Source organism: Stenotrophomonas sp. WZN-1 (assembly GCF_002192255.1).
In the GTDB taxonomy this organism is placed as follows: Bacteria; Pseudomonadota; Gammaproteobacteria; order Xanthomonadales; family Xanthomonadaceae; genus Stenotrophomonas.
Genome location: NZ_CP021768.1, coordinates 1 through 56420 on the forward strand (window position 1 = coordinate 1; position 56420 = coordinate 56420).

The following is a 56420-nucleotide window of genomic DNA, read 5'->3' on the forward strand; positions in this document are numbered from 1 at the left end:
TTGCTGATGGATGCTTGGTCCCGTAGTCTCGAGCGCCTCGAAGCGGAGTTCCCGCCGGAAGACGTTCATACCTGGTTGAAGCCGCTGCAGGCCGATCTGCGCGTGGACAGCCTGGTGCTGTATGCACCGAATGCCTTCATCGTCGACCAGGTCCGCGAGCTGTACCTCGCCCGGATCCGCGAGCTGCTGGCTCATTTCGCCGGTTTCAGCGACGTTTTTCTTGAAATCGGCTCGCGCCCCCGCCCTGTGGAGGCGCAGAACGCGCCGGTTTCCACGCCGTCGGCGCATGTGTCCAGCGAACCGCAGGTGCCCTTCGCCGGCAACCTGGACAATCACTACACGTTCGCCAACTTCGTCGAAGGCCGCAGCAACCAGCTGGGCCTGGCCGCCGCCTTCCAGGCAGCGCAGAAGCCGGGCGACCGCGCGCACAACCCGCTGCTGCTGTACGGAGGCACCGGCCTGGGCAAGACCCACCTGATGTTCGCCGCCGGCAACGCCATGCGCCAGGCCAATCCAGGTGCAAAGGTGTTGTACCTGCGTTCGGAACAGTTCTTCAGCGCGATGATCCGGGCCCTGCAGGAAAAGACCATGGATCAGTTCAAGCGCCAGTTCCAGCAGGTGGACGCGCTGCTGATCGATGACATCCAGTTCTTCGCCGGCAAGGACCGCACCCAGGAAGAGTTCTTCCACACCTTCAACGCGTTGTTCGATGGCAAGCAGCAGATCATCCTGACCTGCGACCGCTATCCGCGCGAGGTCGAAGGCCTGGAAGCACGCCTGAAGTCGCGGCTTGCCTGGGGCCTGTCGGTCGCGATCGAACCGCCGGACTTCGAGACCCGCGCCGCGATCGTGCTGGCCAAGGCACGCGAACGCGGTGCCGAGATTCCCGATGATGTTGCGTTCCTGATCGCCAAGAAGATGCGCTCCAACGTGCGCGACCTTGAAGGTGCGCTCAATACCCTGACCGCCCGCGCCAATTTCACCGGCCGCGCGATCACCACCGAATTCGCCCAGGAAACCCTGCGCGATCTGCTGCGCGCCCAGCAGCAGGCGATCAGCATTCCCAACATCCAGAAAACCGTTGCCGACTACTACGGCCTGCAGATCAAGGATCTGCTGTCGAAGCGTCGGACCCGCTCGCTGGCCCGCCCCCGCCAGGTCGCCATGGCCCTGACCAAGGAACTGACCGAGCACAGCCTGCCCGAGATCGGCGACGCCTTTGCCGGTCGCGATCACACCACGGTGCTGCATGCCTGCCGCCAGATCCGGACCCTGATGGAAACCGACGGCAAGCTCCGCGAGGACTGGGACAAGCTGATCCGGAAGCTGAGCGAATGATGCACGGATGCCGATGAGGCGTCATCGCACAAAACGGTGCAGAATCCGGTAGCAAGCGCGGGACACGTTGTGGATAAAAATGGCGTCTGAGATCGCGTCGAATTTATCCACAGCTTTCCCCACCCCCTGGGGGTCGGTAATACAGAGGGTTTCGAGGTCTGAAATCCTTTTACTTACAAAGACTTAGCGTTGTTTTCCAGCGATTCTGTCTCTACCAGCACCACCAAGCTTTTGATTTATTCCACATTTTTTAAAGCATAGGGGCACGGAACCACATGCGTTTCACACTGCAGCGCGAAGCCTTTCTCAAGCCGTTGGCACAGGTCGTCAACGTGGTCGAACGCCGCCAGACCCTTCCGGTTCTGGCCAATTTCCTGGTCCAGGTGCAGAACGGCCAGCTGTCGCTGACCGGTACCGACCTGGAAGTGGAGATGGTGTCGCGGATCGCGGTTGAAGATGCCCAGGACGGCGAAACCACCATCCCCGCCCGCAAGCTGTTCGAGATCATCCGCGCCCTGCCCGACGGCAGCCGGATCACCGTCTCGCAGACCGGTGACAAGATCACCGTGCAGGCAGGCCGCAGCCGCTTCACCCTGGCCACCCTGCCCTCCAATGACTTCCCGTCGGTTGACGAAGTGGAAGCCACCGAGCGCGTGGCCATCGGCGAAGCGACCCTGAAGGAACTGATCGAGCGCACCGCGTTCGCGATGGCCCAGCAGGACGTGCGCTACTACCTCAACGGCCTGCTGTTCGATCTGCGCGGCGATGCCCTGCGTACCGTCGCCACCGACGGCCACCGACTGGCGCTGTGTGAAACCGATCTGGCCAAGCCCAGCGGTTCCAAGCGCCAGATCATCGTGCCGCGCAAGGGCGTGACCGAACTGCAGCGCCTTCTGGAAAGCGGTGATCGCGAGATCGAGCTGGAAGTCGGCCGCAGCCACGTCCGCGTCAAGCGCGACGATGTCACCTTCACCTCCAAGCTGATCGACGGCCGATTCCCGGACTACGAAGCGGTGATTCCGATCGGTGCCGACCGTGAAGTGAAGGTTGATCGCGAAGCGCTGCGTGCCTCGCTGCAGCGTGCCGCGATCCTGTCCAACGAGAAGTACCGCGGCATCCGCGTGGAAGTCTCGCCGGGCAACCTGAAGATCAGCGCGCACAACCCGGAGCAGGAAGAAGCCCAGGAAGAGATCGAAGCCGACACCACGGTCAGTGATCTGGCCATCGGCTTCAACGTGAACTACCTGCTGGATGCCCTGTCCGCCCTGCGCGATGAGGAAGTCATCATCCAGCTGCGCGACTCCAACTCCTCCGCGCTGGTGCGTGAATCGAGCAGCGAGAAGTCGCGCCACGTGGTGATGCCGCTGCGTCTCTGACAGCAGCGTTGTTCCACGTGGAACCGAAGGACGCCCGGGATCTTCCCGGGCGTTTTTTTTTAGGTTCCACGTGGAGCATTGAAGGCGAGCCATTGAGCTGAATCCTGTCCAGCCGGGAGTTGGCGGTCGGTGGATGCTTGGTGGCTCCGACTGATCCTTCTGGGATGGTTGCACTGGAGACGCTGGATAGCGGGCCGCGTGTGCATGGATCACTGTGAATCGCTTTGGGGTGCAGCTTCAGGATTCTCAGATCGAGCTTCCGCACCGTGCGTTCCCATCAGCGAGCGAATGGAACGCGGCTATGAACGTTCGCAGCCCTTCTGGAAACGCCACTGTCCACAGCCCTGGTTTGGGGCAGATCGGGGCAAGCCTAGCTTCTAAATCTGGGTATAAATCTAAAGCATGGTGGTGATGGTAGGGCCAGATTTCGTGGAGAAATACCTTATCTAACTGATTTAAAAGAGATTTATGCACCTGAAACCCCCTGTATAGAGGCGCCTCAGGCTGGGGGGGAACCTGTGGATAGTTTTAAGGGCAAGGTAAAAGGGCTTTTTTATCCACAGATTGCCCATACCTTGTGTATAAGTCATACATGCCCGCTGTGGACAGCGTGAAACGGTCGGCATGAATTTCTTGAAATCTGTGGAACCGTCCAGGAGAGGGCGTCGTAGATTTCAAGGAATCTGCGGGTCATCCAGAGCGACTGCCGAAGTGGTACCTCGGTGGTGCGGCGCGATGAGCCGTGAAATCGTTGAATTCTGCGGGACTACACCCTGTCACCCGCTGCAGATTTGAAGGATTTCCAGGACCGTTCAGGGCTGTGATAACGCCTTGCGTTGAGGCGGCGCCACGTGGAACACGTGATCCGGATCCGGCCTTGATCAACCCATCCGCTCGGCAGCCGCTTCGGGCCATGTCGGCTTGACCGATGCAGTAAGCTGATGGATTCCCCGTCCCTCTACCGCCCCGTGCGGATGGTCCTTCGCGCCCCATGCTTATCCGCCGCCTCGCCCTGCACCAACTGCGTCGCTTCAGTGCGGTGGAACTGTCGCCCCAGCCAGGATTGAACCTGCTCACCGGTGACAACGGTGCCGGCAAGACCAGCGTGCTCGAGGCCCTGCATCTGATGGCTTATGGGCGCAGCTTCCGTGGTCGTGTCCGCGATGGATTGGTGCGCCAGGGCCAGGAAGCGCTGGAGATCTTCGTGGAATGGGACGAACGGCGGGCCAATCACCCTCCGCACCGCCGAAAGGCGGGCCTGCGCCACAGTGGCCAGGACTGGAAGGGACGTTTGGACGGCGAAGACGTGGCCCAGCTTGGCAATCTGTGCGCAGCGCTTGCCGTCGTCACGTTCGAGCCGGGCAGCCATGCGTTGGTCAGCGGTGGTGGTGAACCCCGCCGCCGCTTCCTCGATTGGGGCTTGTTCCACGTGGAACCTGATTTCCTGTCCCTGTGGCGTCGGTACTCGCGGGCACTGAAACAGCGCAACGCCCTGCTCAAGCAGGGTGGCCCGTCGCGGATGCTGGATACTTGGGATCACGAACTGGCCGAAGCCGGCGAGCCTCTGACGAGCCGTCGCCAGCACTACCTGGAGCGTCTGCAGCAGCGCACCGTGGCTCTGGCTTCCAGTCTGGCCCCGCAACTCGGCATCCAGGCACTGGAACTCAGCCCGGGCTGGCGTCGGCACGAGCTCCCTCTGGCCGATGCCCTGCTTCTGGCCCGGGAACGTGACCGCCAGGCCGGGTACACCTCGGTCGGCCCGCACCGGGCAGACTGGAGCGTGGATTTCCATAGCATTCCTGGTCGCGATGCGCTGTCCCGGGGCCAGGCCAAGCTGACGGCATTGGCCTGCCTGCTGGCGCAGGCTGAGGACTATGCCGAGCAGCGCGGCGAATGGCCGGTGATCGCGTTGGACGATCTGGCCTCCGAGCTGGATCGCACCCACCAGGCGCGGGTTCTGGAGCGCCTGCTCAACGGACCGGCACAGATCTTCATCACCGCCACCGAAACGCCGGCGGCGCTGGAAGAACTGACCCACATCGCCCGGTTCCACGTGGAACATGCACAGATCGTGGCTGTGCCATAGTGGGCACATCAGGGCCGCTCGACCCCGGCTGGTATAATTCGGGTTGGAATCCTTTCATTCTCGGCGCATCGCTCCAAGCGGTGGCCGACCTGCGGAGCCTACGGCAAGCGCAATGAGCGACGAACAGAACACCCCGGCAAACAACGGCAATTACGACGCCAACAGCATTACCGCCCTGGAAGGCCTGGAGGCTGTCCGCAAGCGTCCCGGCATGTACATCGGCGACGTGCATGACGGCACCGGTCTGCACCACATGGTGTTCGAGGTCGTCGACAACTCGATCGACGAAGCGCTGGCCGGCCACGCCGACCACGTTGCAGTGACGATCCACGCCGACGGCTCGGTTTCAGTATCCGACAACGGCCGCGGTATCCCGACCGGCAAGCACGAGCAGATGAGCGCCAAGCTCGGTCGCGAAGTGTCCGCCGCCGAAGTGGTCATGACCGTCCTGCACGCAGGCGGCAAGTTCGACGACAACAGCTACAAGGTTTCCGGCGGCCTGCACGGCGTCGGCGTCAGCGTGGTCAACGCGCTGTCGCAGAAGCTGCTGGTGGACGTGTTCCAGAACGGCTCCCACTACCAGCAGGAATTCAGCAACGGCGCAGCCGTGACCGCACTGGCCAAGCTGGAAGCCACCACCAAGCGTGGCACCACCGTGCGCTTCTGGCCGTCGACCGTCGCCTTCCACGACAACGTGGAATTCCACTACGACATCCTGGCCCGCCGCCTGCGCGAGCTGTCGTTCCTGAACTCCGGCGTCAAGATCGTCCTGGCCGACGAGCGCGGCGATGGCCGTCGCGATGACTTCCACTACGAAGGCGGCATCCGCAGCTTCGTGGAGCATCTGGCCCAGCTGAAGACCCCGCTGCACCCGAACGTCATCTCGGTCACCGGCGAGCACAACGGCATCGTCGTGGATGTGGCACTGCAGTGGACCGACTCCTACCAGGAGACGATGTACTGCTTCACCAACAACATCCCGCAGAAGGACGGCGGTACCCACCTCGCCGGCTTCCGCGGTGCGCTGACCCGCGTGCTCAACAACTACATCGAGCAGAACGGCATCGCCAAGCAGGCCAAGATCAACCTGACCGGCGATGACATGCGCGAGGGCATGATCGCGGTGCTTTCGGTGAAGGTGCCGGACCCGAGCTTCTCCAGCCAGACCAAGGAAAAGCTGGTCAGCTCCGACGTGCGCCCGGCGGTGGAAAACGCCTTCGGTGCGCGCCTGGAAGAGTTCCTGCAGGAAAACCCGAACGAAGCCAAGGCGATCGCCGGCAAGATCGTCGACGCCGCGCGTGCGCGTGAAGCGGCGCGCAAGGCCCGCGACCTGACCCGCCGCAAGGGCGCGCTGGATATCGCCGGCCTGCCGGGCAAGCTGGCCGACTGCCAGGAAAAGGATCCGGCGCTGTCCGAACTGTTCATCGTCGAGGGTGACTCGGCAGGTGGCTCGGCCAAGCAGGGCCGCAACCGCAAGAACCAGGCGGTGCTGCCGCTGCGCGGCAAGATCCTCAACGTGGAACGCGCACGCTTCGACCGCATGCTGTCCTCCGACCAGGTCGGTACGCTGATCACCGCCCTGGGTACCGGCATCGGCCGTGACGAGTACAACCCGGACAAGCTGCGTTACCACAAGATCATCATCATGACCGACGCCGACGTCGACGGCGCCCACATCCGTACCCTGCTGCTGACGTTCTTCTACCGTCAGATGCCGGAGCTGATCGAGCGCGGTTACGTCTACATCGGCCTGCCGCCGCTGTACAAGATCAAGCAGGGCAAGCAGGAGCTGTACCTGAAGGACGACCCGGCGCTGGACAGTTACCTGGCCAGCAGTGCGGTGGAAAACGCCGCGCTGGTGCCGGCCACCGGCGAACCGGGCATCGAAGGCCTGGCGCTGGAAAAGCTGCTGCTGGCCTATGCCGCCGCGCTCGATTCCATCGAACGCAACGCCCACCGCTATGACCGCAACCTGCTCGAAGCGCTGGTCGATTTCGTGCCGATGGACATGGACAGCCTGCGCAATGCCGGCGAAGGCGAAGGCCTGGATGCGCTGGCCAAGCGCCTCAACCAGGGCAGCCTGGGCAGCCCGCGTTTCAGCCTGGAACTGCAGGACGCCAACGAGGAGCGCCCCGCCGCCGTGCTGGTGACCCGTCGCCACATGGGCGAGCAGCACATCCAGGTGCTGCCGATGTCGGCCTTCGAAAGCGGCGAACTGCGCGCGATCCATCAGGCCTCCAAGCTGCTGCATGGCTTGGTGCGCGAAGGCGCGACGATTTCCCGCGGCGCCAAGTCGATCGAAGTCGACAGCTTCGCCAAGGCGCAGAACTGGCTGCTCGAGGAGGCCAAGCGCGGCCGTCAGATCCAGCGATTCAAGGGTCTGGGTGAAATGAATCCGGAGCAGTTGTGGGATACCACAGTGAACCCGGAAACCCGTCGCCTGCTGCAGGTGCGTATCGAAGACGCGGTCGCCGCCGACCAGATTTTCAGCACCCTGATGGGCGATGTGGTCGAACCGCGTCGCGACTTCATCGAAGACAATGCGCTGAAGGTCGCCAACCTGGATATCTGACACAATCGGGACCTGGCCGGTGCGCGGGGAGCTGCACCGGCCTTCGTCCCTTGAACGCAGGTACCTGATGTCCGCATCCGCCCCGGTCTCCGCCGCTCCGCCACCGTTTCCGCCGGCGTCCACCCCGCCGCGCGCCGTGGCACCGTTGGCAGGTTTCTTCATCGACCTGGGCATCGCCGCCGTCACCCTGGTCGGCCTGAGCATGGTCACCGGCCTGTTCTGGGGCTTCTACCGTGCGATCGTGGTCAGCCGCGCCAACGCCGCGGCCAATGGCGGCGCACTGACACCTGACACCGTCGGCGCCGCAGTGGGCCAGCCCGGTGCCCTGGCGCAGATCCTGATGGCCCTGATCGCCACCGGTGGCGCCGCACTGCTGCTGTACTTCTGGCGCCGCCCGGCGAACGCCGGTGAACGCCTGGCCTCGCGACAGGCGCTGCAGCGGCCTTCCACCTGGGGGTGGACCCTGCTGGTGGCCACGCTGATCGTGCTTGGCAGCAACGGCATCGCGTTCCTTTCCAAGCAGTTCGGCATCGAGCCGGTGCCGACCAACGTGGAACTGATGCAGAGCGCGATCGCGCGCTTCCCGTTGTTCCTGGTGCTGTTTGCGGTCGTCCTCGCCCCCGCCTACGAAGAGCTGCTGTTCCGCCGTGTCCTGTTCGGGCGCCTGTGGCAGGCCGGCCGCCCCTGGCTGGGCCTCATCCTCAGCAGCCTGGCGTTCGCCCTGGTCCATGAAGTGCCCGGTGTCAGCAAGAATTCGCTGCTGGGCATGGCACAGCTGTGGCTGGTCTACGGGGGCATGGGCGCCGCCTTCTGCTGGCTGTACCGCCGCACCGGCACGCTGTGGGCGGCGATCACCGCGCATGCGCTGAACAACGCGGTTGCGCTCGCCGCAATGGTGTTCCTGGGGTCAACGTAACGCCGTGCCCGCTTGACGAAAGATTAAGCAGGTACGCTACACACTGCGCACATGAACACGGGGGCGGACCCATGAAACAACTGCTGCTGGCTCTAGTCATCACCACCGTGGTCAGTGCCTGTGCGACCACCACCTCGCCAACCGGAAGACGGCAGATGGTGGGCGGCGTATCGCAGGCACAGCTTGACCAGCTCGGCGCGCAGGCGTTTGCCGAGACCAAGCAGAAAGAGAAGATCAGCACGGATGGTCGCCAGAACGGCTACGTGCAATGCGTGGTCAATGCGCTGGTCGCACAGTTGCCGCCTCAGTACCGTGGCGTACGGTGGGAGACCGCCGTATTCGTCGACAAGGAACCGAACGCCTTTGCCCTGCCCGGCGGCAAAGTGGGCGTGAACACCGGCATCTTCACCGTCGCCAAGAACCAGGACCAGTTGGCTGCTGTGATCGGCCATGAGATCGGCCATGTCATCGCGCGTCACCACGAAGAACGCATTACCCGGCAGATGGGCGCGCAGACCGGCCTGGCCGTGCTGGGCGCGCTGGCCGGTGCCGCCTATGGCGATGGCGCCGCCAGTACGGTCAACCAGCTGGGTGGGATGGGCGCGCAGACGGCCTTCCTGCTGCCAGGCTCGCGCACCCAGGAAAGCGAGGCAGACGTGATTGGCCAGCGGCTGATGGCGCAGGCCGGATTCAACCCGGCCCAGGCCGTGGACCTGTGGCAGAACATGATGGCCGCCAGCGGCGGCCGCAGCCCGCAATGGCTGTCCACCCACCCCGATCCGGTCAACCGGATCCAGGAGCTGCGACGTGACGCACCGGGCCTGACGCCGGTCTATCAGCAGGCGCAGGCGGCCGGGCTGCGGCCAAAGTGCGGATGAGTGCGCAGTTCTATGCTGTATTGCAGCACATAAAACGATTTCTCACGCCATCTGTTTCTGATACGTTTGGCGGCTCAGATTTTTCTGACAGTCCGACTTTGCCGCTATCCGGCGGTTCGATCGAGGTGAACGATGATTTTCCGTAACCACAAAGCTGTGCTTTCCGTCCTCGTCGCGACCGCCCTGACCGGCGCCGTGGTCACCGATGCCTTTGCGCAGTCCTCGCGTTCCTCCGACCGTGGCAGCCGCGGCGGCAGCAGCAAGCAGGCCAAGGCCGAACCGCTGTACCCGAATGCGACCCGCCAGGAGCCGACCGCCAAGGCCTCGGCCAAGATGGGCAGCAAGCTGCAGAAAATGATCGACAGCTACAACAAGGAAAAGTTCCCGGAGACGCGCACGCAGGCTGACGCGATCCTGGCCGACAGCGCTTCCAACGAGTACGACAAGTCGCTGGCCGCGCAGCTGGCCTCGCAGGCTGCCTACCAGACCGATGACACCCCGGCCGCCATCGCCTACCTGAAGCAGGTGATCCAGTTCAACGGCCTGGACAACAACGGCCACTTCCAGTCGATGCTGATGCTGGGCCAGCTGCAGCTGCAGGAAGACCAGACCGCCGAAGGCCTGGCCACCCTGGACAAGTACTTCGCCGAGAGCAAGTCGACCAAGCCGGAAGAGCTGATCGCCAAGGGCCAGGCGCTGTACCAGCTGGAGCGCTACCAGGAAGCGATCCCGGTGCTGAAGCAGGCCATCGCCGGCGCCGCCGAGCCGAAGGACAACTGGAACCAGCTGCTGATGGCGGCCCTGTCCGAAGCCGGCCAGACCGGTGAGGCCGTGCAGGCCGCAGAAGCGCTGGCGGCCAAGAACCCGACGGACAAGAAGGCCCAGCTGAATCTGGCCAACATGTACATGCAGGCTGACCAGATGCCGAAGGCCGCCGCGGTGATGGACAAGCTGCGCAGCAGCGGCCAGCTCACCGAAGAGCGCGAGTACAAGCAGCTGTACTCGATCTATGCCAACACCGAGAACAAGGAAAAGGACGTCATCGCGGTCATCAACGAAGGGTTGCAGAAGGGCATCCTGAAGCCGGATTACCAGGTCTACCTGGCGCTGGCCCAGTCCTACTACTACTCCGACCAGGTGCCGCAGGCGATCGATGCGTGGCAGAAGGCCGCCCCGCTCTCCAAGGACGGTGAGACCTACCTGAACCTGGCACGCGTCCTGCATGCCGAAGGTCGCGTCCCCGAGGCCAAGCAGGCCGCCCAGCAGGCGCTGGCGAAGGGCGTGAAGAACCAGGCTGATGCCAAAAAAATCATCAACCTGAAGTAAGTAGGAATAACGCCTGAATGCCTGCTCAGTTGATGCGCAGGCGCTCAGGATTGGTATAAGCTTGGAGGTTCCTGCGGTGTCATGCACCGCTGATCAGGGATCCCGCCCCCGGGATTCCGGCCCCACTATTGAGCTCTTGGCGCATGACGGAACAACTAGTCGTTCACCGGTACGAACAACCCGATGACAAGGGGCTGAGCTGGCCTCGCATCGTCGGCATCGCGTTTGTAATCGCCCTGCATCTGGCCGCCTTCATGATGCTCCTGATCCCCGCCGTGGCCCCCAAGGCCGTGGCCGAGAAGGAGCGCAACGTCATGGTGACCATCGTCGACGCGCCGCCGCCGCCACCGCCGCCGCCGCCGCCGCCGCCGCCGCAGGATACTCCGCCACCGCCGGTGAAGAATCTGTCGCCGCCGAAGCCGTCGCCCGTACCGCCGCCGCCGCAGGCACCGGTCGTCGACGTGCCGGAGCCGCGCCCGAACGATATCGTCACCCCGCCGTCGCCTCCGGCGCCGCCGGCACCGCCGACCTCGATCGAGGCCAGCGTGGACATCTCGTCGAAGGCCATGAATCCGCCGCGCTATCCGCCGGCAGCCTTCCGCGCGGGTATCCAGGGCGAAGTGATCCTGATCATTGATGTCGATGCCAACGGCAACGTCACCAATGTCACGGTGGAAAAGTCCAGCCGTAACCGCGACCTGGACCGTGCTGCGATGGAAGCGGCTCGCAAGTGGCGCTTCAACGCCGCTGAATCTGGCGGTAAGAAGGCGGCAGGTCGCGTTCGCGTCCCGGTCAACTTTGCGCTGAACTGATGCGCCCGGGTGGCCGCCTGGCCACCCCCGCTCCCAGTTCGATTGTTTAGCTTAGCTACACCCTTTATCACCACACACACAACAAAGGTAAGCGTCATGCTGCAGGAAATTTTCATCGCCGCTGCTGCCGGGGGCAATCCGTCCAACGCCCTGTCGCAGATGGGCTTCGAGCACCTGATCCACGAAATGACCACCAAGCCGGGTGATTTCGCGGTTTCCTGGGTCGTGCTGCTGACCCTGATCGCCATGTCGGCCATGTCCTGGTACTGGACCGTCATCAACATCTTCCGTGCCACCCGCCTGAAGAGCGCCGCTGATCGCGTCGTCAGCCTGTTCTGGGACACCCCGAACGCGCAGGACGCCATCCGTGCGATGGAAGAACAGCCGGCTTCGGAGCCGTTCTCGAAGATCGCCCTGGACGCTGCCCAGGCAGCTGCCCACCACCAGCGCGCTGAAGGCGGTGCTACCGGCGGCGTCGGTGAGAACCTGAGCCGTTCGGAGTTCGTCGACCGCGCTCTGCGTCAGGCCGTCACCCGCGAAAGCAACAAGCTGCAGTCGGGCATGACCCTGCTGGCCACCGTCGGCGCAACCGCTCCGTTCGTCGGTCTGCTGGGTACCGTGTGGGGCATCTACGGCGCGCTGATCAAGATCGGTGCCACCGGCTCCGCTTCGATCGACGCCGTTGCCGGCCCGGTGGGTGAAGCGCTGATCATGACCGCGATCGGTCTGTTCGTCGCAATCCCGGCCGTGTTCGCCTTCAACTTCTTCAGCAAGATCAACAGCGCGACCATCAGCAAGTTCGATACCTTCGCGCACGACCTGCACGACTTCTTCGCCACCGGTTCGCGCGTCCGCTAATTGCGGCGCGCGTCACCCAGCGACGAAGTAAGTAGTCACCAAGATCTAGACGGAGCCCGTTATGGCTTTCAGTAGTGGTAACAGCGGCGGCCCCATGGCCGACATCAACGTTACGCCCCTCGTGGACGTGATGCTGGTGCTGCTGATCATCTTCATCATCACGGCGCCCCTGATGTCCCACAAGGTCAAGGTGGATCTGCCGGAAGCCAACCTGATCCAGAAGCCGGAAGATGCTGAAAAGCGTCCGAACCCGATCACGCTGGCAGTCAAGGAAGACGGCTCGATCTACTGGAACGACGAAGAAATCAACAAGCAGACTCTCGAGTCCCGCTTGGCGACCGCCGCACAGCAGACCCCGCAGCCGCCGCTGAACCTGCGTGGTGACCGCACCACCAAGATGCGCGTCATCAACGACCTGACCAAGGTCGCGCAGGAACAGGGCATGCTGGACGTCGGCTTCGTTGCGACCAAAGAAAAGGGGCAATAAGCCATGGCATTCAGTAGTGGTGGTGGCAAGGGCCCCATGGCAGACATCAACGTCACGCCCCTCGTGGACGTGATGCTGGTTCTGCTGATCATCTTCATCGTGACCGCGCCGATCATGACGTACCCGATCGCCGTGGACCTGCCGCAGCGCGTGCTCAACCCACCGCCGCAGCTGGTCGAACCGCCGCCGCCGATCGAACTGAAGATCGACGCCAGCAACCAGGTCTCGTGGAACAACAGCCCGATCAATACGAGCGAGCTGCAGCAGCGGATGGAGCAGGAGGTCCAGCGTGACCCGACCAACCAGCCGGAACTGCGCATCGACGCCAGCCCGGATTCCGAGTACGACGTGATGGCCAAGGTTCTGGCCGCCGCGAAGAATGCTCAGATGAAGAAGATCGGTTTTGTGCAGCAGTAAACGCTACACCGCAACACAACAGTCATGACGCGACTGCAGACGCCCCTGGAAACAGGGGCGTCTTTTTTATGCCCGGCCCTCCAGACCGCTATGATCGGCGGATGCTCGCCCTCTTCGACTCCCTTCGCCATTGGCTTGACGGTATCGCCCACCTCGGCACGATCCTGGCGGTGGCCTACCTGCTGTACCTGTTCGCGCTGGCGGGCTGGATCATGCTGCAGAAGCGCGAGCCGGTGGCCACGCTGAGCTGGATCCTGTCGTTGGCGCTGCTCCCCTACCTGGGGCTCTTCATCTACTACCTGCTGGGCCCGCAGAAGGTGAAGCGGCAGCGGCTGCGCCGTGGCCGCGCCCGCTCGGGCATGGAGCACTACAGTGATGTCTGCCCGCCCGATTCGGATTGCACCGAGCTGGCCAAGGTTGCCCAGGCCACCACTGGGCTGGCGCCCAGCAGTGCCACCGAGGTGACCTGGCTGGTCGACGGCGCAGCCACCTACGCCGCGCTGCTCGACGCCATCGCGCAGGCGCGCGATCACGTGCACCTGGAGTACTACATCTTCAATCCCGACCACGCCGGCACCGCCCTGCGTGACGCCCTGGTCGAGCGTGCGCAGGCCGGTGTGCAGGTGCGCCTGCTGCTGGATGCAGTCGGCTCTTCCGCCCTGCCCCGGCGCTTCCTGCAGCCTCTGCTCGAGGCCGGCGGCGAAGCGATCTGGTTCCATCCACGGCAGCTGCTGAAGCCGTTCAAGCGGCCGTGGCTGAACCTGCGCACGCACCGCAAGCTGGTGATCGTCGACGGTCGCCTCGCTTTCACCGGCGGCATCAACATCACCGACGAGGAAGATGAGAGCCGCAGGCCCGATGCCTACCGCGACCTGCACATGCGTATCCGCGGCCATGTGGTGCGCAGCCTGCAGCTGGTGTTCGCCGAAGACTGGCTGTACGCCAGTGGACAGGATCCCTCGCGGATGGATATCGCCCGCTTGTGGCCGGCTGACATGCCATTGCGCGCGGATGGACCGATCAGCGCACAGGTGCTGGTGTCCGGGCCCGACTCGGGCTGGGAGACCATCCATCGCCTGCATGTGGCGGCGATCCAGGAAGCGCATGAGCGGGTCTGGCTGGTCACGCCCTATTTCGTGCCGGGCGAAGCGGCGCGGATGGCACTGACCTCGGCCGCATTGGGCGGCCTGGACGTGCGCCTGCTGGTACCGAAGATGAGCGATTCCTGGTTCGTCACCCAAGCCGCGCGCTCCTACTTCGATGAGCTGTTGCATGCTGGCGTGAAGATCTACGAATACGGCCCGCGGATGCTGCATACCAAGGCATTCATCGCCGATGACGATGTCTGCATTGTCGGCAGTGCCAACTTCGACCACCGCAGCTTCCGGCTGAACTTCGAGCTGTCGATGATGATCAGCGACCGTGACCGTGTCGCCGCGCTGGCGGAACTGCTGCAGGGCGAATTCGACCGCGCCACCCGGGTGCATGACCAGGCCGGCCGCTCGCTATGGCTGCACCGCCTGCCCGAGGCATTCGCCCGGCTGGCCTCGCCGCTGCTGTGACGCAGCGCTACACTGCGGCGATCATCCGGGGAGCCCGACTATGTACTGGTTGTACCTGCTGCTGGCGCTGGGCTGCTTTGCCTTCGCGCTGAAGACCCCGAGCGCGGGGTTGATGACCCTGTGCCTGCTGGCTGCCCTCGCCTTCCTGCTGGCCTGGGTACGCGGCCGCTACGTGGCCCGTTTCGGCGACCTGCAGCGCGACCCGGCCACCCTCATTGACGCCGAAGAACTGCGCCGCCTGCGCGAACAGGCCCAGAGCCGCCGCACCGGCGAGCACAACGAACACGACCGATCCCCTCTTTCCAAGTAGTCCCGTTCCATGACCCAGCTCAGCGTCAACGTCAACAAGATCGCCGTCCTGCGCAACTCGCGCGGCGGCGCCGAACCGGACGTGGTGCGCGCCGCCCAGGCCTGCCTGGATGCCGGGGCCCACGGCATCACTGTGCATCCGCGGCCGGACCGCCGCCACATCACCGCCGAGGACGTGCTGGCCCTGTCCACCCTGACCTGCGCGCGTGGCGTTGAATTCAACATCGAAGGCAATCCGTTCGCGCCGCCGCGCGAGGGCTACCCGGGGCTGCTGCCGCTGTGCGAACAGACCCGTCCGGCACAGGCCACCCTGGTCCCCGATGGTGATGGCCAGATCACCTCCGACCACGGTTTCGACTTCGAACGCGATGCCGAGCGCCTGCGTCCGCTGGTGGCTGCGCTGAAGGCGATGGGGTGCCGGGTCAGCCTGTTTGTCGATGCGGGCAACCCATTGCTGGAGCAGGCAGCCGAGGTGGGAGCGGACCGTATCGAGCTGTACACCGGGCCCTATGCGGAGGCGCATGCGGCTGGCGATGCCGACGCGATGCTGGCGTTGTTCGCCACTGCCGCCCGCCGCGCGCAGGCCGTCGGCCTGGGTGTCAATGCTGGCCACGACCTGTCGCAGGACAACCTGCGCGACTTCCTGGCCCACGTGCCGGAGGTGCTGGAGGTGTCGATCGGCCATGCGCTGATCGGCGAGGCGCTGTATGACGGGCTGGATGCCACCGTGCGCGGGTACCTGGCGCTGCTCTGACCGTTCCGCTGGAGAGTCGAGTCCTGCTCGACTCTGCAAGGGGGCTGAACCCTTCAGGCGGCCGTCGCAGCCATTGAGACGGCCACGACGTACCCTGCCGCAATGGGTATTGCGATCAAGGGCCGAGGTTCCACGTCCCACCTTGCCGGGCGCTTTGAAAGCACCGTCAGCGAGGCGGTGGACGACGGCTGGGCGGTCGACGAGAGCGAGGAATTCCTCGCCCCGCGCCTGCGCACCGAGGTGCGTGCCGAAACCGCGCGCAGCATCATCACCCGCAACACTTCGCCGGACGTCGGCTTCAGCCAGTCGGTGAATCCGTACCGCGGTTGCGAGCATGGGTGCTCGTACTGCTTTGCACGTCCCTCGCATGCCTATTTGAATCTGTCGCCGGGCCTGGATTTCGAGACCAAGCTGTTCGCCAAGACCAATGCGCCGCAACTGCTGCGCAAGGAGCTGTCGAAGCCGGGTTACGTGCCGCAGCCGATCGCGCTGGGCATCAACACCGACGCGTACCAGCCGATCGAACGCAAGTTCAAGCTGACCCGCCAACTGATCGAAGTGATGCTGGAAACCAAGCATCCGTTCTCGCTGATCACCAAGAACGCGCTGGTCGAGCGCGACATCGATCTGCTCGCGCCGCTGGCCGCGGAGAATCTGGTCAGCGTGCACTTCTCGGTGACCTCGCTGGATCCGCATCTCTCCGCGAAGCTCGAACCGCGCGCATCAGCTCCACATGCACGGCTGCGTGCGATGAAGCGTCTGCATGACGCTGGCATTCCGGTCGGTGTGATGGTGGCGCCGGTGATTCCGTGGATCAACGACAGCGAGCTGGAAGCCGTACTGGAGGCCGCACACGATGCCGGTGCCAGCACCGCAGGCTACGTGCTGCTGCGCCTGCCGCTGGAAGTGGCGCCGCTGTTCCGCGACTGGCTGGATACGCATCATCCCGATCGCGCTGCGCATGTGATGAGCACCATCCAGCAGCTGCGCGGCGGCAAGGACTACGACAGCCAGTTCGGCACCCGCATGCGCGGCCAGGGCGTATATGCCGATCTGTTGAACAACCGCTTCAAGCTGGCGCGTAAACGGTTGGGATTCAATGCACAGAACAGCCACTGGCCGAAGCTGGATTGCAGCCGGTTCCAGAAGCCGCTGCCGCCGAAGAAGGATACGCCGCAGGGCTCCTTGTTCTGAGAAAAGTCGAGCTTGCTCGACTGGCGACGGAAAAGCAGTCGAGCAAGCTCGACGCTACCCCCCAAACAGTTTCTGCGCACTCTGGAACAGGATCCAGCTGGTGGCGATGAACTTGTCGCCCCCCTGTGGCCGATTGCCACGATGGGTGTGGGTGAACGCCGTCGGGGCGATCAGCAGGCTCCCGGTACGTGGCGCGATCTTGCGGCCCTGGAACAGGAACTCGGTTTCGCCTTCGTCGAAATCGTCGTTGAGGTACAGCGTCCACAGCACATGCCGGTGCAGGGTCTCGGCCTGGGCATCCTTCGGGTACAGCTCGCAGTGCCAGTACGGGTAGCCGCCCTCGCCTGCCGCATACCACTGCAGGTTGATCGCGCCCGGGCGCAGGCAGGTGCGGGCCAGGTCGGCCAGCTGCTGCGGCGGCATGTCGGGGAAGTCCTCGGCATACAGGCGTCGCGGTTGGCCGTTGCTGTCCTGGATCTGCAACATCAGCGGGGCGATCAACGCCTGTGGATAACGGCGTAGATAAGTCAGCAGGCCGTTGAACACCGCAATCTGCAGCTGCTGGTCGACATCCTGCCAGCCGTCCAGGCCACTGATGCGCAGATCCTTGCTGTGCTTGAGTTCGGGGAACACGCCACTGCCTACCGCACCGGGCAGCAGGCCACGCGTGGCACGCATGCGCTCGACGATGGCCGCGCAGACCTCGCTGGGGACGGCGTTGTGGATGACTTCGATGAAATCGACCGGGCCCTGCTCGTGCATGCGTGCATTCCTTAGGCGGCAACGGCTTGATGGTGCCGTTTGCCGCCCTCGGTGTCACCCCACGGTCATGTCATCGATCTGCCATGACCGCCGTCAGGCAACCGCCAATCAGACCTGCGCGTCGTCGTGCGCGTGGTGGTAGCGCACGGCTTCGGCCACTTCCTCGCGCGAACCGAGGAACACCGGCACGCGCTGGTGCAGCTGGTCGGGCTGGATGTCGAGGATGCGCTCGCGGCCGGTCCAGGCGGCGCCACCGGCCTGTTCGACCAGCAGGCCCATCGGGTTGGCTTCGTACATCAGGCGCAGCTTGCCGGCCTTGGACGGATCCTTCTTGTCCCACGGGTAGATGAAGATGCCGCCGCGGGTAAGGATGCGATGCACGTCGGCGACCATGCTGGCGATCCAGCGCATGTTGAAGTTCTTGCCGCGCGCGCCTTCCTTGCCCGCCAGCAGATCGCTGACATAGGACTGCATCGGCGCTTCCCAGTGACGCTGGTTGGACATGTTGATGGCGAATTCCTGGGTGGCCGCCGGAATCTGCATGTTCTCGGTGGTCAGCACGAACTCGCCCTTCTCGCGGTCGAGGGTGAACGCATGGGTGCCATGGCCGACGGTCAGCACCAGCTGGGTGCTGGGCCCGTAGATGCAGTAGCCGGCGGCGATCTGCTTGCTGCCCGGCTGCAGGAACGCGTCATCGCCCGGCAGCTCGACGTTGGTCGGGCAGCGCAGCACCGAGAAAATGGTGCCAACGGAGACGTTGACGTCGATGTTGGAGCTGCCATCGAGGGGATCGAACAGCAGCAGGAAATCGCCGCGCGGATAGATGTCCGGCACCGGCTGGCTGTGGTCCATTTCCTCCGAGGCGCAGGCGGCCAGGTGGCCACCCCAGGCGTTGGCCTCGAGCAGGATCTCGTTGCTGATGACGTCCAGCTTCTTCTGCGCTTCACCCTGCACGTTGCCGGTACCGGCGTCGCCGAGCACGCCACCGAGGGCGCCCTTGCTGACGGCGATGGAGATGCTGGTGCAGGCGCGGGCGACGACCGCGATCAGCTGGCGCAGGTCGGCATTGATGCGGCCGGCGTGCTGTTCCTGGATCAGGAAGCGGGTCAACGAAGTACGGGACATGAGCGGGCAGGTCTCGGCAGCGGGAAAACGCCTATTGTCGCCCGTATGGCGGGGCCGTGCGTGAGCGCGGGAAGGCGTAATCGTTTCCAGATGCGTTGCGCTCGTGGCGCCTTCCTTTTGTCGAGGCGCGTGGAAGGGGGAGGCGATGCAGGACACGCTGCAAGTACGTCCATGTAAGCTCGATGGCGCCATCCATGGCGCCAACGGTCCTGCATCACCTCCCCCTCCCACGCGCTTCAGGGTTCGCCGCGAGCGCGGTGGGGATGGCAAAGGCAAGAGCAAAAGCAAAAAACAAAGGCGCCTTTCGGCGCCTTTGTCTTCAAGCTACTGGAGCGTTGCTTCAGCCCTTGGCGACGGTGGCCACGGCCTTGGCGACGTATTCCAGGTTGTTCTGGTTGAGTGCGGCCACGCAGATGCGGCCGGTGCCGACGGCGTAGATGCCGAACTCGTCGCGCAGGCGCTCGACCTGCTCACGGCTCAGGCCGGAGTAGGAGAACATGCCGGCCTGCTCGTTGATGAAACCGAACTGCGGCGCACCTGCAGCGGCCAGCTTCTCCACCAAGCCCTGGCGCAGTGCGTGGATGCGCTCGCGCATCTCGGTCAGCTCCTGCTCCCACATCGCGCGCAGTTCCGGGTTGGTCAGCACGCCGGCCACCAGCGCAGCACCGTGGGTGGACGGGCTGGAGTAGATGGTGCGGATGACGCGCTTGACCTGCGACTGCACGGCCTTGGCGTCAGCGGCGGTCGGTGCCACCATCGACAGCGCACCCACGCGCTCGCCATACAGCGAGAACGACTTGGAGTACGAGTTGGCGACGATGAAGCTGTCGATGCCGGCTTCGGCGATGATGCGCACGGCGGCGCCGTCCTGCTCGATGCCCTTGTCGAAGCCCTGGTAGGCCATGTCGATGAAGGGGAACAGCTGGCGGTCCTTCAGCAGCTGTGCCACCTGCTTCCACTGGCTGACCGTGAGGTCGGCACCGGTGGGGTTGTGGCAGCAGGCGTGCAGCAGCACCACGGTGCCGGCGTCCAGCTTGCCCAGGTCGGCCAGCAGGGCATCGAAGTTGACGCCATGGGTGGCCGGGTCGAAGTAGGAATACTCCACCACCTCGAAGCCGGCCGCGCTGAACACGGCGCGGTGGTTCTCCCAGCTCGGGTTGCTCAGCGCAACGGTGGCGTGCGGCAGCAGCTTCTTCAGCACGTCGGCGCCGACGCGCAGCGCACCGCTGCCACCGACGGTCTGTGCGGTGGTGACGCGGCCGGCGGCCAGCAGCGGCGAATCCTTGCCGAACACCAGCTCACGCGTGGCCTGCGTATACGCCGGCAGGCCATCGATCGGCAGGTAGCCGCGCGGTTTGGCTTCAGCGGCAAGCTGCTGCTCGATCTGCTTGACGGCGCGCAGCAGCGGAATGCGGCCGCTCTCGTCGTAGTAGATGCCCACACCCAGGTTGACCTTGGTCGGGCGGCTGTCGGCGTTGTACGCCTCGGTCAGGCCCAGGATCGGGTCGCCTGGGACCAGTTCCACGTTTGCAAAGAAGGACACGGCGGTACTCGTTCGGTAGACGGAAAGGGGGAGGAAGTGCGCTACGCGGCTTGCGGCTTTTCGGCCGGAAACAGCCCATCGTAACAAAGCCTGCCGGGGCTGGCCGCCGCCATCGTCATCTGCCGCCCCGTACGATGGCGTGCGTTGCCACCCGATCCATCAACCTGAATCATGAATCCCGCCGCACGCCGCCGTTGCCTGCCGTTGTCCGCCCTGCTGCTCTCGCCCTGGGCGGCCGTGGCCGAGCCCGCACCAACTGCCCTGCCCAGCGTGCAGGTGCAGGCCGCGCGGGTGCCGGGCATCGACCCGTTCGCGCTGCCGGCCAGCCAGGATACGGTCTGGATCGACGCCGGCCGCGCTGGCGCCAGCGCACAGCTGTCCGAGGCGTTGGCCGGGGTCCCAGGCCTGGTCGCCCGCGACCGGCAGAACTTCGCGCAGGACACCCAGCTGTCGATCCGTGGCTTTGGTGCGCGCTCGACCTTCGGTGTGCGCGGGGTGCGGGTGGTGATCGACGGGGTACCGGCGACCATGCCCGATGGCCAGGGCCAGCTGTCGCACGCCAGCCTGTTGGGCGCCGAGCGCATCGAGGTGCTGCGCGGGCCGTTCTCGGCGCTGTACGGCAATTCCTCCGGTGGCGTGCTGCAGGTCTGGAGCGCACAGGGCCAGGCCGGCGACCCGTGGCGGCTGCGTGTCAACGCGGGTGCCGACAACACGCTCAGTGTTGGCGCGCAGCTGAAGGGTGCCGGCCGTGTTCTGGATTACAACATCGCCGCCAACCAGTTCCGCACCGATGGATGGCGCGACCACAGCCGTGCGCGCCGCGAATCGCTCAATGCGCGCATCGGTGGTGATCTGGGCGGGGGCCGGCTGGAGCTGCTGCTCAATGCGCTGGATGCGCCCAATGCGCAGGACCCGCTGGGCCTGAGCCGTGCCCAGGTGGCGGCCGATCCGCGCCAGGCCACCGCCGTGGCGCACCAGTACGACACCCGCAAATCGGTGCGCCAGCAGCAGGCCGGCCTGCGCTGGGCCCGGGAGACCGGGGCCCAGCGCTGGCAGCTGATGGGCTATGCCGGCCAGCGCGCGGTGACCCAATACCTGCCGATTCCGCCGACTGCCCAGGCCAACCCACTGCATGCCGGCGGGGTGATCGATCTGGAGAGCGGCTACGGTGGCCTGGACGCGCGCTGGAGCTGGCGCGGCAACCTCGCCGGCCGGCCGTTGGACCTGGTGGCCGGGCTCAGCGCGGACCGGCAGCGCCAGCACCGCACCGGCTTCGAGAACTTCATCGGCAGTACGTTGGGTGTGCGCGGGCGCCTGCGCCGCGACCAGATCGACACCGTGCAGAACGTGGACCAGTTCGCCCAGGCCTGGTGGCACTGGAGCCCGCGCTGGTCGCTGCTGGCCGGGCTGCGCCACAGCGCGGTGCGCTTCGCGTCCGACGACCGCTACATCGTCGGCGCCAACCCCGACGACAGTGGTCGCCGCCGCTACCAGGCGACCACGCCGGTGGCCGGGATCAGCTTCGAGGCCAGCCCGCAGTGGCGCCTGCATGCCGCCGTGGGCCGCGGCTTCGAGACGCCCACCTTCAACGAGCTGGGGTATCGCGCCGATGGCCTGGCGGGTTTGGCGCTGGATCTGGCGGCGGCGCGCAGCCGCAGCCTGGAGGTCGGCAGCAAGTGGCGCGCACAGGATGGAACCCAGCTTGATATCAGCCTGTTCCGTGCAGATACCGAGGATGAGCTGGCAGTTGCCAGCAACATCGGAGGTCGCAGCACCTATCGCAACATCGGCCGCACCCGCCGCCAGGGCGTGGAACTGCAGTTTCGCCAGCCGCTGGCCGAGCAGCTGGAGCTGCAGCTGGCGTGGACATGGCTGCAGGCACAGGTGCGTTCGCCGTACCTGACCTCGAACACCCTGGTCGCCGCCGGCAGCCGCCTGCCCGGGGTACCGCGCCAGCAGGCCTTCGCCCGGCTGCAATGGTCACCCGGCCAGTGGCAGTGGGCGCTGGAGGCCTCCGCCAGCAGCGATACCGTGGTCAACGACGTGGCGACCGAACGCGCGCCCGGCTTCGCCCTGCTGCATCTGGAAGCCGGGCGTCTCTGGACCCTGCCGGGTGGCGAACTGCGCGCCTTCGCCCGGCTGGAGAACGTGCTGGACCAGGCCTATATCGGCTCGGTGATCGTCAACGATGGCAATGGGCGCTTCTACGAGCCGGGACCTGGACGGCGGGCCAACGCCGGCGTGCAGTGGACGTGGCGCTAGCATGGGACCGCTGCGCCCGCCGGGCACGGCCCGGCGCTACCGTCAATCGGGGGCCTTGGCCGGCACGAACGGCGAGGTCGGGTCGCTGGCCGGGAAGGTCTCCTCCAGTGCCTCGTCCTGGTTGTCGCTGGCGCGCTGCTTGCGTTCGCGCCGCTTGAGCGGGCTTTCCTGGCCGCCGCGATGGCGGTCACCGCCGTCCTTCCGGTCCTGGGCCGCCTGTTCAGCCTCGTGCTTCACCGGTAGATGGTCACCGCCGTGCCCGGCATCGAAGAACGGCGCGCCGGTGCCGCGGTAGTCGGCATTGTCGGCATCGCGCTTGCCACGCTGCTCGCCGGGAATGGGCGGATGGTTCGCGCGCAGCGGGTCGCGGGAGGTCTCTCGGCTCATGGTTCTGGTTACCTGCGCTCGGGGCTCCCACTAGACCGCGACAGAGGTAAAGCCACCGCGAACCTGGCGTCATGAACATCTCGCTCACCCGCTGGTAACGGCACCGCGCGTATTCCTGCCCACCCGCCCCCGCTGCAGGAGCCGGCCATGCCCCGTCTTGAACGACCCGCACCGTCCGTGTTCAACGCCCTGCTCGATCCGCTCGGCCAGCGCACCGCGCAGCGCCGCACGCGTCGCCATGAGGATCCGCAGGCGGTGGCCCAGGACTACCTGCAATACATGCTCAGTGACTACGAGGAACGTCGCGGTCAGAGTCATCGCAACTGGCGCGATCTGTGCCCGGTCTATGCCTTCGCGCTGACCACGCATGCTGCCGACTGGCCGCGCGGTGACGCTGCCGATACCTGCGAGGAACTGGCCGAGCATTGGGAACAGATGCGCGGGCAGTCGCGGCTGGGCTGGTCGCAGGCGCGGCCGGTGGTGGAAGACGCCTGGCGCGCGCTGGACCATATTCCGGCAGCGGCAGTGAGGCCGTTGCTGCAGTAGTGCAGAGGTTGGGAATGCACGCTCGGATGTCCTGTGGTTGCCGGCCAGCGGCCGGCACTACCGGATCTGCGTAGAACCCACGTGCACGGCACGGACACGGCTGGTTTACGCCCTCCGGACCACGCTGGGCACCCTGCCCCGCGCCAAAGGTGTACCCATGGCCCGCCCGATCTGGACCGGCACGCTGTCGTTTGGCCTGCTCAACGTGCCGGTCTCGCTGATGTCAGGCGAACGCAAGGTCGACCTGCAGTTCCGCATGCTCGACTCGCGCGACCGCAAACCGATCCGCTTCGAGCGGGTCAATGCCGATACCGGCGAAGAAGTGCCGTGGAAGGACATCGTCAAAGCCTACGAGTACGACAAGGGCAGCTATGTCGTGCTGGAGGAAGGCGATATCCGTTCGGCCGCGCCGGAAAGCCACGAAGCGGTGGAAGTGGAGTCGTTCGTGGATGCAACGCAGATCGACCCGCGCTACTACGAGAAGCCGTACCTGCTGGTGCCCGGCAAGAAGGCCGAAAAGGGTTACGTGCTGCTGCGCGAAACGCTGCGCAGTACCGGCAAGGTGGGCATCGCACGGGTGGTGGTGCGCACGCGCGAATACCTGTGCGCGGTGATGCCGCAGCAGGACGCGCTGGTGCTGATGATCCTTCGCTATCCGCAGGAACTGGTCGACCCCGAGGACTACAAGCTGCCCACCGGCAACTTGTCCGACTACCGCATCAGCAGCAAGGAAACGGCGATGGCCGAGCAGCTGATCGAGTCGATGGCCGGCGATTGGGACCCGTCCCAGTACCACGACGAGTTCCGCGAGCGACTGCAGCAGGTGTTGAACAAGCGCATCAAGTCCAAGGGCGGCACCACCCGGGTGGAAGATGAGCCCGCACCACGCGAGGATGCGACAACGAACGTTGTCGACTTCATGGCGTTGCTGCAGAAGAGCCTTGATGCGAACAAACGTACGCCGGCGAAGAAGACCGCAACGCGCAAGACAGCCGCAAAGTCGACGGTGAAGAAGGCCGCAAAGAAAACAACGAAGAAAGCTGCAAAGAAGACCGCACCACGGCGCAAGGCAGGTTGAACCATGTCGCTGCACCAGTACCGGCGCAAGCGCCGACTTGGCGGTGGCACCGGGCAGACGCCGGAGCCCGACGACACGCCCGCACGCGGAGATCTGCAGCGGCGGCCGATCTTTGTCATCCAGCTGCATCACGCAAGCTCGCGTCACTACGACTTCCGCTTGGAGATGGACGGTGTACTGAAGAGCTGGGCGGTGCCGAAGGGGCCTTCGCTGCGCGCCGGCGAGAAGCGGCTGGCCGTGGAAGTGGAAGACCATCCGCTGTCCTACGCCGGTTTCGAAGGCGACATTCCTGAAGGCCACTATGGTGCTGGCCACGTGGTTGTCTTCGATCACGGCACCTGGGCCTGTGAAGGCGATCCACTGCAGGCGCTGGCCGCCGGAAAGATCGATTTCGTGCTGCACGGGCAGCGCCTGGCCGGTGGCTGGAAGCTGGTGCGCACGGCAATGAAAGGGCGTCAGGTGCAGTGGCTGCTGATCAAGCGCGGTGACGAGGAAGCGCGCGATGCCGAAGCAGACGATCTGCTGGGCGCGCCCGTGCCCAAGCGCGCATCCGCAGTGATGAAGCGCACTGTGGGGAAGACAGGGCGTGCTGCACCAGCCGCACGCACGTCTCCCCGCAAGGCCGATGCACGCTGGCATGCGCGCGCGCTGAAACTGGACGGCGCGCGTGATGCGCCCTACCCGCATGAATTCAAACCGCAATTGACCGATCATCGCGACAGTGCGCCGGACGGCGCGCACTGGCTGCACGAGATCAAGTGGGACGGCTACCGCCTGCTGGCCGATCTGCACGACGGCGAGGTGAAGCTGCGCTCCCGCAATGGCCTGGATTGGACTGATGATTTTCCCGAGGTGGTACAGGCCGTGCGGGCGCTGCCGGTGCGTGATGCGCGCCTGGACGGTGAGCTGGTGGTGCTCGACCCGGAAGGGCGCAGCGATTTCGCGGCGCTGCAGCGCGTGATCGATGGAAGCTCGAAGCAATCGCTGCGCTACATCGTGTTCGATCTTCCGGGTGTGGCCAACGCGGACATCAGTCGTGCGCCATTGCTGCAACGCAAAGCGCTGCTGAAGGATCTCATCGGACCCATGCCCGGCATCCTGGCCTTCAGCGAACATGTGATCGACCACGGCCCGCAGGTGTTCGACGCCAGTGGCGAGGCGGGATTCGAAGGGATCGTCAGCAAGCAGGTGGACGCGCCCTATGTGAACACACGCGCACGCAGCTGGGTGAAGGTGAAGCACGAAGACACCGACGAGTTCGTGATTGTCGGCTACACGGCCCCCAGGGGCTCGCGGGTGGGTTTCGGATCATTGTTGCTGGCAACGCCGGACAAGGAGGGCCTGCGCTATGTGGGCCGCGTCGGTACTGGCTTCGACGGCGAGAACCTGCGCGCGCTGCTCAAGGCATTGCAGCCACTGGCAGTAAAGACGCCCGTGCTGCAGCTTCCGGCGCATGTGCCGTTCCGCGCCGCCAGCGTGTGCTGGGTGAAGCCGGTGACGGTGGCGGAAGTGGCATTCCGTGGCTGGGGCAAGGAAGGCCTGCTGCGCCAGGCCAGCTTCAAGCGGCTGCGCAGCGACAAGCGGAAGGAGGATCTGGGAATGAGCAAAACAACAGCAGTTGCTGAACCCGGGGGCGAGGTCCAGATCACTCATCCGGAACGTGTGGTGTTTCCCAGGCAGAAGCTCAGCAAGGGCGATGTGGCCGACTACTACCGGCAGATGGCGCGCTGGATCCTGCCCGAAATTGCCGGACGGCCGCTGTCACTGCTGCGTTGCCCCGATGGCGTGGGCAAGGCCTGTTTCTTCCAGAAGCACCATGGCCCGGGCCTGGGTGATGCGGTGCATGCGGTGCCGCTGCAGCAGAAGAGCGGCCGCGAGGACTACGTCTATATCGACGATGCGCGGGGCCTGCTGCAGCTGGTGCAGATGAACACGCTGGAGTTGCATCCCTGGGGCGCGACCGTGGCCGACCCCGAGCATCCGGATCGACTGGTGTTCGATCTGGACCCTGGTGACGGCGTCAGCTGGGCACAGGTGAAAGCGGGCGCACGCGATGTGCGTGACCGCCTGCAGCAGGTGGGTCTGGAGAGCTTCGTGCGACTGTCTGGCGGCAAGGGGGTGCACGTGGTGGTGCCGCTGCAACCCAAGGCCGACTGGGAACAGGCCAAGGCGTTCTGCGAGGCTTTTGCGCAGGCAATGGCGCTGGAGCAGCCTGATCGCTACGTGGCGACGATGAGCAAGGCCAAGCGTGATGGAGTGATCTTCATCGACTGGCTGCGCAACACCCGAGGGGCCACCAGCGTGTGCTCGTGGTCACTGCGCGCGCGTGATTCCGCCGGTGTGGCAGTACCGCTGCGCTGGGAAGAACTGGCGCGGGTGAGCGCGGCCGACGCGTTTCCGATGGGCAAGGCGCTGGCGAGGGCGAAGCGGCTGAAGGGAGACCCATGGCAGGGCATCGCACGGTTGAAGCAGACGCTGCCGTCGCTGAAGCGGTAGCGCTGGCCGCCAACTGTAGGATGGCCGAGGTTGCCGGCCAGCGGCCGGCACTACCTGCATGCGCTCAGCGCGGATCGCGCGAGGCGCGACGGCCGAACCGCCAGCCGACCAGCAGTTGCAGCGGCAGCGATGCCAGCAGCGAAATGACGAACCAGAACGGGAAATCCGCGCCGGCCGTCCACATTGCGTAGCCACAGCCCAGCGCGATCAGCGACCAGATCGAGAAGCCGTGCGAACGCGGCCAGCAGGGCGCGTAGTAGGTGGCGAAGGAAATGCCCGCGATGCCACCGAGCACGCTGAAAGTAAGATCCCAGCCCAGCTGCACGCTGTTGCTGTCCGGCGACATGCCCAGCAACGGGGGCAGCCAGCTGGCGACGCTGCTGACCAGGGCAAGCGACAGCACGCCGCCGATCAGGGCGACGATGGACAGGAACAGGGTCTTGAGCAGGCCGGGCATGCGCGCATTGTACGGCGGCGCGAAGTGCCTGGGGTTGCCGGCCAGCGGCCGGCACTACCGATGGGTCGGCATGGCCGCCGCGTCCGTGGGAGAGGGGGACGGAGCGACGGCGGCCATGCACAGGCGGTCAGGCGGCGAAGTCGAGCACCACGCGGCCTTCAATGGTGCCCGCGTGCATGCGCGCGAACACGTCGTTGATGTTTTCCAGGCGGTCGGTGCTGACCGTGGCCGCAACCTTGCCTTCGGCAGCGAACTGCAGCGACTCCTGCAGGTCCAGCCGGGTGCCGACGATCGAGCCACGCACGGTGATGCCGTTGAGCACCATGCCGAAGATATCCAGCGGGAAATTGCCGGGTGGCAGGCCATTGAGCGAGACGGTGCCGCCACGGCGGACCATGCCCAGTGCCTGCTCGAACGCCTTCGGCGACACCGCGGTGACCAGCGCACCATGCGCGCCGCCGATTTCCTTCCTGAGAAAGGCGGCCGGATCGGTGGTGCGCGCGTTCACGGTGATCTGCGCGCCGAGCTGCCGGGCCAATGCCAGCTTGTTGTGGTCCACGTCCACCGCAGCCACGTTCAGGCCCATCGCGCGGGCGTACTGCACCGCCATGTGGCCCAGGCCACCGATGCCGGAAATCGCCACCCAGTCACCGGGTTTGGTGTCGGTGACCTTCAGGCCCTTGTAGACGGTCACGCCGGCGCACAGCACCGGCGCGATCTCGACGAAGCCCACGTTCTTCGGAAGCAGGCCGACATAGTTGGCATCGGCCAGTGCGTACTCGGCGAAGCCGCCGTTGACCGAGTAACCGGTGTTGCGCTGTGTCTCGCACAACGTCTCCCAGCCACCCAGGCAGTGTTCGCAATGGCCACACGCCGAGTACAACCAGGGGATGCCGACCCTGTCGCCTTCCTTGACGTGCCCTACCCCGCCTCCCACGGCCACGACGTGCCCCACGCCCTCGTGGCCGGGGATGAACGGCGGGTTCGGTTTCACCGGCCAGTCGCCCTCGGCGGCGTGCAGGTCGGTGTGGCAGACGCCACAGGCCTCGATCCTGACCAGCACCTCGCCCGCCCCCGGGCGTGGTACCTGGACTTCCTCGATCACCAGTGGCTTGCCGAACTCACGCACGACAGCGGCCTTCATGGTTGAATTCATGTTCGGATCTCCGTAGTGCGCTTGCCCACAGAATGACGCCGGCACGCGGCCGGCGCTTTGATCACGATCAAACCTTTGAAGATTCCTGCGCCGGGTTCAGCTGGCCAGCACCGAGGCCTCGCGGGCCAAGCGTTCAATGGCATCCCAGTCGCGGGTCTGCAGCAGCGCCGGGGTGGTCAGCCACGAGCCGCCCACGCACAGCACGTTGGGCAGGTGCAGGAACTGCGGCGCAGTCTGCGCGCTGATGCCGCCGGTCGGGCAGAAGCGCACATCGGCGAACGGGCCGTGCCAGGCCGCCAGCAGCGCAGCGCCACCGGCCTGCACTGCCGGGAAGAACTTGAAGGTGTCGTGGCCGTGCTCCAGGCCCAAAATCAGGTCGGAGGCAGTGGCGGCACCGGGCAGGTACGGCAGGTCGGCATCACGCGCGGCGGCATACAGCGTCGGCATGGCACCGGGGGACACCGCGAAACGCGCACCGGCCTGCTTGGCTGCCTGCATCTGCGCGGCGTTGAGCACGGTGCCGGCACCGATTACCGCATCGGGCACGGCCTCGACCATCGCCTTGATCGCATCCAGCGCCTGCGGCGTGCGCAGCGTCACTTCGATCACCGGCAGACCGCCGCGGAACAGCGCCTGGGCCACTTCGACCGCTTCATTCACATCTTCGGGGGTGTACACCGGAATCACCGGTGCCAGCTTCAACAGCGCGCGCAGGCGCGGATCAGCGCTGGACATCGTCTTGCTCCTTGCCCGACCGGGCATCGCGGATCGCTGCCGGGCCCGGCAGCGCAGCGGCGCATGATGCCACGTGGATCGCGAAGGTGCTGGCAGCGCCCTGCCCCGTGCCTGGCTCAGGCGGGGTCGGCCTGCAGTGCCTGGATGCGGCGCTGGTACCAGTCGCCGCCGAGCGGGTCGAATACTGCCGAGCGCTCCATCTGCGCCTCGTACACGTGCACCGAGATCGCCAGTGCGTCATCGCTGGCGTTGCGCAGGGTGTGGTATTCGTGCGGCGGGATCAGGCTGCCGGCACTGCCGCAGCCCCCGCGCAGCGCGGCGTGGCGGTGGAAACGCCAACGCTCGCCGGCGCGCTCCAGCAGCTCGTAACGGGTGATCTCCAGTTCGCCCAACCACACTCCCTCCACACACCACATGGCATCGTGGTCGTGCAGCGGCGTGCCCTGCCCTGGGCCCCAGCTCATGGCAATCACGCTGTAGCCGTGTTCGCGGCTGTGGTACAGCGGACGTCGCGCGTAATGATCACTGACCGGCCGATGCACGCATTCGGGCAACTCGATGCGGCTGTCGGTTATGGCTTCCTGCAGCGCCAGCTGCAGGTCGGCGGTGATCCGACCGGCATCACCGGAGGTCACCGCCGCGTCGACCGCGGCGATCAACCGGTCGCGGCCACGGAACGGCGGATACGGAGAAGTCTGCAGGTCCATGCACCTGACTGTAGCGGAGCATGGTTAAGGGAATGTTGGCGTTCGCGCGCGTCGCGTCTGCATTCAGGGTGAACATGCGCGGAAGAATGGTTAGATGCAGAGGCAGTAGAGCGATCACAATGGAACCTCGCGCAGCAAAACGGGTCGAACACGACGCGATTCAGTTCCGCTGCGACATTCCGCAACTTCGCGCCCGACGGGCGCAAGGCTAGAATTCTCCGACTTACCTGGTTCTATACATGTCAGTGCGAAATATTAGCGATGCCGCGTTGCCGGCATCGAAGGGCAAGGCTGCCACGATCAACGACATCGCACGACTGTCGGGAGTTTCCAAGAAAACGGTTTCAAGAATCATCAACAACTCGCCGCTGGTGCGCAAAGACACCCGCGACAAGGTCGAGGCGTTGATGCGCGAGGTCGGTTACGTGCCCGACCCGCTGGCGCGCGGACTCGCGTTCCGCCGCTCCTTCCTGATCGGCCTGGTGTACGACGACCCCGGCGCCCAGTGCATTGTCGACCTGCAGCATGGCGCGCTGGAAGCGCTGCGTGGCACCGGCTATGAGCTGGTGGTGCACCCGTGCGACAGCCAGGATCCGGACTGCGCCGACGGCGTGCGCCGCTTCGTGCAGCAGCAGAAACTGCATGGCGTGATCCTTGGCCCGCGCGCCTCCGAGTCGGTGGCGCTGGCACAGATGCTGGACGCGATCGACTGCCGCTACATCCGCATCAACGCGCATGCCTCGGACGACGAAGCACAAGCGGTGGTCACCCACGATCGCGACGGTGCCGCTGCGGCTGCGGGCTACCTGCTCTCGCTGGGCCATCGCGATATCGCAGTGATTGCCGGTCCTGGTGACCGACGCACTGCCCGCGAGCGGACCCATGGATTCCTTGATCGACTGGCGCAGGTCGGCTTGACCCTGCCAGGTGAACGCGTGCTGGAAGCGGGCGATACGTTCGAGTCGGGCGTGCATGCCGCCGAACGGCTGCTGATGGGCGGACAACGCCCCAGTGCGATCTTCGCCGGCAACGACGAAATGGCGGCCGGCGTGTACCAGGTGGCGTTGCGTGCGGGCATCGAGGTGCCGCAGCAGTTGTCGATCATCAGCTACGACGACAGCCCGCTGGCGTCGCGGCTGTGGCCGCCGCTGACGTCGGTACGCCGCCACGTCTCCGACATCGGCCGCATGGCGGCGGCGATGCTGGTGCAGACCGACGTACCGGAGGCGCCGACCGCGGCCAGCGTGCATCCGCAGCTGATGGTGCGCGGTTCCTGCCGGGCCGTGGACGGCTGAGTGCCCTGCCCTCGCCTGCGCCGTCGCGACGGAACGGTGCAGGCAACAACGGAAACGGCGCACCAGGGTGCGCCGTTTCCAGTGCGAAGCGGTGTGCGCCGTGCGCTTACACGTCGCCGCCGTCGGCCCAGCCTTCGCCGGTGCCCCTCTGGAACACGCGGTCATCGCCCTGCACCTCGCCGGCCGGCAGATGCGCCTGGTCGGCCAGCGCTGCGTAGATCGGGGTGAAGTCCGGTGACGTTGCCTGCATCAGCTGTTCGAAGCTGTCGATGACGAAGTAGGTCTTCTGGAAGGTGTCGATGCGGTACTTGGTGCGCATGATCCGCTGCAGGTCGAAACCGATGCGGTTGGGCGCGGCCGACTCCAGCGAGTACAGCGATTCGCCCTTCGACGACACGATGCCGGCGCCGTAGATGCGCAGGCCGTCGGGCGTATCGATCAGGCCGAACTCCACCGTGTACCAGTACAGGCGGGTCAGGTTCTGCAGCGCATCCGGGCCGATCGCGTGGGCCTTGACGCCGCCACGGCCGTACGCCTCCATGTAGTCGGCGAACACCGGGTTCATCAGCAGCGGCACGTGGCCGAACAGATCGTGGAACAGGTCCGGTTCGGCGATGTAGTCGATCTGGTCCGGGCGACGGATCCACCAGGTCACCGGGAAACGACGGTTGGCCAGGTGGTCGAAGAAATCCAGTTCCGGCAGCAGGCCTTCGACGCCGACCAGGGTCCAGCCGGTGGCCGCGCCGAGTACTTCGTTGAGCTGGTCGAAGCGCGGAATCATGTGCGCGCTCATGCCCATCTCGTCCTGCGCGTCCAGGAACTCCTGGCAGGCACGGCCGACCAGCAGCTCGCGCTGGCGCTGGTACAGCGTGCTCCAGGTGGCGTGGTCGTCGGCGCTGTAGGTGTCCCACGGCTGCTCGACGAGCGCGGTGGTATACACCGGCACGTAGCCCTTGTCGGTCTGCTGGTGTTCGACGCGGCGGGGCTGGGCGAGATCCATGGGGCACTCCTTGACGGGATACCCACGATGCTAGGGCAGGGCGCGCGCAACAGGGTTGCAAAAGTTGCGTCGATTGGCGTTGTTGGCGCAATATCCTTGCGTACTCACCATGTTGCGGGGCAACAATGGCCGGAGAAGTCCAGTTCGATCGCACGGATATACGCCTGCTGGCTGAAATCCAGCGGGATGGGCGCGCCACCAACGCCGAGCTGGCGACGCGGGTGAACCTCTCACCCTCGGCCTGCCTGCGCCGCCTGCAGCGGCTGGAAAGCGAGGGCGTGATCGTCGGCTATGGCGCGCGGCTGGAACCGCGTCAGCTGCGGCTGGGCCTGCAGGCCTTCGTGCGCGTGCAGCTGGAGAAGCACGACCAGGCCGCGATCGGCCACTTCGTCGACAGCGTGCAGGCCTGGGATGAAGTAGTGGCCTGCCATGCGCTGACCGGCGACATGGACTACCTGCTGCACGTCTACGTGCGCGACCTGGAGCACTTCTCGCGCTTCCTGCTGGACCGGCTGCTCAATGCCGGTGGCGTGGCCGATGCCAATTCCAGCTTCGTGCTGCGCACGGTGAAGGGTTTCCAGGCGTTGCCGTTGTCGCAGCTGGAGCCCTGAGCGGCCACCGGGCGAACCCGGTGGCCAGGCATCACGGCGTCAGCACTTGTCCTTGCGGCCCATCAGCTTGCCCAGGCGCGAGGCTTCCTCGCACTTCGGCGCGGCCACCGGGGCCGGTGCCGCTGCAGCGGCACGCGCGCGCTGCAGTTGCTGGATCTTCGCGCGGATCTGCGGCATGGCCGCCATCGCGGCCTTTTCGCCTTCCAGGATCGCGGTGCCACGCTGGCTGAAATCGGCGGCACCGATGTCCAGTACCTTCGGGCGGATGACGATGTCGGCGCGCGCGAGTTCCTGCTCGCCCAGGCGCTGGCCCATGATCGAGATGGACTGGTTGACGATGCCCAGCATGTCGGTCGGCGCCTTGCCGCTGGCCTTGCTGGAGATGTCCACGGCGATCACGAAGTCGGCGCCGAGCTGGCGAGCGGCATCCACCGGCACCGGGCTGACCACGCCGCCGTCGATGTAGTTGCGGCCGCCGATCTTCACCGGCTCGAACACGCCGGGGATGCTGCTGGACGCGCGCACCGCCTGGCCGACGTTGCCGCGCACGAAGATCGAGCGCTCGCCGGTTTCCAGCTGGGTGGCAACGGCGGCGAACGGCTTTTTCAGGCGCTCGGCGGGACGGTTGGCGACCTGCTCGTTGACGTAGTCCTGCAGCTTCTGGCCCTGCACCAGGCCACCGGAGAACAGGCGCACGTCGCGGATGCTGGCTTCGTCCAGCGCGACCGCCTTGCTCTGCATCTGGAAGGCGTCCATGCCGCTGGCGTACAGCGCACCGACCACGCTGCCGGCGCTGGTGCCCGAGACCACGGCCGGCTCGAAGCCGTTGGCCTCCAGCATCTTGATCACGCCGATGTGCGCGAAGCCCTTGGCTGCGCCACCACCGAGGGCGATGCCGATCCTGATCGGCTTGGCCTGCGGCACCACGGTCGGCGCCGGCGGCGGCGTGGGACGGACCGGGTCGCCACCGCAGCCGGCCAGCAGGCCGATCAGGGCGACGGACAGCAGCATGCGGGGGCGGAACAGGCTCATCGGCAGTGCGCTCGCGGCGCCGGATTCAGGAAAGGGCGCCAGCATACCGAAGCCATGGCGGGGCGGGCAGGGTGGGGAAGCCTCTGATAGCTGTGAATCGCTTCTGGTGGGTGCGGACCTTGGTCCGCACAAATGCCTGGTCGCGCCCTGAAGGAATGTGCCAACCAAGGTTGGCGCCCACCAACGACAGGTCCAGGCGGCCGCCGAGAACCTCCCTATTCAGCAAAAAGGAACCCCGGTAGGTGCCGACCAAGGTCGGCATCTACCGGGATCCTGTGGTCAGAACCGGTTGTCGCCGTCCAGCATCCGGCCCAGGCCGCCCAGCACCGAGCCTTCGCCGCGGCTCTGGCCGCCGCCCTGCGGTGCCGCCATCCACATGCGGCCGGCCAGGCGCGAGAACGGCAGCGACTGCAGCCAGACCTTGCCCGGCCCGGTCAGCGTGGCAAGGAACACGCCCTCGCCGCCGAACAGCATGCTCTTGATGCCGGCGACCCGGCGCACGTCCATGTCCACCGTGGGGTGATACGCCACCACGCAGCCGGTATCCACGTCCAGGCGCTCGCCTGCGGCCAGCTCACGCTCGACCACGCAGCCGCCGGCGTGGATGAAGACCCAGCCGTCGCCTTCCAGCTTCTGCATGATGAAGCCCTCGCCGCCGAACAGGCCGGTCATGATCTTGCGCTGGAACTGCACGCCGATCTGCACGCCACGTGCGCCGGCCAGGAAGCTGTCCTTCTGGCAGATCAGGCGGCCGCCATGCTGGTCCAGGCGCATCGCCAGCACGGTGCCGGGGTAGGGCGCGGCAAAGGCGACCTTGCCCTTGCCGTGGCCGCTCTGGGTGTAGACGGTAGCGAACAGGCTCTCGCCAGTCAGCACACGGCGGCCGGCGGCCATCACCTTGCCCATCAAGCCGCCGCCCTGGTCGCCGGTGGCGGCACCGAACACCGTGTCCATCTGCACCGTTGCGTCCTTGAACATCAGTGCGCCGGCTTCGGCAATGGCGCTCTCGCCGGGATCAAGCTCGATTTCGACGAACTGCATTTCATGGCCGACGATGCGGAATTCGATGTCGTCGGCACGGCCGCTGGCGGCGGCGGGGACCGGCGGCGGGGTGTTCGGCATGCCCGGGGCCGCGGACTGCAGTTCGGGCACCTCGGCAAGCGAGGTCCACCCGCTCATGCCCTGGCACCAGGCCAGCGCGCGCGGGTTGGTCTGCGCATAACGGCGCGCGGCCTCGTCATCAAGCGGGCCGATACGCTCGGCCTGGGCGGAGGCATGGAAGTACCACTGGGTCATTGCGGCGGCTCCGCGGGGCTGGAAAACCCCGAGTCTAGCGAGCGCACCGGGGGCAGGGCGACGGCGCCATGAACGGCCGGCATTTGCGGCGTAGGTGCTGTATTGCAACAATTATCTGGTAGCGCCGTTTTACCACCCCTCCAAACACAGCCTACCGCCATGTCCCCGACCCGCACTTCCCGTGGCCGATTCCCGGTCGCGCGCCCCCTCGTTGCCGCTCTTTCCGCCCTGCTGCCGCTGGTAGCAGCCGCCCAGGAAACCCCCGCTGCCAAGGATCCGGTTGCCCTCGACGCCCTGCAGGTGACCGCGCAGCGCCGCGTCGAGAACGCCAAGGACGTGCCGGTCGCGGTCAGCGCGATCCAGGGCGAGAAGCTGGATGTGCTCGGCTCGGCCGGCGATGACATCCGTTTCCTGGCCGCACGCGTGCCCAGCCTCAACATCGAGTCGTCCTACGGTCGTGCCTTCCCGCGCTTCTACATCCGCGGCCTGGGCAACACCGACTTCGATCTCAATGCATCGCAGCCGGTGTCGCTGGTGTACGACGACGTGGTGCAGGAAAGCCCGTTGCTGAAGGGCTTCCCGCTGTTCGACCTGGCCAACGTGGAAGTGCTGCGCGGCCCGCAGGGCACGCTGTTCGGCCGCAACACGCCGGCCGGCGTGGTCAAGTTCGATTCGGCGCGCCCGTCGCAGGATGCCGATGGCTACATCCGCGTCGGCTATGGCAGCTACAACAGCTGGAACGTGCAGGGCGCCTACGGCGGCCCGCTGACCGACCGCTGGTCGGCACGTGTCTCGGCGATCTACCAGCGCCGCGATGACTGGGTCGACAACACCCGTGCCGGCGCCCCCAACAGCGGTTTCGAAGGCTATGACGAAGCCGCCGGCCGCGTGCAGTTCCTGTACGAAGGCGACGACTTCGAAGCGCTGTTCAACCTGCACAAGCGCAAGCTCAACGGCACCGCCCGCCTGTTCCGCGCCAATATCATCGAGAAGGGTGGCAACTCGCTGGTCGAGAACTTCGACCGCGACAAGGTGGCCAACGACGGCGTCAACTTCTCCGACCTGAAGACCTGGGGCGGCAGCGCGCGGCTGCAGTGGAACCTCGGCTCCATGACCCTGCACTCGATCACCGGTTATGAAACCGCCGAATCGCTCAACCGCGGTGACATCGACGGTGGCTACGGTGCGGCGTTCCTTGGCGCCGGCAACTACGGCCCGGGCCTGATTCCGTTCTCGTCGGAGTCGGCTGACGGCCTGCCGCACCATCGCCAGTGGACGCAGGAAGTCCGCATCGAGTCCAACGAGTGGGGCCGCTTCGACTGGCAGGCCGGCGTCTTCTACTTCGATGAAGACGTGACCATCAACAACTTCAACTACGACTCGCTGGCCCCGGGCAATCCGCAGACCGGCCACGTGGTGCAGAACCAGCGCAACAAGGCCTGGGCGGTGTTCGCCTCGGGTGACTTCGACGTCACCGACCGCTTCAAGCTGCGTGCCGGCGTGCGCTACACCCAGGACAAGAAGGACTTCAGCGCCAGCGTGCTGCAGGCCGTTCCGTTCGGCACCCCGGTCAGTGGCCCGTACCTGGCCAACACCGACGTCAACGACGTCAGCTGGGATCTGAGCGGCGTCTACAAGCTGACCGACGACATCAACGCCTACGCCCGCGTGGCCAAGGGCTTCCGCGCGCCGTCGATCCAGGGCCGCCTGGCCTTTGCGCCGGGTCTGTCGCAGGCCGATTCGGAGAAGGTCATCTCGTACGAGGCCGGCATCAAGGCTGACCTGTTCGAGCGCCGCGCGCGCCTGGGCCTGAGCGTGTTCCGCTACAACGTCGATGGCCAGCAGTTGATCGCGGTGGGCGGCACCAACAACACCGCCACCCTGCTCAACGCCGACAAGACCATCGGCCAGGGCGTCGAGCTGGACCTGGAGGCGTACCTGGCCGACAACGTCCTGCTGACCTTCGGCAGCAGCTACAACGACACCGAGATCAAGGACAAGGATCTGGCGGTGGCGATCTGCGGCGGCGGTTGCACCATCAACGACCCGACCACGGTGATCAACGGCGGCACCTATGCGCTGGTGAACGGCAACCCGCTGCCGCAGGCGCCGAAGTGGATCCACAACGCGACCCTGCGCGTCGGCTTCCCGCTCAGCGATGGCAGCGAGCTGTACGCCTACACCGACTGGGCCTACCGCAGTGCGGTGAACTTCTTCATCTACGAGTCGCCGGAATTCCGTGGCCGCAGTTCGCTGGAAGGCGGCCTGCGCCTGGGCTACAACTGGGATTACGGCCAGTACGACGTGGCGGTGTTCGGCCGCAACCTGACCAACCAGACCCGCGTGGTCGGCGCGATCGACTTCAACAACCTGACCGGCTTCCTCAACGAGCCGCGTACCTGGGGCGTGGAGTTCACCGCGAAGTTCTGATGCGGTTGCTGCGTTGATGCAATGAAGAAGGGCCGGCGCAATGCCGGCCCTTCTGCGTTCCGCGTCCGCCGGGCATGGCCCGGCGCTACCGGGTTCGACGCGTGGGTAGCGCCGGGCCATGCCCGGCGAGCGCAGCGGCGATGGCTTACAGCGCGCTCTGCGGGCGCACCTTCAGCACCGCATTCTCGGTGGCGCAGTCGCGGCTGGAGTGCAGGCCGGTCTTGCGCGCTGCAGCGATCTCCTTGCGTGCGGCCAGCAGGTCCTTGTTGAAGGCTGCGTTGTCATGCAGGCGGGCCACGGCGGCCGCGCCCATGAAGCGGCCTTCGAGGATGTCGCTCTGCCAGTGCACATTGCACACCAGGCGGCTCTCGCCGTAGTTGCGGCCACGGGCCTGGATGGCATCGGCGTGGTCCGGCGCGATCTCCGACAGGATCAGGGCCCAGGCCCAGCCGATCGACGTGTGGCCGGATGGGTAGGAACCGTTCTTGCGCAGGCCTTCCTCATCCTTCGGCGAGCAGGTCGGCTCACCATTGACCATGAACGGGCGCGGGCGCTGGTAGTGGTTCTTGGCGGCCTTGGTGGCGGCGCTGGCGTCGATCCGGCTGCGTTCGAGCAGGCGGTACAGCGCGGGGGTCTTCACTGCATCGACGTCGATGTCGGCGGCACAGGAGAAGTGGTTGGCGCCTTCGGGGAAGCCGAGTTCGGCATCGACACCGGCCTGGGCGAAGCGCGGGCTGCCACGCAGCGCGCGGGCTTCACGGCTGACCTGTTCGTCCAGGGCGAGGGCGGCTGAACCGGCCACCGGTGGTGCCGGCACCAGGTCGAGGCTGGCCGGAACCGCGCTCTTGTCCAGATAGCCCACCGCCTTGGTAGTGATGTTGGCTTCGACGGCGGTCGGCTTGGCGGCGGTGGCGGCACAACCCGCCAGGGCCGCGATGACGGCAAGGCCGAGCAGCGGGCGGGCAGGGTGGGAAATCAGCGACATGGACGGGCTCCGGAGAAAAAACTCGCGCCATGATCGCAGCCCGTATACGACACCGCAGTGGCCATCGGTCATACGGCCAGACCCGGCATGGTCATCACACGAGATGAAGAACGTCATCGAGTGACGTCAGTCTCCTGAATCCGGGCGCAGCGCACGGACTTTCACGCGGCCGCGCCATGAGCATCGGCACAACGGAGATCGACAGGCCGTCCAGTTCCAGCCGGGTCGGGGGGATCCGCTGACAGAGGGAGAGAAGCGATGCGCAGCACCGCAACAGGAAGTACCGTCCTGGCCCTGCTCCTCGGGCTGGCAACCGCCCAAGCGCAGGCCGCCGACGTGGTTGGCGTGGCCTTCGTGCATGGCACCGGCGCGCAGACCAATGCCACCCAGGACTACTGGCAGCCGGCGATCATCGACACCGTGCGCCAGGGCCTGCCGAACAGCAGCAACTACGTCGTCATCAACTGTGACTTCACCCAGTACATGTGGAAGCCGGAAGCCGCCGGTTGCCTGGCCAATCAGTTGACCAGCTTCATCGACAGTCGTGGCATCACCCAGCTGGTGGTGATCACCCACTCCAACGGCGGCAACGTGATGCGCTGGATCCTGTCCAACCCGACCTACGACAGCCGCTATCCGAAGATCATCCGCACGGTGCGCAGGGTCAACGCACTGGCACCGTCTTCGGCGGGCACGCCGTTGGCCGACGCGGTGCTTAACGGCAATACCTTCGAAACCTCGCTGGGCTGGCTGCTGGGATACAAGAACGACGCGGTGCGCCAGCAGCAGGTGGCGAGCATGGCCACCTACAACGCGCAGAACCTGTACGGCACCGCCGGTCGCCCGGCGCTGCCCAAACCATTCCGCGCCGTGGTCGGCAGCGACGTGGAATCGGCGGTGTGGGACAGCAACAGCTACTGCGGTGGCTACGCCGCCAATGTCGGCCTGGAGTTCACCCAGAACTGGCTGTCGTCCTGCTCCGATGGCTTCCTGGAGTGCAGCAGCCAGAAGGCCGCCGGCACCACCTGGTTCACCGACAAGGCGCGTACCCAGGGTGCAGAACCGCTGAGCCACAACCAGAGCCGCCGCGAGTGCTTCGGCCTCGGCACCCTGCTGCGCAAGGACCTGACCCAGTGAGGGAGACGACCATGACGAACCATTCCACTCTGCTGGCCAGCGCGGTGCTGGCGGTGCTGTCCCTGTCCACGGCGAACGCCGCTCAGCCGCTGCAGGCCGCCCGCGCAGGCGATCAGGTGCCCGCCGCATTGGTGGCCGCGCCGTTGCCCGCCGATGAAAGCGAACACGCGCCACTGGCCTTTGCCTGGGCGCTGGACCCGATGCAACCGCTGCAGGCGGCTACGCCGTATGCCTCGGTCAGCCGCAGCTACTGGCAGCAGGTCGATGGCACGCAGCTGCAACGCGGCCTGGACCTGCCGCTGACGGCGCCCGATGCGGTGATCCAGCTGAGCCCGGCCGCAGGTGCCCGCGCGCTGCCGGCCAACACCCTGCAGGTGCGCGACCCGGCCGGCCGCAGCAGTGTCGCCCGCAGTGTCGATGCGCGCGCGCTGCAGGACGCCGGCATGCCGGTGGGTGATGGCAGCAGCATGCTGCGCACCGGCGCGGCCAGTGCGGCCGGTGCGTACACCCTGCAGAGCGCACAGGCGCAGGGCCGCTACGTGGTGCAGGTGCTGGAGCCGAACAGCCCGCTGCGGCTGGAAGTGCAGGCCAGCCAGGCGCAGGTGCTGGCCGGTGGCAATGTGCAGCTGCAGGCACGCCTGCTGGAAGACGGCGCCACCACCGCGCAGCTGGCATCGCGTCGTGGCGGGCTGGGTGGTGAAGCCCTGCTGGTCGCACCGGATGGCCGCAGCTGGCCGCAGCGGTTGCTGCGCACCACCGATGGCAGCCTGCGCGCGCAGGTGCGCATCCCGGCTGATGTCGGCAGCGTGCAGGGGCTGTGGGAACTGCAGGTGTTCGCCCAGGCCGATGGCGTGCTGCGCGATGGCAAGGTGGCGTTCGCGGTGGCACGGCCGACCGCGCGCTTCAGTGGCCAGGCGGCACCGGATCCGTCCAGCCGCCAGGTGGCACTGCCGCTGCAGGTGGCCGCCGCTGGCCGCTATGAGGCGCGGGGCACGCTGTATGCCACTGCCCGCGATGGCCAGTTGAAGCCGGTCGCGCAGGCACATGCGGCCGCGTGGTTCGATGGCCCGGGCGCAGGCCAGCTGGTGCTGCCGTTCGACCAGGCCGCATTGCCGGCCGGTTTCGGCGCGCCGTACGAACTGCGCGACCTGCAGCTGCAGGACCAGAGCCGCATGGCTCCGATCGAGTCGCGTGCGTTGGCGTTGCGGTTCTGAGGGAGGGTGCAGCAGGCCGGATTCCGGTCCGCTGCATTGCGCATTTCAATCACCCCGCGTATGCGGTCAGCCGGCCTTCCTGCTCGCAGACGGTGATCGCGCCGCCGAACACCGCCGACAACGGTTCGTTGCGCAGCAGCTCGGCGCGGGTGCCGTCGGCCAGTACGCGGCCATCGCGCAGCAGCACCACCCGCTCGATCTCGGGAATGATCTCTTCGATGTGGTGGGTCACCAGCACCAGGGTGATGCCCTGCTGCGCCAGCACGCGCATGGTCGCCACCAGCTGCTCGCGGGCGACCAGGTCCAGCCCGGTGGAGGGTTCGTCCAGCAGCAGTGCCTGCGGCCGATTGACCAGCGCGCGGGCGATCAGCACGCGGCGGGTCTCGCCGGCCGACAACTCGGCATAGGCGCGCTCGCGCAGCGACAGGGCGCCGGTCATCGCCAGTGTCTCGCCGACGCGCGCGAGCATGTCGGCGGTCACTTCGCGGAAGGCCGGCACCACGTAGCTGGCGAAGAAGCCGGACAGCACCGCCTGCTCCACGGTCAGCCCGGGCATGTCGGCCAGGTTGCTGCTGAGGTCGCCGCTGACGATGCCCAGCTGCGAGCGCAGCCGGTCCACCTGCCAGCGGTTCTGGCCCAGCACCTTCACCGCCACCGTGCCGTCGCCCAGGGCCAGCGGGTACAGCTCGCGGGTGATCAGCTTGATGAAGGTGGATTTGCCGCAGCCATTGGGGCCGAGCAGGGCGGTGTGCTGGCCCTGCGCGATGCGCAGGCTGAGCCCGTGCAGTACCTTCACCTGGCCGCGCACCACGGTGGCGCGGTCCAGTTCGATCAAGGGAGGCACCTCCGCGCCGGGCGGGGCGGCGGTCATGGCGCTGGCGCGTGGATCAAGGCTCGACAACTCAGGTCCCCAACTGTGAACGGTGCCACGGATGGCGATGAGATACATCGCCGCAGGGATGCAGTTTGCAACGCAAGCGCCCATCATGTCTGCCATCCCCGCGTCGATCCGGAGAGCTGCCATGCCTGATGCCCTGATGTCCCTGTTGACCGGCGGTGTGCTCGGCCTGGGCTGGTGGGCCATGCTGGCGGTGTTGCTGGTCTTCACCCAGGTCACCATCTTCTCGGTGACCCTGTACCTGCACCGCAGCCAGGCCCATCGCGGGGTCGATTTCCACCCGGCGCTGGCCCACGTCTTCCGCTTCTGGCTGTGGCTGACCACCTCGATGATCACCCGCGAGTGGGTGGCCATCCACCGCAAGCATCACGCCAAGGTGGAGACCGAGGACGACCCGCACAGCCCGGTTACCCGCGGCATCGGCAAGGTGTTCTGGCATGGCGTGGAGCTGTACCGCGAAGCGCGCGGCATGCGCGCGGACATCGAGCAGTACGGGCGTGGCACCCCGGATGATGCGATCGAGCGTCACCTGTATACCCCGCACGCCACGCTCGGCCCGGTGCTGCTGTTCGCGATCAATACCGTGTTGTTCGGTGTACCCGGCGTGGCCCTGTGGGCGATCCAGATGGCATGGATCCCGTTCTGGGCCGCGGGCGTGGTCAATGGCCTGGGCCACTGGTGGGGGTACCGCAACTACGAGTCGGCCGATACCTCCACCAACCTCACGCCGTGGGGGTTCTGGATCGGCGGCGAGGAGCTGCACAACAACCATCATGCCTTCCCCAGTTCGGCGCGCTTTGCGATGCGGCGCTGGGAGTTCGACATCGGCTGGAGCGCGATCCGCCTGCTGCAGGCGCTGCGCCTGGCCAGGGTGCTGCGGGTGGCGCCGGCCATGGACGTGCGCCCGAACATCGCCGTGCCCGATGCCGAGACCCTGAAGGCACTGCTGTCGCACCGTTTCCAGGCGATGACCGATTACCAGCGCAACGTGTTCATGCCGGCCCTGCGCGAGGAAGCCATGCAGGCCGGGGCCAAGCTGCGCCGCCTGCTGCCGCGCCGGCTGCGCCGCGGGCTGGTCAACGACGGCCGCTGGCTGAAGCCGGACAGCCGTGCCCAGCTCAGCGCATGGGTGGAACAACGGCCGCGCATCCGCATCCTGGTCGAGTACCGCGCGCGATTGGCCGCGTTGCTGGAAGCCCGTGGCCACGATGCCGCCGAGCGCCTGCATCAGTTGCAGGCGTGGTGCCGCGAGGCCGAGGAAAGCGGTATCGCGGCGTTGCAGGCCTACGCCGCACGCTTGAAGGGCTACAGCCTGGTGGGCGCGTGAGGGCAGGGTACGGGCTTCTGCTGGCGGCGCTGCTGCCGGGCGCGGCGCTGGCCCAGGTCACCGACACCGCCAGCTATCTGCAGCGGATGGACAGCGATGGCGACGGCAGGGTCAGCGAGGCCGAGTACGTGCAGTGGATGCTGTATGCCTTCGACCGCATGGACCGCAATGGTGACGGTGTGCTGAGCGCCGAGGAGCTGCCCGGTGGCAAGGGCAGGGCGATCAGCCGCGAGCAGCAGCGGCAGGTGATCGTGCAGCGCTTCCACAAGCAGGATGCCAACGGTGATGGGTTCCTGGATGCGCGCGAACTGGCGGCGCCTCCGCGCTAAAGATTCCCGGCGCGCTGCCGATGGTGGGTTCGACGCGATCCCGGGTACCGGTCGATCCGCACGGGTAAGGCGAGCTGGCATGTCGACCGCGATGGATCGCGGTAGGGGAAGGACATGGAAGGGAGTGCTGTGCCATTGCGATGATCGATGCTGAACGGAATCGCCTGCATTGGCCCGACACGACCCAAGGATCCCCCATGAAATCGAACCTACCGCTGCTGGCGGCCGCGCTGCTCGGCAGCCTCGTCGTCGCCGCGCCTGTGCTGGCCAATGAGCCGCCCCCGACCGTCCCGTCCGATACGGCGACGGCTGCAGACGTTCCCGCAGCTGATGCCGGCGTTGTCGCCGTCGTGGAAGACACGGCGGCGGCCACCGTGGCGGAGGTGCCTGCCTGGGAGGCCCGGGTGCCGTTGAGCGTGAAGCTGCAGATGGGCGCAGATGGCCAGCCGGTTGGCGACAAGACGCTGCGCCTGGTGCAGCGCTCCACCACCGGCAAGCTGGTGGCCGCGCAGGTGGCCGTGTCATTGTTTTCCGGCACGCTCGGTGGCAGTTCGTTCAAGAAGGACCAGCTGAAGGGAACCCGGGTGGAGACCGTTCCGAACCCGGCCTTCGGTTACCTGCAGGACCAGGTGCGCCTGCGCCTGGCCGAGTACTTCACCGCGCATCCGGGCGCTGTGCCGGCAGAGGTCCGGCCGGTGCAGATCACCGCCGATGGCTTCACCCTGATCTACAAGGAACTGGGCGATGCCGATACCCAGTATGAGCTGCGCCAGACCCAGCACGTCGGCTTCCCGTATACGCGCAAGCTGTTGCGCCTGGTCGGTGGCGAAGGCGTGCAATGCCAGGTCGACGCACCGGTGGCCGCGCCCCTGGAAGCCTGGCAGGCCGACCACTACGCCTTGGTCAAGCAGACGGCCGAGCGCTACAGCGACCAGTGCCTGGCCCGGTTCGTGGAAACGCTGCCGTCGCTGTTCCCGGACCGTTCCGCCGCTGCGGCACCGGTCCCGGCGGAGCCTGCGCGCGCCGGACAGGACGCCTGATACCGGTCGATGCCGGGGATCATTCCCCGGCATCGACGGCCAGGTGCCGGCGGCAGAGCAGGGATAGAATCCCTGCATGCCTGAACTGCCCGAAGTCGAAACTACCCGCCGCGGCCTGGCGCCGCATCTGCAGGGCCGCCGCGTGCACGGGGTGATCCTGCGCCGCGCCGACCTGCGCTGGCCGATTCCACCGGAAGTGGCCGAGCTGCTGCCTGGGCAGCGCATCGAGGACATCCGGCGGCGCGCCAAGTACCTGCTGCTGGATACCGCCATCGGCAGCGCGGTGCTGCACCTGGGCATGTCCGGCAGCCTGCGCGTGCTGCCCGGTGACACTCCGCTGCGCGCGCACGACCACGTCGACATCAGCCTGGACAACGGCCGACTGCTGCGCTTCAACGACCCACGCCGCTTCGGCAGCCTGCTGTGGCAGCCGGCCGGTGAGATCCACCCGCTGCTGCAGGGGCTGGGCCCGGAACCGCTGGACGACGCGTTCGACGGCGACTACCTGTTCGCCCGCAGCCGTGGCCGCAGCGCGCCGGTGAAGACCTTCCTGATGGACCAGGCGGTGGTGGTGGGCGTCGGCAACATCTACGCCGCCGAGAGCCTGTTCAAGGCCGGCATCAGTCCGCTGCGCGAGGCGGGAAAGATCTCGCGCGAACGCTACCAGCGGCTGTCCGACGCGGTGAAGGAGATCCTGGGCTACGCCATCACCCGCGGTGGCACCACCCTGCGCGATTTCATCAGCCCCGATGGCGCGCCGGGCTACTTCGAACAGGAGCTGCTGGTGTACGGCCGTGACGGGATGCCCTGCCCGAACTGCGGCCGCGCGCTGAAGCACGCCACCATCGGCCAGCGTGCCAGCGTCTGGTGCAGCCACTGCCAGCGCTGAGCCGGGCCGCCAGCGGCAGCTGAACGGGCAGGGCGCGTCTCCGCTGCCCGTTAACGTTTGTCTGCCTATGATGGCCGACCTTCCTCCCTGTGCCTGACGCGCCTGCATGCAACGACGCGACTTCATCCGCAATGCCTCCCTCGCCCTGGCTGCATTCGGCCTGCCGTCCCTGCCCGCGTGCGCGGCCAGCAAGAGCGGCCAGATGGGCCTGCGCCGCCTCGGCCAGCCGCAGCCGTTCGACTTCGCCACCCTGAAGGGCCAGGCGCGCGCGCTGGCGCAGGCGCCCTACAAGAGCCACAAGCGGGTGCTGCCGGGCCGCCTGGAGGGACTGGACTGGGACCAGTACCAGTCGATCGGCTACCGGCAGGACCATGCGCTGTGGGCTGACCAGCCGGGCAAGTTCCAGGCCAAGTTCTTCCACCTGGGCCTGTACTTCCATTCGCCGGTACGCATGTTCGACGTGGTCGACGGCAAGGCGCAGGAGCTGGCCTATGACGGCGCGGCGTTCAACTACGGCAAGAGCGGCATCAAGGACGGCGAGCTGCCGGCCGACCTCGGCTTCGCCGGATTCCGCCTGAACACCCGCAAGGACACCGACCGCGACTTCGCCGCCTTCCTCGGCGCCAGCTACTTCCGCGCGGTCGGCAAGGAGGGCCAGTACGGCCAGTCCGCGCGCGGCCTGGCGATCGACACCGGCATGGGCAAGCCGGAGGAATTTCCGGATTTCATCGCCTACTACCTGGAACAGCCGTCGGCCGATTCGGAGACGATCGTGGTCTACGGCCTGCTGGATTCGCCCAGCGTGGCCGGTGCGTACCGCTTCGCCATCACCAATGGCGACGTGCTGCTGATGGACATCGACAGCGCGCTGTACCCGCGCAAGGCGATCGAGCGGCTGGGCATCGCGCCGTGCACCAGCATGTACCAGGTGGGCGAGAACGACCGCCGCATGGCATGGGACTGGCGCCCGGAGATCCACGATACCGATGGCCTGTCGCTGTGGACCGGTGCCGGCGAATGGATCTGGCGCCCGCTGCTGAACCCGCGCAACCTGCGCTTCAACATGTTCGTGGACCGCAACCCGCGTGGTTTCGGCCTGCTGCAGCGCGACCGCAACTTCGACCACTACCAGGACGATGGCGTGTTCTACGAGAAGCGCCCGTGCCTGTGGGTGGAGCCGAAGGGCGAATGGGGCGAGGGCTCGGTGCAGCTGGTGGAGATTCCCACCGTGGACGAGACCTTCGACAACATCGTGGCGTTCTGGAACCCGAAGGAAAAGCCGCAGCCGGGCCAAGAGCTGCTGGTCGGTTACCGCCTGTACTGGGGCGCCGAACCGCCGGCGCGGCCGCCGCTGGCGCACTGCGTGGCCAGCCGCACCGGCCTGGGTGGCGTGGTCGGCAAGAAGCGTGAGTATTTCAGCTGGCGCTTCGCGGTGGACTTCGAAGGCGGCGAACTGGCCAGGCTGATCGACAAGGGCGAGGTTGAAGCAGTGGTGGAAGCCAGCCGTGGCCGGGTCGAGATCGTGTCGGCGCGCCCGCTGCGCGAGATCAACGGCTATCGCGCGATGTTCGACCTGGTGCCGCCGGAAGGCAGCACCGAGCAGATCGACATCCGCCTGTTCCTGCGCAGTGGTGGCAAGACGCTTACGGAAACCTGGCTGTACCAGTACACCCCGCCGCCGGCGGGCGCGCCGGAGCGCACGCTGTATTAAGAGGGGGTGGTGGGTTTGCAGGGCTTGCAGCCCTGCACCTGCTGACGTCAACGTCAACGTCAAAAGCGGGCATTCCGTGGGATGGCGGGGTGGGTCCGGTGGCGGGAGACGCCGTAAACCCATCCCTGGGGGCTTGGCCGCGGCATCCATGCCGCGGACACTCCCGCCACCGGACCCACCCCGCCTTCGACAGATTTCTGCGATCTGTCGGAACAGCTCGTGGGGTCGGATCTATTTCGATATCTGACACATGTGTCGACCAAGGTCGACACCTACCAACAGTCGTGGGGATCTGTCAGAGGTGGGGCGGTGTGGGCTTGCAGGACCGTTGGCGCCATGGATGGCGCCATCGAGCCCCCAGGGACGGGTTTACGGCGTGTCCTGCAAGCCCACACCGCCCCGCCATCCCACGGAATGCCAGCTTTCGCTGTTGCTGTTGCGTTGAGCAGGTGCAGGGCCGCAAGCCCTGCAAAAGAACACCCCTTATAGCGGCAGGGGTGCCTGCGCCGGATCGATACGCCCTTCGCCGCGGGTGATCTTCTTGAACTCGGCACGGCTGACCGACACGTAGCGGTCGTTGCCGCCGATCTCCACCTGCGGGCCGTCCTGCACCGCGTGCCCATGCTCGTCCACGCGCACGGTCATCGTCGCCTTCTTGCCGCTGTGGCAGATGGTCTTGATCTCCTGCATCTCGTCGGCCCAGGCCAGCAGGTACTGGCTGCCTTCGAACAGCTCGCCGCGGAAGTCGGTGCGCAGCCCGTAGCACAGCACCGGAATGCGCAGCTGGTCGACCACCTCGCTGAGCTGCCAGACCTGGGCGCGGGTCAGGAACTGCGCCTCATCCACCAGCACGCAGCCCATGGGGCCGTTGGCTGCCAGATCCTGTTCCACCCACCGCTGCAGGTCGGTGTCGCGGTCGAAGGCCATGCCATCGGCACGCAGGCCGATCCGCGAGGCGACCACGCCGGCGCCGGCACGGTCGTCCAGGCGCGGGGTCAGGATCGCCACCCGCATGCCGCGCTCGCGGTAGTTGTGTGCGCTCTGCAGCAGGGTGGTGGTCTTGCCGGCGTTCATCGCCGAGTAGTAGAAGTAGAGCTTGGCCATCGTCCAATTCTAGTCGCCGCCCGGCCCGCCGTCGCGGATCTGCCTGGGAGCGCAGATCTCGATGCTGGGCGGTAGCCGGTGTTCTGCCAGGTCTGCTCCTGCAGGCCGAAGCAGGCGGCCGGTTTCCCGAAGGCGCCGTGGTAGTAGTCATCGCCGGTGACCGGCCGGCTGGCCTTCGGCCAGTACCCGATGCCGCTGCGCCGCAACCAGCCGGTGCCAGCAGCCCCAGCACGAAGGCCCCGATGGCCCGGCAGGCGAGGTTCATCGCCCGGATCTGGCCAGTTCTTCGTCCTGCCATTGCCGGTAGGCCACCGGGTCCCAGTAACGGGCGAGCTGGTGCTTCTCCGGTTGCAGCACGCGGGATCCCGCATCGCCGCGGCCCTGGCTGCGCATGGCGCCGCTCCAGCCGGCGCGGCTGCCGGTCTGCTGCATGCTGCCGGCGCGCAGTTCGCGTTCCAGCCGCGGCGTGGCGGCGGGGTCGCCGAACTCGGCGTACAGCGTGCGGCCCTCGCGCACCGCGCGCTCGCGTTCGTCCGCCGACAGCGCCTCCCAGAAGCGTTCGCGCTGTGCCACCAGCCATTCGGTGCCGCGCTCGGCCGCCAGGTCCATCCACGCATAGCCCAGGGCGCGGTCGGCGGGGCCGCCTTGACCGTTCCACAGCATGTCGGCCAGCGCCGCCTGTGACAGCTTGTCGCCATAGCGCGCGGCATTGCGGAAGTTGTTGCGGGCTTCTTCGTCGCGGCCCCGTTTGCGGGCCTCCATGCCCAGCTGGCGGAAGCGCAGGTCCGGGTGGTAGACGAGGAACTCGTGCGACTGCAGCACGATCGTTTCATAGGCATCCGTGCGCGGCGGCGGGCCGGACCCGGCCGCCGGCATGGCCAGCAGGCCCAGCAGGACGGCCGCAAGTAGACGGGCGATGACAGTCGAGGACATGGACCACGCTCCTGTGTTCCGGTGCCGATTCAATACCTTACGGGCGGGCGCCATGCAAGTCAGGTGGGCCTGCCGGCACCCCGCTACAATCCTGTCCCCATGCACGGTCTCAATCCTCCCCAAGCTGCTGCGGTCCTGCACATCGAAGGCCCGTTGCTGGTGCTCGCCGGCGCCGGCAGCGGCAAGACGCGCGTGATCGTGGAGAAGATCGCCCACCTGATCGGCTGTGGCCGCTACCCGGCCCGCCGCATCGCCGCGATCACCTTCACCAACAAGTCGGCCAAGGAAATGCGCGAGCGCGTGGCCAAGCGCCTGCGTGAGCAGGACGCCGACGAGGTGACCATCTGCACGTTCCATGCGCTGGGCCTGAAGTTCCTGCAGATCGAACATGCCGCCGTGGGCCTGAAGCGCGGTTTCTCGATCTTCGATGCCGACGATGCCGCCGCGCAGATCAAGGACCTGATGTACGGCGCCAAGCCCGATGACATCGAGGACATGAAGAACCTGGTGTCGCGCGCGAAGAACGCCGGCCTCTCGCCCGAGCAGGCGATGGCCGCCGCGCGCAGCAACCGCGAGAAGGAAGCGGCCAGCGTCTACGAGCGCTACCAGCTGCGGTTGACTGCGTTCAATGCGGTCGACTTCGACGACCTGATCCGTCTGCCGGTGCAGATCCTGGAAGAGAACCCGGAGATCGCCCTGGCCTGGCGCGAGCGCATCGGCTACCTGCTGGTGGACGAATGCCAGGACACCAACGACGCGCAGTACCGCCTGCTCAAGCAGCTGGCCGGTGAGAAGGGCAACTTCACCTGCGTCGGCGACGATGACCAGTCGATCTACGCCTGGCGCGGCGCCAACCCGGAAAACCTGCAGCAGATGGGGCGTGATTACCCCGCACTGGAGATCATCAAGCTGGAGCAGAACTACCGCTGCTCCAACCGCGTGCTGCGCGCGGCCAATGCGCTGATCGCCAACAACCCGCACGAGCACCTGAAGAAGCTGTGGAGCGACCAGGCCGACGGCGAACGTATCCGTGTATGGGAGTGCCGCAACAGCGAGCATGAAGCGGAGAAGGTCGCCGCCGAGATCGCCTTTGTGGCGCAGTCGCGCAACGTGCCGTGGAGTGACTTCTGCATCCTGTTCCGCGGCAACTTCCAGTCGCGCCCGCTGGAAAAGGCGATGCAGCTGCTGCGCATTCCCTACCACCTGACCGGCGGCACGATGTTCCTGGAGCGCCAGGAAGTGAAGGACACGCTGGCCTGGCTGCGGCTGCTGGTAAACCCGGACGATGACACCGCGTTCATGCGTGCGGTGCAGTCACCCAAGCGCGACGTCGGTGCCGGCACCCTGGCCAAGCTGGCCGAGCTGGCCCAGGAAAAGGACATGCCGATGGCCCATGTGGCCGAAACCATCGGTGCCCTGCAGCAGTTGCCACCGCGCGCGGCCAACAGCCTGGCGCGCTTCACCGACATCCTGCGCGACCTGCGCGCGCAGACCCGGCAGATCAGTTCCGGCGACATGATCCGCAAGGTGGCCAAGGAGTCGGGCCTGCTCAGCGAACTTCGCCAACAGGCCAAGGAAGAGGCGAGTTACCAGCGCCGTGCCAACAACATCGAGGAACTGGCGCAATGGTTCGAGGGCGGCCCGCGTGGTGCCACCGCCGCCGACCTGGCCGGCCAGCTGGCGCTGCTGTCGCGCAGCGACAAGGACGAGGGCGGCAACCAGGTGCGCATGATGACCATGCACGCTTCCAAGGGCCTGGAGTTCCCGTACGTGTTCATCGTCGGCTGCGAGGATGGCGTGCTGCCCCACCAGGTCAGCCTGGACGAGGGCAATCTGCAGGAAGAGCGCCGCCTGCTGTACGTGGGCATCACCCGCGCCAAGATCCAGCTGTGGATGAGTTACAGCAAGCTGACCCGCAAGTTCGGCGAGCACGTGCGGTTGAAGCCGAGCCGGTTCTTCGAGGAGATTCCGGCCGAGGAGATCCAGCGCGATGGTGCGGACCCGGTGGCCGATGCGGCGCGCAAGAAGGAGCGGGCGACGGCGGGGCTGGCGGCGATCGAGGCGTTGTTCGACTAGGGCGCTCCAACGGCGCCGCCCCTCCGTGAATGACGCGGCAGTATCCGGGGTGGGCCGGGTGGATGGGCCACGCAGGGGGCGCTGCAAGTACGTCCCTGTAAGCTCGGTCGCCGCATCCATGCGGCTCACGCCCCTGCGCGGCCCATCCGCCCGGCCTCTGACAGATTCCGGGCGCTTCCATCCACGGCAATGCAAAGAAAATCAAAAGCAGCAGCCGGGGTTGAGGCAGAATCGGGCTTTCGGCTGGAGGTCTGCGCGTGCATCCCATCGAAAGCGAACGCCTGCGCCTGCGTGCGATCGAACCTGACCGCGATGCGGCGCCGATGCTGGCGCTGCTCAACGATCCGGGCTTCGTGCGCTTCATCGGTGACCGCAACGTGCGCAGTGAAGAACAGGCGCGTGAGTACATCGCGCTGCGGGTGCTGCACAGCTACGCGTTGAACGGGTTCGGCATGTATGCGATCGAGCGCTTGGCCGATGGCGCGTGGCTGGGCAATGCCGGGCTGGTGCGGCGTGATGGGCTGCCGGGGCCGGATATCGGTTACGCGGTGCTGTCTGAATTCGCCGGGCAGGGCTATGCCGGCGAGGCGGCGCGGGCGGTGTTCGCGCATGCACGTGCGGAGCTGGGCATCGTGGATCTGTATGGCATCACCGACCTGGACAACGTGGTGTCCGGGAAGATCCTGCTGGGCCTGGGCATGCAGGAACGCGGGGTGATCCAGCTGCCGGGCGTGGACAGCCCGAGCCGGCTGTATGCCACGCCGGGCGCGGCCGAGGTTTGATCGTGGTGGGTGCCGACCGATGGTCGGCACGATTCAAATGCAGTGCCGACCAACGGTCGGCACCTACCCCCTCAGGTGCCGCGCAGCTCGGCCAGCTGCGCCTGAAGCTCGGCCACGGCCGCTTCCAGCTGTGCCACGCGCTCGGCCAGGCCCGGGTCGGCGGCCTCGCTGCCCCCACCGCTGCCGGCGTACTTCGCCGCCAGTGCCGCGCCATCCACCTCGCCGCACAGCAGGTGCATGTAGCGGTCTTCGCGCTGGCCGCTGGCGCGCGGCAGCACCACCAGCAGCGCGCGCTGCTGCAGGCGCTCGATGGCGTGGCGGGCTTCGTCGGTGTCGGCGAAGCGGTGCAGGCGTTCGCTGCGCGTCACCAGCTCGCCCAGCGTCTGCGGCCCGCGCAGCAGCAACATCGCCAGCAGCACGGTCTGCTGCCGGGTCAGGTCCAGCGCGGCCTGCAGGCGGTGCTCGTAGCGGTCGGCGCGGGACGAGAAGTGCTGGCGGGCCAGGCCCAGCGTCTCCAGCTGGCGCAGGGCGTGCTGCACGCTGCCGGCATCGACGTTCATCACCGGCTCGCGGGCGGTCTTCTGGTTGGCGGCCGACTGCGCCGCGTTGACCGTCAGCGGGTAGGTATCCGGGGTGGTCGCCTCCTTCTCCACCAGGCAGCCCAGCAGGCGGGCCTGCACGGCGTCGAGCAGGGGGACGTCGGGGGTCTGGGCGGAATCGGTCATGGCGGCCTCCGGAAGGGCAACGGGTCAACCGCCAAGCATAGCCGTCCCGGGGCCGGCTTTGCCGGTAAAATGTGCCGGTATATCTGATTGCCGGTGAACCCATGCGTCGTCCCGTTTCCCTGTCCCTGACCCTGCTCGCCACCGCGGCGCTGGGCCTGTCCGCCTGCAAGCGCGTGGAGGCGCCTGCCGCCGAAGCCGCTGCCGCGCAGACCCCGGCCGCTGCCGCCAAGGCCGATGGCGCACTTGATGCCACCGCCAACGACAACCTCAACGCGGTGCTGTGGATGCAGCGCGCGCAGGAGTACAAGGCGATCACCGAGCAGACCTACCGTGCTGCCGCCGACCACCTGGATGCGGCGCTGAAGGAAGCCCACTGGGACGCACTGGTACCGGAAGAGCGCGGCAACGAGGCCAAGGGCCTGAAGCCGGCCGTGGTGCTGGACGTGGACGAGACCGTGCTGGACAACTCGCCCTACCAGGCGCGCCTGGTGCGCGATGGCAAGGAATACGACGAGCTGACCTGGGACCAGTGGGTGGCCGAAAAGAAGGCCAAGGCCATTCCGGGCGTGGTCGATTTCGCCAAGGCCGCCAATGCCAAGGGCGTGACCCTGCTGTACATCTCCAACCGCGCCGTGCACCTGAAGGACGCGACCCTGGCCAACCTGCGCGAGCAGGGCCTGCCGGTGGCCGACGACAGCGTGTTCCTCGGCCTGGGCACGGTGGTGCCGGGTTGCGAGCAGAACGGCAGCGAGAAGAACTGCCGCCGCCGCCTGGCCGGGCAGAAGTACCGCGTGCTGATGCAGTTCGGCGACCAGCTGGGTGACTTCGTGGAAGTGACCGCCAACACCAACGACGGTCGCGACGCGCTGCTGCAGCAGTACCACGACTGGTTCGGCGAGCGCTGGTGGATGCTGCCGAACCCGACCTACGGCGGCTTCGAGCCGGCACAGTTCAACAACGACTACAGCCAGTCGCGCCAGGCCCGCCACGACGCCAAGCGCGCTGCGCTGGACTACGCGCCGTGAGCCGCGCGCCGCTGCCGCTGCGCGATGACGAGCGCCTGATCTTCGCGCTGGACGTACCCGACCGCGCGCAGGCACTGGAGTGGGTCGACCGCCTCGGTGACAGCGTGGCGTTCTACAAGATCGGCATGGAACTGCTCGCCTCCGGCGAGTACTTCCAGGTGCTCGATGAACTGGCCCGCCGCGACAAGCGCGTGTTCGTCGACCTGAAGTTCTTCGACATCCCGGCCACCGCTGCGGCGGTGATCAAGCGCCTGTCGCAGTGGCCGGTCAGCTACGCCACCATCCATGGCTGGCACCCGGCGATGATGGAGGCCTGCGCTGCCGCCAACGGCAGCGACATGCGCCTGCTGGCGGTGACCGTGCTGACCTCGATGGGCCGCCCCGACCTGGCGCAGATGGGTATCGACCGCGAGCCGGTGGACGTGGTGGTCGAGCGTGCACTGGCCGCCCAGGCCGCCGGCATCGACGGCGTGATCGCGTCGGGCCAGGAAGCCGGCCCGATCCGTGCCGCTACCGGCGCCGGGTTCTCGATCGTCTGCCCGGGCATCCGACCCGGTGGCCCGGTCGGCGATGACCAGAAGCGTACCGTTGGCGTGGCGCAGGCCTTTGCCGATGGCGCCGATGCCATCGTGGTCGGCCGCCCGATCCGCCTGGCGGCCGATCCACAGGCCGCAGCGCGGGCGATCCAGCAGGAGATCGCGTCGGCTCTGGCTGCACGCTGAGCCCAGCGCCGACGCCGGTCACGCCGGCACTTCGAACGCCATCCCGATCCATGCGGGATGGCGTTCGCATTTGTGGGTCTGTGCCTGTCGCAGGCAGCGCAATGCACCGGAACTGTGCGGGCGTTCGCGCTGTGGGCCTCACCACTGCTCCTCAATCGATGCACCGGCACGGACCGCGGCCGTGCCGGTTCCAACCATCGATAGAGGAGTACAGGGATATGTATCGCAGCACCTCTTTGTTCATCGGCCTGCTGTTGGCCGCATCTGCCGTACCCGCCATCGCTGCGCCGCAGGTTCGCGAAGCACCGCGCATCATTGGCGGTGAAGCGGCCCCGGTCGGTGAGTACCCGTTCATGGTCAGCATCCAGGGCACCTCCGGCGGCGATTCGGATCATGACCGCCACTTCTGCGGGGGCACCCTCATCTCACCTTCGTGGGTGTTGACGGCCGCGCACTGCATGCAGGGGGAATCGCCTGGCGGCATCGCCGTTGTCGGCAATGCCACTGCCCTGTCTACTGAAGCCTCGCCCCGCACCTCCAACGTCAAGGCGATCCACGTCCATCCGGCATTCAACAGCGGTAATTCGCTGGAGCACGACGTGGCCCTGATCCAGCTCAGCACACCCGTGGACGGTGTACAGCCGGTGGCACTGCGGCTGCGGCCCGACGCCAGTCATCTCAAGCCGGGCCGCGAATTCACGGTGATCGGCTGGGGGGACACCGACATCGGCGAAGGCCGGGTCTACCCGACCCAGCTGCAGGCCGTGCAGGTGCCATTCGTACCGTTCGAGCAGTGCCAGCAGGCCTATGGCGGCGAGTTGTCGCGCGGCAAGGTGATCTGCGCTGGCCGCGAGGGCATGGACAGCTGCCAGGCCGATTCCGGAGGCCCCTTGCTGCTGCGCCTGCGTGACGGCTGGACCCAGTTCGGCATCGTCAGCTGGGGCGAGGGTTGCGCGCTGGCCGGCTACCCGGGCGTTTATGCCCGAATCGCCGAGAAACACGCCGTAGATTTCATTGAATCTGTTTGGCAGGGCGATTGATTCAATAAAATCAAATACATACATCACATTACGTGAAGTGTTGCCTTAACTTGAAGGGCAGCGTAGGATCGCCGCCATCCGGTCCTCGGACCGGACATGTGCCACAACACTGTCCTCCGGCCCCGTGCCGGTTTGAAGAGCCTGTGATCCTCGTGATCCGGGCTCTTTTTTTATGCCGATCAATGGTTTGTGCTGGCAATGCCGGAAACCGTGACCGCGCGGCTTGCCGCTGTCACGCCGCAGGCCGCAAGATGCGGGCCGGTCCGGGGAGTCCGATTGCATGAGCGTGGCGGTGCGAGGAAGGTCTGCGCGTGGATGGGGGCTGGCGGCCATGCTGCTGCTGGCCGTGGCGGCATGCCGCGAGTCTGCCAACGATCCGGCCAGGCCGGCGGCCGAGCCGGTGGCTGCGGTGCAGGCGATGGCGTTGCGCCTGGCCGAAGATGATCTGGTCGGCTACGCCAAGCTGTCGGTACCGCCGGGCCAGTACCAGCGGCTGCAGCAGGCCTGGGCGGAAGGACACAGCCAGTGGCCGCTGACCGAGCTGCCGCTGGGGGACCAGCTGCTGCCGATGCTGGCCGCGCTGCGCAAGCCCGATGCCAGCGCCCAACTGCAGCGCAGCTTCGACCGCCAGCTGGCCGGCCAGGCCAGCGCCGTACGCCAGGCCGCGCAGTCGATGGGCA

51 protein-coding genes (1 of these 51 running past the window's edge) are annotated in these 56420 nt (G+C 66.5%); 35 read left to right on the top strand and 16 right to left on the bottom strand.

The features are described 5' to 3' along the window. Positions 1-6: 6 nt before the first annotated feature. The 15 genes from dnaA (at position 7) to CCR98_RS00075 (ending at position 16885) form a co-directional block, all read left to right on the top strand. Complete coding sequence (gene dnaA, locus CCR98_RS00005) at positions 7-1338, top strand: chromosomal replication initiator protein DnaA (protein WP_005411730.1); 1332 nt, start codon at positions 7-9, stop codon at positions 1336-1338. 275 nt (positions 1339-1613) lie between these two features. Continuing rightward, complete coding sequence (gene dnaN, locus CCR98_RS00010; RefSeq protein WP_005411731.1) at positions 1614-2714, top strand: DNA polymerase III subunit beta; 1101 nt, start codon at positions 1614-1616, stop codon at positions 2712-2714. 991 nt (positions 2715-3705) lie between these two features. Further along, positions 3706-4800 (top strand): DNA replication/repair protein RecF, encoded by a 1095-nt coding sequence (gene recF / locus CCR98_RS00015; protein ID WP_087921031.1) that lies wholly within the window; start codon positions 3706-3708, stop codon positions 4798-4800. A 112-nt stretch (positions 4801-4912) separates the two neighbouring features. Beyond that, on the top strand, positions 4913-7372 hold the full coding sequence (gene gyrB / locus CCR98_RS00020) for a DNA topoisomerase (ATP-hydrolyzing) subunit B (protein ID WP_014035416.1): 2460 nt from the start codon (positions 4913-4915) through the stop codon (positions 7370-7372). A 67-nt stretch (positions 7373-7439) separates the two neighbouring features. Beyond that, positions 7440-8288, top strand: a complete 849-nt coding sequence (locus CCR98_RS00025) for a CPBP family intramembrane glutamic endopeptidase (protein ID WP_087921032.1) — start codon at positions 7440-7442, stop codon at positions 8286-8288. 71 nt (positions 8289-8359) lie between these two features. Next, positions 8360-9166: a M48 family metallopeptidase gene (locus CCR98_RS00030; RefSeq protein ID WP_087921033.1), complete on the top strand. Its 807-nt coding sequence runs from the start codon at positions 8360-8362 to the stop codon at positions 9164-9166. 132 nt (positions 9167-9298) lie between these two features. Further along, a complete protein-coding gene (locus tag CCR98_RS00035; protein WP_087921034.1) occupies positions 9299-10492 on the top strand; it encodes a tetratricopeptide repeat protein in 1194 nt (397 codons plus the stop codon). A gap of 254 nt (positions 10493-10746) precedes the next feature. Then, positions 10747-11304, top strand: a complete 558-nt coding sequence (locus CCR98_RS00040; RefSeq protein ID WP_177179516.1) for an energy transducer TonB — start codon at positions 10747-10749, stop codon at positions 11302-11304. A gap of 96 nt (positions 11305-11400) precedes the next feature. Next, entirely contained in the window at positions 11401-12162 is a 762-nt protein-coding gene (gene exbB / locus CCR98_RS00045) for a TonB-system energizer ExbB (RefSeq protein ID WP_005411738.1), read from the top strand. Between the two features lie 61 nt (positions 12163-12223). Beyond that, positions 12224-12649, top strand: coding sequence for a biopolymer transporter ExbD (locus CCR98_RS00050; RefSeq protein ID WP_005421196.1), 426 nt, complete (start codon positions 12224-12226; stop codon positions 12647-12649). Between the two features lie 3 nt (positions 12650-12652). After that, positions 12653-13066, top strand: coding sequence for a biopolymer transporter ExbD (locus tag CCR98_RS00055; protein WP_005411740.1), 414 nt, complete (start codon positions 12653-12655; stop codon positions 13064-13066). A 101-nt stretch (positions 13067-13167) separates the two neighbouring features. Continuing rightward, positions 13168-14628, top strand: coding sequence for a cardiolipin synthase (gene cls, locus CCR98_RS00060; RefSeq protein WP_087921035.1), 1461 nt, complete (start codon positions 13168-13170; stop codon positions 14626-14628). 40 nt (positions 14629-14668) lie between these two features. Beyond that, positions 14669-14938 (top strand): hypothetical protein, encoded by a 270-nt coding sequence (locus CCR98_RS00065; RefSeq protein ID WP_087921036.1) that lies wholly within the window; start codon positions 14669-14671, stop codon positions 14936-14938. Positions 14939-14947: 9 nt separating this feature from the next. After that, entirely contained in the window at positions 14948-15691 is a 744-nt protein-coding gene (locus tag CCR98_RS00070; protein WP_087921037.1) for a pyridoxine 5'-phosphate synthase, read from the top strand. 102 nt (positions 15692-15793) lie between these two features. Continuing rightward, on the top strand, positions 15794-16885 hold the full coding sequence (locus CCR98_RS00075) for a PA0069 family radical SAM protein (RefSeq protein WP_087921038.1): 1092 nt from the start codon (positions 15794-15796) through the stop codon (positions 16883-16885). A 54-nt stretch (positions 16886-16939) separates the two neighbouring features. Here the strand turns inward: CCR98_RS00075 and CCR98_RS00080 are convergent, their stop codons facing one another. The 3 genes from CCR98_RS00080 to CCR98_RS00090 form a co-directional block, all read right to left on the bottom strand. Then, positions 16940-17647 (bottom strand): 2OG-Fe(II) oxygenase, encoded by a 708-nt coding sequence (locus tag CCR98_RS00080; protein WP_087921039.1) that lies wholly within the window; start codon positions 17645-17647, stop codon positions 16940-16942. A gap of 108 nt (positions 17648-17755) precedes the next feature. Next, a complete protein-coding gene (locus CCR98_RS00085) occupies positions 17756-18772 on the bottom strand; it encodes a class 1 fructose-bisphosphatase (RefSeq protein WP_087921040.1) in 1017 nt (338 codons plus the stop codon). 340 nt (positions 18773-19112) lie between these two features. Then, on the bottom strand, positions 19113-20315 hold the full coding sequence (locus tag CCR98_RS00090; protein WP_087921041.1) for an amino acid aminotransferase: 1203 nt from the start codon (positions 20313-20315) through the stop codon (positions 19113-19115). A gap of 171 nt (positions 20316-20486) precedes the next feature. Here CCR98_RS00090 and CCR98_RS00095 point away from each other — a divergent pair, with 171 nt between their 5' ends. Then, positions 20487-22577 carry a TonB-dependent receptor gene (locus CCR98_RS00095; RefSeq protein ID WP_087921042.1) on the top strand — a complete coding sequence of 697 codons (2091 nt, stop codon included), beginning with the start codon at positions 20487-20489 and terminating at the stop codon, positions 22575-22577. A gap of 42 nt (positions 22578-22619) precedes the next feature. Here CCR98_RS00095 and CCR98_RS00100 read toward each other — a convergent pair whose 3' ends face one another. Continuing rightward, positions 22620-22964 carry a hypothetical protein gene (locus CCR98_RS00100; RefSeq protein ID WP_087921043.1) on the bottom strand — a complete coding sequence of 115 codons (345 nt, stop codon included), beginning with the start codon at positions 22962-22964 and terminating at the stop codon, positions 22620-22622. Between the two features lie 147 nt (positions 22965-23111). On the opposite strand from CCR98_RS00100, the gene CCR98_RS00105 reads away from it, so the two are divergent. From CCR98_RS00105 to ligD, 3 genes are all read left to right on the top strand, one after another. After that, the gene (locus CCR98_RS00105; protein ID WP_014035432.1) at positions 23112-23510 is read left to right on the top strand and encodes a hypothetical protein; all 399 of its coding nucleotides are present in this window, start codon (positions 23112-23114) and stop codon (positions 23508-23510) included. A gap of 157 nt (positions 23511-23667) precedes the next feature. Then, complete coding sequence (locus CCR98_RS00110) at positions 23668-24588, top strand: Ku protein (RefSeq protein ID WP_087921044.1); 921 nt, start codon at positions 23668-23670, stop codon at positions 24586-24588. Positions 24589-24591: 3 nt separating this feature from the next. After that, complete coding sequence (gene ligD / locus CCR98_RS00115; RefSeq protein ID WP_087921045.1) at positions 24592-27084, top strand: DNA ligase D; 2493 nt, start codon at positions 24592-24594, stop codon at positions 27082-27084. Between the two features lie 64 nt (positions 27085-27148). Here the strand turns inward: ligD and CCR98_RS00120 are convergent, their stop codons facing one another. From CCR98_RS00120 to CCR98_RS00135, 4 genes are all read right to left on the bottom strand, one after another. Further along, on the bottom strand, positions 27149-27541 hold the full coding sequence (locus tag CCR98_RS00120; RefSeq protein WP_087921046.1) for a hypothetical protein: 393 nt from the start codon (positions 27539-27541) through the stop codon (positions 27149-27151). A gap of 127 nt (positions 27542-27668) precedes the next feature. Further along, on the bottom strand, positions 27669-28697 hold the full coding sequence (gene adhP, locus CCR98_RS00125) for an alcohol dehydrogenase AdhP (RefSeq protein WP_087921047.1): 1029 nt from the start codon (positions 28695-28697) through the stop codon (positions 27669-27671). Between the two features lie 96 nt (positions 28698-28793). Further along, positions 28794-29432, bottom strand: coding sequence for a bifunctional 4-hydroxy-2-oxoglutarate aldolase/2-dehydro-3-deoxy-phosphogluconate aldolase (gene eda, locus CCR98_RS00130; protein WP_087921048.1), 639 nt, complete (start codon positions 29430-29432; stop codon positions 28794-28796). Positions 29433-29548: 116 nt separating this feature from the next. After that, on the bottom strand, positions 29549-30139 hold the full coding sequence (locus CCR98_RS00135; RefSeq protein ID WP_087921049.1) for a cysteine dioxygenase family protein: 591 nt from the start codon (positions 30137-30139) through the stop codon (positions 29549-29551). A 239-nt stretch (positions 30140-30378) separates the two neighbouring features. Here CCR98_RS00135 and CCR98_RS00140 point away from each other — a divergent pair, with 239 nt between their 5' ends. Continuing rightward, the gene (locus CCR98_RS00140; RefSeq protein ID WP_087921050.1) at positions 30379-31434 is read left to right on the top strand and encodes a LacI family DNA-binding transcriptional regulator; all 1056 of its coding nucleotides are present in this window, start codon (positions 30379-30381) and stop codon (positions 31432-31434) included. 106 nt (positions 31435-31540) lie between these two features. On the opposite strand, the gene phhA is transcribed toward CCR98_RS00140, so the two are convergent. Continuing rightward, positions 31541-32434: a phenylalanine 4-monooxygenase gene (phhA, locus tag CCR98_RS00145; protein WP_087921051.1), complete on the bottom strand. Its 894-nt coding sequence runs from the start codon at positions 32432-32434 to the stop codon at positions 31541-31543. 125 nt (positions 32435-32559) lie between these two features. Here phhA and CCR98_RS00150 point away from each other — a divergent pair, with 125 nt between their 5' ends. Then, positions 32560-33045: an Lrp/AsnC family transcriptional regulator gene (locus CCR98_RS00150; protein ID WP_046985032.1), complete on the top strand. Its 486-nt coding sequence runs from the start codon at positions 32560-32562 to the stop codon at positions 33043-33045. 39 nt (positions 33046-33084) lie between these two features. Here CCR98_RS00150 and CCR98_RS00155 read toward each other — a convergent pair whose 3' ends face one another. Further along, on the bottom strand, positions 33085-34077 hold the full coding sequence (locus CCR98_RS00155; RefSeq protein ID WP_087921052.1) for a patatin-like phospholipase family protein: 993 nt from the start codon (positions 34075-34077) through the stop codon (positions 33085-33087). Positions 34078-34356: 279 nt separating this feature from the next. Continuing rightward, complete coding sequence (locus CCR98_RS00165) at positions 34357-35373, bottom strand: TIGR00266 family protein (protein ID WP_087921054.1); 1017 nt, start codon at positions 35371-35373, stop codon at positions 34357-34359. Between the two features lie 159 nt (positions 35374-35532). Between CCR98_RS00165 and CCR98_RS00170 the strand changes: the two genes are divergently transcribed. Further along, positions 35533-37803, top strand: coding sequence for a TonB-dependent receptor (locus tag CCR98_RS00170; RefSeq protein WP_087921055.1), 2271 nt, complete (start codon positions 35533-35535; stop codon positions 37801-37803). Positions 37804-37948: 145 nt separating this feature from the next. On the opposite strand, the gene CCR98_RS00175 is transcribed toward CCR98_RS00170, so the two are convergent. Next, positions 37949-38788: a phosphatase PAP2 family protein gene (locus CCR98_RS00175; RefSeq protein ID WP_087921056.1), complete on the bottom strand. Its 840-nt coding sequence runs from the start codon at positions 38786-38788 to the stop codon at positions 37949-37951. Between the two features lie 258 nt (positions 38789-39046). On the opposite strand from CCR98_RS00175, the gene CCR98_RS00180 reads away from it, so the two are divergent. Beyond that, positions 39047-39925 (top strand): hypothetical protein, encoded by an 879-nt coding sequence (locus tag CCR98_RS00180; protein ID WP_087921057.1) that lies wholly within the window; start codon positions 39047-39049, stop codon positions 39923-39925. An 11-nt stretch (positions 39926-39936) separates the two neighbouring features. Beyond that, entirely contained in the window at positions 39937-41139 is a 1203-nt protein-coding gene (locus CCR98_RS00185) for a DUF4785 domain-containing protein (RefSeq protein ID WP_087921058.1), read from the top strand. Positions 41140-41188: 49 nt separating this feature from the next. Here the strand turns inward: CCR98_RS00185 and CCR98_RS00190 are convergent, their stop codons facing one another. After that, positions 41189-42010: an ATP-binding cassette domain-containing protein gene (locus CCR98_RS00190; RefSeq protein ID WP_087921059.1), complete on the bottom strand. Its 822-nt coding sequence runs from the start codon at positions 42008-42010 to the stop codon at positions 41189-41191. A gap of 151 nt (positions 42011-42161) precedes the next feature. Here CCR98_RS00190 and CCR98_RS00195 point away from each other — a divergent pair, with 151 nt between their 5' ends. From CCR98_RS00195 to CCR98_RS00215, 5 genes are all read left to right on the top strand, one after another. Further along, positions 42162-43364: a fatty acid desaturase gene (locus CCR98_RS00195; protein ID WP_087921060.1), complete on the top strand. Its 1203-nt coding sequence runs from the start codon at positions 42162-42164 to the stop codon at positions 43362-43364. After that, positions 43361-43693, top strand: coding sequence for a hypothetical protein (locus tag CCR98_RS00200; protein ID WP_087921061.1), 333 nt, complete (start codon positions 43361-43363; stop codon positions 43691-43693). Before CCR98_RS00195 ends, CCR98_RS00200 begins: the two co-directional genes overlap by 4 nt. Before the next feature lie 197 nt (positions 43694-43890). Further along, the gene (locus tag CCR98_RS00205) at positions 43891-44733 is read left to right on the top strand and encodes a hypothetical protein (RefSeq protein ID WP_087921062.1); all 843 of its coding nucleotides are present in this window, start codon (positions 43891-43893) and stop codon (positions 44731-44733) included. Between the two features lie 76 nt (positions 44734-44809). Beyond that, positions 44810-45622 (top strand): bifunctional DNA-formamidopyrimidine glycosylase/DNA-(apurinic or apyrimidinic site) lyase, encoded by an 813-nt coding sequence (mutM, locus tag CCR98_RS00210; protein ID WP_087921063.1) that lies wholly within the window; start codon positions 44810-44812, stop codon positions 45620-45622. Between the two features lie 106 nt (positions 45623-45728). Then, positions 45729-47333: a glucan biosynthesis protein D gene (locus CCR98_RS00215; RefSeq protein ID WP_012509627.1), complete on the top strand. Its 1605-nt coding sequence runs from the start codon at positions 45729-45731 to the stop codon at positions 47331-47333. A gap of 483 nt (positions 47334-47816) precedes the next feature. Here the strand turns inward: CCR98_RS00215 and CCR98_RS00220 are convergent, their stop codons facing one another. Both CCR98_RS00220 and CCR98_RS00225 read right to left on the bottom strand, forming a co-directional pair. Beyond that, positions 47817-48437 (bottom strand): thymidine kinase, encoded by a 621-nt coding sequence (locus CCR98_RS00220; protein ID WP_008264720.1) that lies wholly within the window; start codon positions 48435-48437, stop codon positions 47817-47819. Between the two features lie 261 nt (positions 48438-48698). Then, positions 48699-49370: an SEL1-like repeat protein gene (locus CCR98_RS00225; protein WP_087921064.1), complete on the bottom strand. Its 672-nt coding sequence runs from the start codon at positions 49368-49370 to the stop codon at positions 48699-48701. A gap of 99 nt (positions 49371-49469) precedes the next feature. Here CCR98_RS00225 and CCR98_RS00230 point away from each other — a divergent pair, with 99 nt between their 5' ends. Continuing rightward, positions 49470-51446 carry a UvrD-helicase domain-containing protein gene (locus tag CCR98_RS00230; protein WP_087921065.1) on the top strand — a complete coding sequence of 659 codons (1977 nt, stop codon included), beginning with the start codon at positions 49470-49472 and terminating at the stop codon, positions 51444-51446. A gap of 257 nt (positions 51447-51703) precedes the next feature. Beyond that, positions 51704-52228: a GNAT family N-acetyltransferase gene (locus tag CCR98_RS00235; RefSeq protein WP_087921066.1), complete on the top strand. Its 525-nt coding sequence runs from the start codon at positions 51704-51706 to the stop codon at positions 52226-52228. 71 nt (positions 52229-52299) lie between these two features. On the opposite strand, the gene CCR98_RS00240 is transcribed toward CCR98_RS00235, so the two are convergent. Beyond that, complete coding sequence (locus CCR98_RS00240; RefSeq protein WP_087921067.1) at positions 52300-52953, bottom strand: DUF480 domain-containing protein; 654 nt, start codon at positions 52951-52953, stop codon at positions 52300-52302. A 101-nt stretch (positions 52954-53054) separates the two neighbouring features. Between CCR98_RS00240 and CCR98_RS00245 the strand changes: the two genes are divergently transcribed. The 4 genes from CCR98_RS00245 to CCR98_RS00260 form a co-directional block, all read left to right on the top strand. Next, the gene (locus CCR98_RS00245; RefSeq protein ID WP_087921068.1) at positions 53055-53978 is read left to right on the top strand and encodes a 5'-nucleotidase, lipoprotein e(P4) family; all 924 of its coding nucleotides are present in this window, start codon (positions 53055-53057) and stop codon (positions 53976-53978) included. Continuing rightward, positions 53975-54700, top strand: coding sequence for an orotidine-5'-phosphate decarboxylase (gene pyrF, locus CCR98_RS00250; RefSeq protein WP_087921069.1), 726 nt, complete (start codon positions 53975-53977; stop codon positions 54698-54700). Before CCR98_RS00245 ends, pyrF begins: the two co-directional genes overlap by 4 nt. 218 nt (positions 54701-54918) lie before the next feature. Continuing rightward, a complete protein-coding gene (locus CCR98_RS00255) occupies positions 54919-55740 on the top strand; it encodes a serine protease (protein WP_087921070.1) in 822 nt (273 codons plus the stop codon). A gap of 280 nt (positions 55741-56020) precedes the next feature. Beyond that, positions 56021-56420, top strand: partial view of a hypothetical protein gene (locus CCR98_RS00260; RefSeq protein WP_087921071.1) — the 5' portion only. The gene runs 554 nt beyond the window's last position; only the first 400 of its 954 coding nucleotides appear in the window; it begins with the start codon at positions 56021-56023; its stop codon lies beyond the right edge, outside the window.

Excerpts from the sequence above, each read along its gene's own strand:
- dnaA (WP_005411730.1), top strand. The coding sequence starts at position 7 with ATGGATGCTTGGTCCCGTAGTCTCGAGCGCCTCGAAGCGGAGTTCCCG.
- dnaN (WP_005411731.1), top strand. The coding sequence starts at position 1,614 with ATGCGTTTCACACTGCAGCGCGAAGCCTTTCTCAAGCCGTTGGCACAG.
- recF (WP_087921031.1), top strand. The coding sequence starts at position 3,706 with ATGCTTATCCGCCGCCTCGCCCTGCACCAACTGCGTCGCTTCAGTGCG.
- gyrB (WP_014035416.1), top strand. The coding sequence starts at position 4,913 with ATGAGCGACGAACAGAACACCCCGGCAAACAACGGCAATTACGACGCC.
- CCR98_RS00025 (WP_087921032.1), top strand. The coding sequence starts at position 7,440 with ATGTCCGCATCCGCCCCGGTCTCCGCCGCTCCGCCACCGTTTCCGCCG.
- CCR98_RS00030 (WP_087921033.1), top strand. The coding sequence starts at position 8,360 with ATGAAACAACTGCTGCTGGCTCTAGTCATCACCACCGTGGTCAGTGCC.
- CCR98_RS00035 (WP_087921034.1), top strand. The coding sequence starts at position 9,299 with ATGATTTTCCGTAACCACAAAGCTGTGCTTTCCGTCCTCGTCGCGACC.
- CCR98_RS00040 (WP_177179516.1), top strand. The coding sequence starts at position 10,747 with ATGATGCTCCTGATCCCCGCCGTGGCCCCCAAGGCCGTGGCCGAGAAG.
- exbB (WP_005411738.1), top strand. The coding sequence starts at position 11,401 with ATGCTGCAGGAAATTTTCATCGCCGCTGCTGCCGGGGGCAATCCGTCC.
- CCR98_RS00050 (WP_005421196.1), top strand. The coding sequence starts at position 12,224 with ATGGCTTTCAGTAGTGGTAACAGCGGCGGCCCCATGGCCGACATCAAC.
- CCR98_RS00055 (WP_005411740.1), top strand. The coding sequence starts at position 12,653 with ATGGCATTCAGTAGTGGTGGTGGCAAGGGCCCCATGGCAGACATCAAC.
- cls (WP_087921035.1), top strand. The coding sequence starts at position 13,168 with ATGCTCGCCCTCTTCGACTCCCTTCGCCATTGGCTTGACGGTATCGCC.
- CCR98_RS00065 (WP_087921036.1), top strand. The coding sequence starts at position 14,669 with ATGTACTGGTTGTACCTGCTGCTGGCGCTGGGCTGCTTTGCCTTCGCG.
- CCR98_RS00070 (WP_087921037.1), top strand. The coding sequence starts at position 14,948 with ATGACCCAGCTCAGCGTCAACGTCAACAAGATCGCCGTCCTGCGCAAC.
- CCR98_RS00075 (WP_087921038.1), top strand. The coding sequence starts at position 15,794 with ATGGGTATTGCGATCAAGGGCCGAGGTTCCACGTCCCACCTTGCCGGG.
- CCR98_RS00080 (WP_087921039.1), bottom strand. The coding sequence starts at position 17,647 with ATGCACGAGCAGGGCCCGGTCGATTTCATCGAAGTCATCCACAACGCC.
- CCR98_RS00085 (WP_087921040.1), bottom strand. The coding sequence starts at position 18,772 with ATGTCCCGTACTTCGTTGACCCGCTTCCTGATCCAGGAACAGCACGCC.
- CCR98_RS00095 (WP_087921042.1), top strand. The coding sequence starts at position 20,487 with ATGAATCCCGCCGCACGCCGCCGTTGCCTGCCGTTGTCCGCCCTGCTG.
- CCR98_RS00100 (WP_087921043.1), bottom strand. The coding sequence starts at position 22,964 with ATGAGCCGAGAGACCTCCCGCGACCCGCTGCGCGCGAACCATCCGCCC.
- CCR98_RS00105 (WP_014035432.1), top strand. The coding sequence starts at position 23,112 with ATGCCCCGTCTTGAACGACCCGCACCGTCCGTGTTCAACGCCCTGCTC.
- CCR98_RS00110 (WP_087921044.1), top strand. The coding sequence starts at position 23,668 with ATGGCCCGCCCGATCTGGACCGGCACGCTGTCGTTTGGCCTGCTCAAC.
- ligD (WP_087921045.1), top strand. The coding sequence starts at position 24,592 with ATGTCGCTGCACCAGTACCGGCGCAAGCGCCGACTTGGCGGTGGCACC.
- CCR98_RS00120 (WP_087921046.1), bottom strand. The coding sequence starts at position 27,541 with ATGCCCGGCCTGCTCAAGACCCTGTTCCTGTCCATCGTCGCCCTGATC.
- adhP (WP_087921047.1), bottom strand. The coding sequence starts at position 28,697 with ATGAATTCAACCATGAAGGCCGCTGTCGTGCGTGAGTTCGGCAAGCCA.
- eda (WP_087921048.1), bottom strand. The coding sequence starts at position 29,432 with ATGTCCAGCGCTGATCCGCGCCTGCGCGCGCTGTTGAAGCTGGCACCG.
- CCR98_RS00135 (WP_087921049.1), bottom strand. The coding sequence starts at position 30,139 with ATGGACCTGCAGACTTCTCCGTATCCGCCGTTCCGTGGCCGCGACCGG.
- CCR98_RS00140 (WP_087921050.1), top strand. The coding sequence starts at position 30,379 with ATGTCAGTGCGAAATATTAGCGATGCCGCGTTGCCGGCATCGAAGGGC.
- phhA (WP_087921051.1), bottom strand. The coding sequence starts at position 32,434 with ATGGATCTCGCCCAGCCCCGCCGCGTCGAACACCAGCAGACCGACAAG.
- CCR98_RS00150 (WP_046985032.1), top strand. The coding sequence starts at position 32,560 with ATGGCCGGAGAAGTCCAGTTCGATCGCACGGATATACGCCTGCTGGCT.
- CCR98_RS00155 (WP_087921052.1), bottom strand. The coding sequence starts at position 34,077 with ATGAGCCTGTTCCGCCCCCGCATGCTGCTGTCCGTCGCCCTGATCGGC.
- CCR98_RS00165 (WP_087921054.1), bottom strand. The coding sequence starts at position 35,373 with ATGACCCAGTGGTACTTCCATGCCTCCGCCCAGGCCGAGCGTATCGGC.
- CCR98_RS00170 (WP_087921055.1), top strand. The coding sequence starts at position 35,533 with ATGTCCCCGACCCGCACTTCCCGTGGCCGATTCCCGGTCGCGCGCCCC.
- CCR98_RS00175 (WP_087921056.1), bottom strand. The coding sequence starts at position 38,788 with ATGTCGCTGATTTCCCACCCTGCCCGCCCGCTGCTCGGCCTTGCCGTC.
- CCR98_RS00180 (WP_087921057.1), top strand. The coding sequence starts at position 39,047 with ATGCGCAGCACCGCAACAGGAAGTACCGTCCTGGCCCTGCTCCTCGGG.
- CCR98_RS00185 (WP_087921058.1), top strand. The coding sequence starts at position 39,937 with ATGACGAACCATTCCACTCTGCTGGCCAGCGCGGTGCTGGCGGTGCTG.
- CCR98_RS00190 (WP_087921059.1), bottom strand. The coding sequence starts at position 42,010 with ATGACCGCCGCCCCGCCCGGCGCGGAGGTGCCTCCCTTGATCGAACTG.
- CCR98_RS00195 (WP_087921060.1), top strand. The coding sequence starts at position 42,162 with ATGCCTGATGCCCTGATGTCCCTGTTGACCGGCGGTGTGCTCGGCCTG.
- CCR98_RS00205 (WP_087921062.1), top strand. The coding sequence starts at position 43,891 with ATGAAATCGAACCTACCGCTGCTGGCGGCCGCGCTGCTCGGCAGCCTC.
- mutM (WP_087921063.1), top strand. The coding sequence starts at position 44,810 with ATGCCTGAACTGCCCGAAGTCGAAACTACCCGCCGCGGCCTGGCGCCG.
- CCR98_RS00215 (WP_012509627.1), top strand. The coding sequence starts at position 45,729 with ATGCAACGACGCGACTTCATCCGCAATGCCTCCCTCGCCCTGGCTGCA.
- CCR98_RS00220 (WP_008264720.1), bottom strand. The coding sequence starts at position 48,437 with ATGGCCAAGCTCTACTTCTACTACTCGGCGATGAACGCCGGCAAGACC.
- CCR98_RS00225 (WP_087921064.1), bottom strand. The coding sequence starts at position 49,370 with ATGTCCTCGACTGTCATCGCCCGTCTACTTGCGGCCGTCCTGCTGGGC.
- CCR98_RS00230 (WP_087921065.1), top strand. The coding sequence starts at position 49,470 with ATGCACGGTCTCAATCCTCCCCAAGCTGCTGCGGTCCTGCACATCGAA.
- CCR98_RS00240 (WP_087921067.1), bottom strand. The coding sequence starts at position 52,953 with ATGACCGATTCCGCCCAGACCCCCGACGTCCCCCTGCTCGACGCCGTG.
- CCR98_RS00245 (WP_087921068.1), top strand. The coding sequence starts at position 53,055 with ATGCGTCGTCCCGTTTCCCTGTCCCTGACCCTGCTCGCCACCGCGGCG.
- CCR98_RS00255 (WP_087921070.1), top strand. The coding sequence starts at position 54,919 with ATGTATCGCAGCACCTCTTTGTTCATCGGCCTGCTGTTGGCCGCATCT.